Below are 41,120 nucleotides of genomic sequence, written 5' to 3'. Positions count from 1 at the left end.
GCCACGTCCAGCGCGGCCGTCACCAGCAGCGCCCAGCCGCCCGCCAGGGGCCCCGCCCCGGTGACGGCCGCCGCCAGCGGCAACGGCAGCTGCGCCGCCGCCACCGCGGCCGGCAGCGGCAGCCGCAGCCCGCGCAGCGCGACCCCGTACCCGGCCCACAGCCCCGCCAGCACGGCCGCCGCCCCCGCCGCGTACGCCCCGCCGTCGGTGCCGGGAAGCCCCACGGCGTGCAGGGCGTAGGCGTCCAGCACGGTCAGCAGCAGCGCGACGCCCGCCACCGACTCGGCCGTCGAGCGCAGCCCGCGCCGCAGCAGCGCGGCGGGCGCGGCGAGCGCCGCCGCCGTCAGCAGGGCCAGCACCGCGGAGCGGCCCCCGATGCCCAGCGAGCCCCAGCTGACCAGGGTGAAGGCGAGCGCGGCCACGGCGAGCAGCACCGCGCCCAGGGTCAGCAGCACGTTCTGCGCGCTCGGGCCGGCCGATGGCGGCCCCCCGTGGGCCACCGGAGGGAAGGCCGGCGCCGGGGCCGGTGCCTGCTGCCACAGCAGACGCACCAGCCACTCCCGACGGGTCAACAGATACAGCCGCCGGGCGTCCAGTCGGGCCAGCTCGCGGTCGATCAGCGCCAGCTCCTCGGCGGGCGGCAGGGGCGTGTCCATAGCCGGAGTGTGGTGCCCGTCACTCCCTCAGGACATGGGGGTGCGTACTCAGATCGGCGCTGAGTACCCCCGGGCACCCCGGGCGCCCCTGGCACCCCGGAAGCCCCCGGCACCCCTGGCACCCCTGGCACCCCGGGCACCAAAACCCGGGACGGCCGGACGCGGACCCCGCCACCGCGTCAGACTGGGGCCATGCCGCGCTGGACGCACTACCGCTTCCGCGACGTGTGGGACCTCGACGCCCCGCCCGCCCTCGTGTTCGCGCGGCTGGAGGACCCCGCGCACTACCCCCGGTGGTGGCCCCAGGTCCGCCGGGTCCGGGCGGTCGACGAGCACACCGGTACCGCCGTGATCCGCTCCGTCCTCCCGTACGCGCTCCACCTCACCCTCACCGGCCTGCTCCGCGATCCCGAGCGGGGCGTCCTGGAGGTGGCCTTGCGCGGGGACCTCGAAGGCTGGGCGCGGTGGACCGTACGCCCGCGCGCCGCCGGTCCCGCGACCACGCGGGCCGTCTACGAGCAGGAGGTCGAGCTGCGGGCGGCCCCGCTGCGGCCGTTCGCGCTCGCCGGGCGTCCGGTCCTGCGGCTCAACCACACCCTGATGATGCGGGCGGGGCGGCGCGGTCTCGCGGCCCTCCTGGACGCCGAGCGGGAAGCGGTTTGAACAGACCCCGAGGCTCTTGTATTGTTCAGTCCGTTCCCGGGCGATTAGCTCAGCGGGAGAGCACTTCGTTCACACCGAAGGGGTCACTGGTTCGATCCCAGTATCGCCCACCGGGACAGGCCGGTCCGTCACTGACGGACCGGCCTTCCGCATGTACGGGCCCCTACGCGGCCTGCGACACCTCCGGACGCAGCGGCCAGTGCGGATCCACCGCCTCCGGGGTGCCCTGCCGGGTGAACCACGCCTGGAGCCCGCGCGCCTGTGCCGCGTGCCACACGGCCTGCAGCGCGTGCAGTTCCGCCGGCGTCAGCCGCTCCAGCCGCCCCGCGAAGCGGCGCCCGACCGCCCGGACCAGCTCCAGCGAGGCCATCGCGTCCGCGGTCGCGTCGTGCGCGCCCTCCAGCTCTATCCCGTAGTGCGCGCACAGGTCCGTCAGCGTCCGCCGGCCCTTGCGGTAGCGGTCCAGGTGCTTGTCCAGCACCCGCGGGTCCAGCACCGTCAGCGGCCGGTCGTCCAGGTACCGGGCCAGTGTCGAGGCCCGGTGCCGGCGCAACTCCCGGTCCAGCAGCGTCAGATCGAACGGCGCGTTCATCACCACCACCGGCCGGCCCGCCACCTGCTGCTCACCGAGCGCACGGGCTATCTCCTCCACCACCGGCGCCGGCCAACGGCCGTGACGCTGGAGGTGCTCGTCGGTCAGGCCGTGCACTTCGGTGGCACCCGGCGGCACCGGGATGCCGGGATTGACCAGCCACCGGGTGGAGCGGACCCGGCCGCCCGCACACTCCTGCACGACGAGCGCGGCGGACACGATCCGGTCCTGCTCGACGTCCACCCCGGTGGTCTCCGTGTCGAATGCGGCCAGCGGTCCCTCGTACCAGCGTGTCATGGCGAACTCCTCGTCCCCGATCGACAGATGGGGCGCCCCCGGGCACAACCGCCACGGAACGTGCCACCTTGCCGAAGCGGTGATACCCGGGCCGTTTGCCCCGTACGCCGTTTGCGGGCACCCGGGTGCGGAGACAACTTCCCTGGGGGGTCGCACGCATGACCGGTCGTCACCCCCGTTCCCGCTCACGGCAGAGCCCGGAAGGCATGGGGGGCCGGCCATGGCGCTCGCACAGCCCGAACCGGGTGGGTTGCTGCACGGACCGGCCGGACCCACCGGACCGCCGACCGGACCGCTGCGCGGCACGCTCGCCACCACCGCCTGCATGGAGACCCTCCAGGTGGGATACCTGCACGCCGTCGCGGCCGCGGCCGGCTGCTCGCTCTCCCAGCCCTTCCCGGACAACGGCATCGACTGGCACGTCAGCCACGGCGCCCCCGAGCACGTCGTCGACGACGAGGTGACCATCAAGGTGCAGCTCAAGGCGACCTACCAGATACCGCCCCGGCCGGCCGGGGCCACCTTCGGCTTCACCCTCGACAACGAGCACCTGGTGAAGCTGGCGCGGACGCCGGTCGCCGTCCACAAGATCCTCGTCGTGATGCTCGTACCGCGGGAGCGGGACCAGTGGATCGGCGCCGGGCACGACCGGCTCGACCTGCGGCACTGCTGCTACTGGACCAACCTCGCCGGGCACCCCGTGACCGGCCGGCGCCGGACCACCGTACGGATCCCGACCACGCGGATCTTCGACGACCGGGCGCTGTGCGAGATCATGACCCGGGTCGGGTCGGGAGGGACACCCTGATGCACTGGCACTCGCCGCACCTCGAACCGCTGCCGCCCCCGGAGCTCTCCCCGGGCACGCCCGATCCCGCCCAGGTCGACCCGCAGGTGCTCGGCGCGCTGCTGCACCGGCACGGATGGCTCAGGCGCGGCGGCGCGGCGGGCCGGTACGGGCGCTGGACCCCGCCCGGCCGTGCCGGGACCAGCCTGCTCGTCCCGGAGAGCCGTACCTTCCCCGACTGCGCGGACCTGCTGGAGGAGGCGCTCACCGCGCTCTCGCGCAGCGGGCTCGCCTCGGCGCGGGAGGTGCTGTTCGGGCTGAGCGTGCCCAGCGACGAGATCCGCTGGGAGCGCGAGATCCCTGTCGGGCCCTACGGCTACCAGGGCGAGGCCGCCTGGACCGTCCAGGAACAGCTGCGCTCGGCGGCCCGCCGGCTGCTGGTGGCCGGCGCCCTCGCCGACCGCGCCCGCGCCGGGTACTACGGCGCCCGCCACCGGGCCCAGGCCGAACGCGTCCTGGACGGGGTGCTGGTCGGGCCCTCGCCGGGCGGGCGCCGGCTCACCGCGTACGTGCCCGTCGACGGGGGCCGGGGCGTGGTTGCCCGGCTGCACCAGGCCCTGCACGCGGCCCGGGAGGCGGTGGACTACCGGCGGGCCACCGGCGGGATGGACGCCTTCGACGCCGCCGTGGCCGCGGGGGTCAGCCGCGAACTCGCCGACGCGCTGATCGCCCTCGTACGGGGTTCCGAAGGGGCCCGGATCGCGCTGGCCTGGGCGCCGGCGGCCGGGGTCCCCGCCGGGTGCGCGGCGCGGCCCGAGCCGGTGGAGTTCTCGCCCGGTGACCTGCCGGTGCTGCGGGAGGCCGCCGCCCGCTACACCCGCGAGGAACCCGCGGTCCCCGTACGGCTCGCGGGGGCGGTGGTCCGGATGCGGCGGGCCGCGGCGGGGGGCGGGGGGACCGTCCGGCTGCGGGTGCTGGCGGGCGCGGAGGTGCCGTACGTGCGGGCCGCGCTCGACGAGGAGGCGTACCGGATCGCGGGCCACGCCCACCTGGTGGGCCTGCCGGTCCGGGTGAGCGGCCGGCTCCAGCGCCGGGGCGGCTTCCGCCGGCTGACGGACGCCACGGACGTGACGCCCGTTCCCCTGGACGAGGTCGAACGGGACCGCCTGATGAAGTCACTGGACGACGGCTTCGAGCCCGAGGACGTCCTGCCGTCGGACGACTGAGGAACGCCCTGGCCGTGGCCGCGTCCTGCTCCGCCGCCGGGGTCGTCGCGCGCGTGTTCCCGCCCGTCGGCCGGCTCCGGACGCTGCCGGCCGCGATCGGCGAACCGTCCTAGGGGGCCGCCGGGGCTGCCGGGGCCGCTCCGTCGACTCGGGTGAAGGAGGCCATGGTCAGTCCCGGGACGGGGGAGAAGTCCGCTCCGCGGACGAAGCCCAGGCGTTCGTACAGGGTCACCGCGGGGGTGTTGTCCGCGCCCGTCGTGACCTCGACGGTCCGGCCCGCGAAGGGCTCCGCCAGGGCGTGCCGCAGCAGCAGCGAGGCGATGCCGCGGCGGAACCACGCCGGGTCCACGCACAGCCGGTCCAGCGCGACGACCCCCTCGGGCGCCGCCTCCCAGGCCAGGAACCCGGCGACCGTGCCGTCCCCGGACACGGCCCCCAGCCAGCGCAGCGGCCGCGCCCGCAGTTCCGCGAGGCTCTCGCCGAGGGCGGGGATGCCGTCGAAGCCGATCAGTTCCGCCTCCACCGCGTAGGCGGCACGGCCGATCCGGTGCACGGCCCCGGCGGTCGCGTCGTCGGTCAGGTCCAGCGGGCGGACGAGCGGGCTCTGCACGGGGTGGACTCCTGCGGTCGGTGGCGGGCGGACGCGGCCCAGGGTAGCCAGCGCCGCGGGCGGGCCGTAACCGTTTGGCGGCGCGGCCTCTCGGCTCGGTACGATTCAGGCGCGCAGTGTTCGCTCGCGCATCCCTTGAGTCAGGAGTGACAGGTGTCAGACGTCCGTGTGATCATCCAACGCGATTCCGAGCGGGACGAGCGCGTGGTGGCCACGGGCACTACGGCGGCCGAGCTCTTCGCCGGCGAGCGCACCATCGTGGCCGCGCGCGTCGCCGGTGAACTGAAGGACCTCGCGTACGAGGTCCGCGACGGGGAGACCGTCGAGCCGGTGGAGATCTCCTCCGCGGACGGCCTCGACATCCTGCGCCACTCGACCGCTCACGTGATGGCGCAGGCCGTGCAGGAGCTGTTCCCCGAGGCCAAGCTGGGCATCGGCCCGCCGGTCCGCGACGGCTTCTACTACGACTTCGACGTCGCCAGGCCCTTCACCCCCGATGACCTCAAGGCCATCGAGAAGAAGATGCAGGAGATCCAGAAGCGCGGCCAGCGCTTCGCCCGCCGCGTGGTCACCGACGAGGCCGCCCGCGAGGAGCTCGCCGACGAGCCGTACAAGCTGGAGCTCATCGGGATCAAGGGTTCGGCGTCGACCGACGACGGCGCGAACGTCGAGGTGGGCGGCGGCGAGCTGACCATCTACGACAACCTCGACGCGAAGACCGGCGAACTGTGCTGGAAGGACCTCTGCCGCGGTCCCCACCTGCCCACCACCCGCAACGTTCCGGCCTTCAAGCTGATGCGCAACGCGGCCGCCTACTGGCGCGGCAGCGAGAAGAACCCGATGCTGCAGCGCATCTACGGCACCGCCTGGCCGTCGAAGGACGAGCTCAAGGCGCACCTCGACTTCCTCGCCGAGGCCGAGAAGCGCGACCACCGGCGCCTGGGCACCGAGCTCGACCTGTTCTCCGTACAGGACGAGATCGGCTCCGGCCTGGCCGTCTTCCACCCGCGCGGCGGCATCATCCGCCGCACCATGGAGGACTACTCGCGCAAGCGGCACGAGGAAGAGGGCTACGAGTTCGTCTACACCCCGCACGCCACCAAGGGCGCGCTCTTCGAGAAGAGCGGCCACCTGGACTGGTACGCGGAGGGCATGTACCCCCCCATGCAGCTCGACGGTGGTACCGACTACTACCTCAAGCCCATGAACTGCCCGATGCACAACCTGATCTTCGACGCGCGCGGCCGCTCCTACCGCGAGCTGCCGCTGCGCCTCTTCGAGTTCGGCACCGTGTACCGGTACGAGAAGTCCGGCGTCGTGCACGGCCTGACCCGTTCGCGCGGCTTCACCCAGGACGACGCGCACATCTACTGCACCAAGGAGCAGATGGCGGAGGAGCTCGACCGCACGCTGACCTTCGTGCTGAACCTGCTCCGCGACTACGGCCTGACCGACTTCTACCTGGAGCTGTCGACCAAGGACCCGGAGAAGTTCGTCGGTTCCGACGAGGTCTGGGAGGAGGCCACCGCGGTCCTCCAGTCGGTCGCCGAGAAGCAGGGCCTCCCGCTGGTCCCGGACCCGGGCGGCGCAGCGTTCTACGGCCCGAAGATCTCGGTCCAGTGCCGTGACGCCATCGGCCGCACCTGGCAGATGTCCACCGTGCAGCTCGACTTCAACCTGCCGGAGCGCTTCAACCTGGAGTACACCGGCCCGGACGGATCGCGCCAGCGTCCGGTCATGATCCACCGTGCGCTGTTCGGCTCGATCGAGCGGTTCTTCGCGGTGCTGCTGGAGCACTACGCGGGCGCCATGCCGCCGTGGCTGGCCCCGGTCCAGGCCGTCGGCATCCCGATCGGCGACGGGCACGTGGAGTACCTCCAGGAGTTCGCCGCCGAGGCGAAGAGGCAGGGTCTGCGGGTCGAGGTGGACGCCTCCTCCGACCGCATGCAGAAGAAGATCCGCAACCACCAGAAGCTCAAGGTCCCGTTCATGATCATCGTCGGTGACGAGGACATGGCCGCGGGCACCGTCTCCTTCCGCTACCGCGACGGTTCGCAGGAGAACGGCATCGCGAAGGACGAGGCCCTGGCCAAGCTGGCGAAGGTCGTCGCCGACCGCGTCCAGGTCTGATCCACGGCCGCACGGCAGCCGGCGGGCCCCCGGAAAGCGATCACTTTCCGGGGGCCTTCCTCGTCCGCAGGGACTAGGTCATATGCTGCGTCCTATGACGATTGAGCCGGAGCAGCAGATCGGTGTGGGTACGCAGGACGCGTTCCAGCGTCTGTGGACGCCCCACCGGATGGCCTACATCCAGGGGGAGAACAAGCCGACCGGCCCGGAGGCCGGGGACGGCTGTCCCTTCTGCGGGATTCCGGAGATGTCCGACCAGGACGGCCTGATCGTGGCGCGGGGCCGGCACGTCTACGCCGTGCTGAACCTCTACCCGTACAACGGCGGCCACCTGATGGTCGTCCCGTACCGGCACGTCGCCGACTACACCGAGCTCGACGGCCCCGAGACCGCCGAACTCGCGGACCTCACCAAGCGGGCCATGGTCGCGCTGCGCAAGGCGTCCGGTGCGCACGGGTTCAACATCGGCATGAACCAGGGCGCGGCCGCCGGCGCGGGCATCGCCGCCCACCTGCACCAGCACATCGTGCCGCGCTGGGGCGGGGACACGAACTTCATGCCGGTGGTCGGTCACACCAAGGTGCTGCCGCAGCTCCTGGCCGACACCCGTCAGATGCTCGCGGACGCCTGGCCCGTCGACTAGTCGACCGGGCCGTTTCCCCGGGAAAACGGAAACGGCCCGGTCGGGCCGGTCCACTTGCGGGTACCGGCCCCCTTCCGGCCCTGGCTGCTGCCGGGGCCGGCCCTAGGCCTCGCGGTCCGCGCGCCAGTCGGCGACCACGGCCTCTACGTCGAACTCGGTGAGGTTCAGGAGAGGTCCCGGCGGCGGCCTGAGCAGGGCCGCGCGGATCTTCTCGTTGACCTCCGCGAGGACGGCCCGTACCCGCCGTTCGGTACGGGCCTCCCGGACCTTCTCCAGGGCGTCCTCGGCCTCCTTGCGCAGGGCGAGCGAGGGGGGCAGCGGGGAGAAGCCCTCGCGGTGCAGCTTCCCCTTGATCCACCAGAGCTCGTCGTAGGGCGCGTCCAGCGAGGCCATCGGCTTGCCCCAGCCCGGCAGCTTCTCGAACTCGCCGCGGTCGGCCGCTTCCCGGATCTGCCGGTCCACGAAGGACTCGAAGCTGACACCGGGCGGCTTGCGCTCGGTCATGGTGGCTCCTCCCCGGGTCGGATCCGTCCTCCTCTTCAGCGTACCTAGGCGTCGTAGACGTCGGCCTTGCGCGGGGCGGGCTCCTGGATCAGGCCGCTCATGATCGAGGAACGGTTCGTGAAGCGGTCCGTGTCGACGCCGTTCTCCTCCAGCACCTTGAACGCCGCGGCGTGCACGGCACGCAGGACCGGGGCCACCGTGCGCAGCGCGTCGTCCGCCATGAAGCGGTGGCGCCACATCGTGCCGGCCCAGACGTGCCGCAGGCCGAAGGGCTCGGGCAGGACCAGCTTGCCGCCGAAGTACTCCAGGAGCGGCGGGTACCAGGTCAGCGGGGCCCGCACGGCCAGCCGTACGACCTCGCTCGCGTCCACCAGCGGCAGCGGGCGCTCCACCGTCTCCCAGAAGCGCACGGACTTGGGGACCTCTATGACCGGGGCCTTGGACTTGGTGGTGAACAGGCCGTGCACCGGGCCGAGGGCGTGGGCGGTGACGTCCACGCGCAGGGTCTTGTAGAGCACGGTCACGGTGACCAGCATGGTGATCACGAGCTGGCCGTCCCAGAGCGGGTACTGGATGCCGAGGTAGTGCCGGTTGCCCGCGCTGAACTGCTGCTCGTTGCAGATCCGGGTGATCTCGTGCGTCTTGACGAGGAAGGTGTCCACGTCCTCGCCGCTCGGCCGGGCGACCTCCGCGGCGCCCTCGCCGACGGGCGTGACGATCCAGTGCTGGATGGAGGCGGCCGGGAAGCCGCCGGTGTGCAGCGGGCCCCGCTCCAGCTTGCGCAGCTGGGCGTCCATCGCGCGTATGACGTCCCAGCTGCGGAAGGGGTGGATCTCCGCGCCCTCGGTCCTCGGGACCAGCTCCTCGGCCATCTGCCAGCTGCCCCAGCGGGTGCCCATGCCGAGGATGCCCTTGGGGCCGGCGTAGAAGACGGAGTTGCTGCGGTCCTCGGCGGTCAGCTTCGCCAGCTGGTGGCGCAGGTCCTCGCGGGCCTTCTCGTCGGGGTTGCCGGGGACCGCGTCCGGGATCTTGGCGGCGACCCCGCCGCCCCCGAGCAGGCCGTCCCAGCGTGAGCGCAGGTCGGCGGCGGTGTTCTCGCAGATCCGGCGGGCCAGGAACCAGCCCAGCGCGGGGGCGGCCAGCGAGCCGAACAGGTACAGCTCCAGCACGCCGCTGCCCGGCGCCCGGTAGACCACCCGGTAGAGCAGCACCGCGGCCACGACGACGACGCCGACCAGCAGGGCGGTCCCGATCCACGTGCTCTTCTTGCCCTCGCCCTTGGCGAGGGTCTTGCGCAGCTGGAAGAGGCCGAGCCACAGCAGCAGCCCCGGCAGGAAGACCACACCGCAGACCAGCATGATCAGGCGCAGTTTGCGGTCGCGTTCCTTGCGGATGCGGGAGGCCGCCAGGCAGTGCTCGACGACGGTCTGCGGGTCGGCGCCGAAGGACTGGATGAGCGGCTTGCGGCCGGGGGAGAGGGTGCGGGCCTCCACGGCCCGGCAGAAGGCCTCGCCGAGGTTGGGCTCGAACAGGGAGATCTTCGGGGGCTTCACCGAAGCCGGGTGGTTCTCGCTGTTGGCCCCGAGTATCGAGGACAGCGCGGTGTCCTTGCCGCCGTCGCGGTACGCGGCGGAGGCGAGCGCGTTGGTCGCGGCGGTCTGGCCGCCGCCCCCCTGGAGCGGAATCTGTGCCCCGGGCCTGAAGTCGAAACCGTCGTCCGCCACCGCTGCCCCCATCGCCGTGCCACTGTGCTCTTTGTCGTGCCGCTGTAGTCGTTGTGCCCGGTCGTTCCGTCCGCCGCGCCGAAAAGCCTATCGGCGGACACCGCCCCTTGGTCATGGGACAGGGAAATGCCGCCCACCGCAAGCGGGTCGGGTGGGCGGCAGGCGTGACGTTATGTCAATTGGTTTCCCTTCTCTGCCTGTTCGCGAACCTTGTCCGCGAGGTGGGGCGGCATCGGCTCGTGGCGGGCGTAGGCGCGGCTGAACCGGCCCGTGCCGTGCGACACGGAGCGCAGCTCCACGGCGTACCGGCCGATCTCGATCTCCGGGATCTCGGCGCGCACCCGGGTGCGGCCGGGCCCGGCCTGCTCGGTGCCGACGACACGGCCCCGGCGGCCCGCGAGGTCGCTCATGACCGCGCCGACGTAGGCGTCGGGGACCTGCACGTCGAGTTCCGCGACCGGTTCCAGGAGGTGGATGGGGGTGTCGGCGGCGGCCTCCCGCAGGGCGAGGGCGCCGGCGGTCTGGAAGGCGGCGTCGGAGGAGTCCACCGAGTGCGCCTTGCCGTCGCGCAGGATGATCCGTACGTCGACCAGCGGATAGCCGGCCGCGAGGCCGCGGGCGGCCTGGGCCCGTACGCCCTTCTCCACGGACGGGATGAACTGGCGGGGCACGGCGCCGCCGACCACCTTGTCGACGAACTCGATGCCGCTGCCCGCCGGGAGGGGTTCGACCTCGATCTCGCAGATGGCGAACTGGCCGTGGCCGCCGGACTGCTTGACGTGCCGGCCGCGGCCGGTGGCCTTCGCGCCGAAGGTCTCGCGCAGGCTGACCTTGTGCGGGACGGGATCGACCTGGACCCCGTAGCGGGTCCGCAGCCGCTCCAGGGCGACGTCCTGGTGGGCCTCGCCCAGCGACCACAGGACCAGCTGGTGGGTGTGCGGGTTCTGCTCCAGCCGCATCGTGGGGTCCTCGGCGACCAGCCGGGCCAGCCCCTGGGAGAGCTTGTCGTCGTCGGCCTTGCTGTGGGCCTCGATCGCGAGGGGGAGCAGGGGGTCCGGCATCGCCCAGGGCTCCATCAGGAGGGGGGCGTCCTTGGCGGAGAGGGTGTCGCCGGTCTCGGCGCGGGTGAGTTTGGCCACGCAGGCGAGGTCGCCCGCGATGCAGGCGCCGAGCGTGCGCTGCTGTTTGCCGAAGGGGGAGGTGAGGGCGCCGACGCGTTCGTCGACGTCGTGGTCCTCGTGTCCGCGGTCTGCCAGCCCGTGGCCGCTGACGTGCACGGTCTCCTCGGGGCGCAGGGTGCCGGAGAAGACGCGGACCAGGGAGACGCGGCCCACGTAGGGGTCGGAGGAGGTCTTGACGACCTCGGCGAGGAGCGGTCCGGCCGGATCGCAGGTGACGGCGGGGCGCGGGGAGCCGTCGGGGGCGGTGACGCTGACGGGGGCGCGTTCCTCGGGGGTGGGGAAGCCGCCGGTGATCAGTTCGAGGAGTTCGACGGTGCCCAGGCCCTGACGGGCGCCGTCGGCGGCCGGGGCGGCCATCAGGACGGGGTGGAAGGTGCCCCGGGCGACGGCCCGCTCCAGGTCGTCGATCAGGGTCTTGACGTCGATGTCCTCGCCGCCGAGGTAGCGGTCCATGAGGCTCTCGTCCTCGCTCTCGGCGATGATCCCCTCGATCAGCCGGGAGCGGGCGCCGTCGATCAGGGCGAGCTCGGCGGCGTCCGGGTCGCGCTCGGCCCGTTCGCCCGAGGAGTAGTCGTACACGCGCCGGGAGAGCAGGCCGATCAGGCCGGTGACCGGGGCGTGGCCGTCGGGTCCGCGGGCTCCGTACAGCGGCAGGTAGAGCGGGACGACGGCGTCGGGGTCCTCCGCTCCGAAGGCCTCCCCGCAGGCGGCGGCCGTCTCGGAGTAATCGGAGCGGGCTGCCTCCACATGGGTGACGACGATGGCGCGGGGCATGCCGACGGCCTGGCATTCCTCCCAGACCATGCGGGTGGCCCCGTCGATCCCGTCGGCGGCCGAGACGACGAAGAGGGCCGCGTCCGCCGCGCGCAGACCGGCCCGCAGTTCCCCGACGAAATCGGCGTATCCGGGGGTGTCCAGGACGTTGATCTTGATGCCGGCCCATTCGACGGGGACCAGGGAGAGCTGGACGGAGCGCTGGCGGCGGTGCTCGATCTCGTCGTAGTCCGAGACCGTGCCCCCGTCCTCGACCCGTCCGGCCCGGTTCACGGCCCCCGCCGTCAGGGCCAGGGCCTCGACGAGGGTGGTCTTGCCCGCACCGCTGTGGCCGACCAGCACGACGTTCCGTACGGAAGAGGGGCGGTCGGCCGTCAGTGCCCTGCCGGCGGCTCCGGCTTGGTGTGATGTGGCTCCCATGCTGCTCGTGCCTCCTGGTGTCGCGGTGAGGAGGGTGATCGGGGTCCTTCGAGCTTTGCACCGGTGTCACACTGCGTCCATACGTCGTACCGGCGGCTGTCCGGAGCGTGACGGTGGCACGGCGGCCGGATTGCGCGGCGCGAACCGGTGGGTGCGCGGCGTGACGGGCCCGGGGCGCTGGCTACGATGGGCCAGCCGGTGGCCGTGGTGGCCGTGCGGCCCAGCGACCCTCCGGGAAGGCCATGCTGAACAAGTACGCGCGTGCATTCTTCACGCGTGTTCTCACGCCGTTCGCCGCGTTTCTCCTCCGTCGGGGGGTGAGCCCGGACGCGGTCACCCTCATCGGCACCGCCGGAGTGGTGGCCGGAGCGCTGGTCTTCTTCCCCCGGGGCGAGTTCTTCTGGGGCACGATCACCATCACCCTCTTCGTGTTCTCCGACCTGGTGGACGGGAACATGGCCCGCCAGGCCGGGGTCTCCAGCCGGTGGGGCGCCTTCCTCGACTCCACCCTCGACCGGGTGGCCGACGCGGCGATCTTCGGCGGCCTCGCGCTCTGGTACGCGGGCGACGGGAACGACAACGCGCTGTGCGCCGTGGCGATCTTCTGTCTGGCCAGCGGCCAGGTGGTCTCGTACACGAAGGCCCGCGGCGAGTCGATCGGGCTGCCGGTCGCCGTCAACGGGCTCATCGAACGCGCCGAGCGACTGGTGATCTCCCTGGTCGCGGCCGGGCTGTCCGGGCTCCAGACCTTCGGTGTCCCCTCCTGGATCGGGGTGCTGCTGCCGATCGCCCTGTGGGTCGTGGCGGCGGGCTCGCTCGTCACCCTGATCCAGCGGGTGGTCACCGTGCGCCGCGAGGCCGCCGAGGCCGACGCCGAAGCCGCGGCCGGGTCCGAGGGGGGTGCCGCCTGATGGGCAAGGCACAGGACAAGCTGGTCGACGGCCTGTACGGGCTCGGCTGGGCCGGCGTCAAGAAGCTCCCCGAACCGGCCGCCGTGGCCCTCGGCCGCAAGATCGCCGACGTGGCCTGGAAGCGGCGCGGCAAGAGCGTGCTGCGGCTGGAGTCGAACCTGGCACGGGTCGTGCCGGACGCGGGCCCCGAGCGGCTGCGCGAGCTCTCGCACGCCGGCATGCGCTCGTACATGCGCTACTGGATGGAATCCTTCCGGCTGCCGACGATGGACCCGCGGCGGTTCAGCACGGACGTCCGCTTCCAGGACGAGGACCTCCTGCGCGAGGCCCTCGCCACCGGGCGCGGGGTGATCGTCGCCCTGCCGCACCTGGCCAACTGGGACCTCGCGGGGGCCTGGGCCATCGGCCACATCGGGGTCCCGTTCACCACGGTCGCCGAGCGGCTCAAGCCCGAGTCGCTCTACGACCGCTTCGTGGCCTACCGCGAGAGCCTGGGCATGGAGGTGCTGCCGCACAGCGGCGGCGCCGCCTTCGGCACCCTGGCCCGGCGGCTGCGCTCCGGCGGCATGGTCTGCCTGGTCGCGGACCGCGACCTGTCGGCCTCGGGGGTCGAAGTGGACTTCTTCGGCGCCAGGACGCGGATGCCGGCGGGCCCGGCCCTGCTGGCCCAGCAGACCGGCGCCGTACTGCTCCCGGCGACCCTGCACTACGGCGACACCCCGGTGATGCACGGCCGGATCCACCCCGAGGTGGAGGTGCCCGGCACGGGGACGCGCACCGAGAAGACCGCGGCCATGACCCAGGCGCTCGCGGACGCCTTCGCCTGGGGCATCGCCGCCCACCCGGAGGACTGGCACATGCTGCAGCGCCTGTGGCTCGACGACCTGGAGGAGCGCCCGTAGTGAAGATCGGCATCGTGTGCCCGTACTCGTGGGACGTGCCGGGCGGCGTCCAGTTCCACATCCGTGACCTGGCGGAGCACCTGATCCGTCTCGGCCACGAGGTGTCGGTCCTGGCGCCGGCCGACGACGAGACCCCGCTGCCCCCCTACGTGGTCTCGGCGGGGCGGGCGGTGCCGGTGCCCTACAACGGGTCGGTCGCCCGGCTGAACTTCGGCTTCCTGTCGGCCGCCCGGGTACGCCGGTGGCTGCACGACGGCGTCTTCGACGTGATCCACATCCACGAGCCCACCTCGCCCTCCCTCGGGCTGCTGTCCTGCTGGGCGGCCCAGGGCCCGATCGTGGCGACCTTCCACACCTCCAACCCCCGCTCGCGGGCGATGATCGCCGCGTACCCGATCCTCCAGCCGGCGCTGGAGAAGATCAGCGCCCGGATCGCGGTGAGCGAGTACGCCCGGCGCACGCTGGTGGAACACCTCGGCGGGGACGCCGTGGTCATCCCCAACGGCGTCGACGTGGACTTCTTCGCCCAGGCCGACCCGAATCCCGACTGGTCCGGGCGGACCCTGGGCTTCATCGGCCGCATCGACGAACCCCGCAAGGGCCTGCCGGTGCTGATGGCCGCCTTCCCGGCCATCGCCGAGCAGTGCCCGGACGTACGGCTGCTCGTCGCGGGCCGGGGCGACGAGGAGGAGGCGGTGGCCTCCCTCCCCGCGGAACTGCGCTCCCGGGTGGAGTTCCTCGGCATGGTCTCCGACGAGGACAAGGCGCGCCTGCTGCGCAGCGTGGACGTCTACGTCGCCCCCAACACCGGCGGCGAGAGCTTCGGGATCATCCTGGTCGAGGCCCTCTCCGCCGGAGCGGCCGTCCTGGCCTCGGACCTCGACGCCTTCGCCCAGGTCCTGGACCAGGGCGCGGCGGGCGAGCTCTTCGCCAACGAGGACGCGGGCTCGCTGGCGACGGCCGCCGTCGCCCTGCTCCGCGACCCGGCCCGGCGCGCGGAGCTCAGCGCCCGCGGCTCGGCCCACGTACGGCGTTTCGACTGGTCGACGGTCGGCGCGGACATCCTGGCCGTCTACGAGACGGTGACCGACGGCGCGGCCGCAGTGGCCGCCGACGAACGCGTCCCCCTCCGCACCCGCCTCGGCTTCTCGCGGGACGGCTGAGCGAACGGCCTCCCGTAGCCGGTAGTGTCGCGGCCCGTGATCGAAAACCTTGTCTGGATCGCGGTGGCGCTCGGCGTCGTCGGGGTCTACCTCAGCTGGACCRCCGGGCGGCTGGACCGGCTGCACACGCGCATGGACGCCGCCCGGGCCGCCCTCGACGCGCAGCTCGTGCGGCGCGCCTCCGTGGTGTTGGAAGTGGCCACCTCCGGCGCGCTGGACCCCGCCTCGTCGCTCGTGCTGTACGAGGCCGCCCACGCGGCCCGGCAGGCCGAGGAGGAGCAGCGGGAGGTCGCCGAGAGCGAGCTCAGCCAGGCGCTGCGGGCGGTGTTCGCGGACGCCGACCAGGTGGAGGTGCTCAAGGCGGCTCCCGGGGGAGAGGCGGCGGCCGAGGACCTGGCCGCGGCCGTGCGCCGGGTCCCGATGGCGCGGCGGTTCCTCAACGACGCCGTACGGGCCGCCCGCGCGCTGCGCCGCCACCGCAAGGTGCGGTGGTTCAGACTGGCGGGACATGCGCCGTTCCCGCTCGCCTTCGAAATGGACGATGAGCCTCCGGTGGACCTGGCGGACCGTCCCGCATAGGTGCGGGCGGGTCCGGCCAGTGCCGCGGGGGACAAGTCGAGGGGCCACCGGCTCCACATTGGCCCTTGCAGTGGACTGGTCCGTGGGGTTTTCTCAGCCCAGTAGTACCCGTCTTCCTTTCGAGTGAGGTCAACCCGTGAGCACGCTTCCCACCTCTTCCCAGTCCGCTGAGTCGGCCATCGGCACCTCCCGCGTCAAGCGCGGCATGGCCGAGCAGCTCAAGGGCGGCGTGATCATGGACGTGGTCAACGCCGAGCAGGCGAAGATCGCCGAGGACGCCGGCGCCGTGGCCGTCATGGCCCTGGAGCGGGTCCCCGCCGACATCCGCAAGGACGGCGGCGTGGCCCGGATGTCGGACCCGAACATGATCGAAGAGATCATCGAGGCCGTCTCCATCCCGGTCATGGCCAAGTCCCGCATCGGCCACTTCGTCGAGGCCCAGGTCCTGCAGTCCCTCGGCGTCGACTACATCGACGAGTCCGAGGTCCTGACCCCGGCCGACGAGGTCAACCACTCCGACAAGTGGGCGTTCACCACCCCCTTCGTCTGTGGCGCCACCAACCTGGGCGAGGCCCTGCGCCGCATCGCCGAGGGCGCGGCCATGATCCGTTCCAAGGGCGAGGCCGGCACCGGCAACGTCGTCGAGGCCGTCCGGCACCTGCGCCAGATCAAGAACGAGATCGCCCGCCTGCGCGGCTACGACAACAACGAGCTGTTCGCCGCCGCCAAGGAGCTGCGCGCCCCGTACGAGCTCGTCAAGGAGGTCGCCGAGCTCGGCAAGCTCCCGGTCGTGCTGTTCTCCGCCGGTGGCGTCGCCACCCCCGCCGACGCCGCGCTGATGCGCCAGCTCGGCGCCGAGGGCGTCTTCGTCGGCTCCGGCATCTTCAAGTCGGGCGACCCGGCCAAGCGCGCCGCCGCCATCGTGAAGGCCACCACCTTCTACGACGACCCGAAGATCATCGCGGACGCCTCCCGCAACCTGGGCGAGGCCATGGTCGGCATCAACTGCGACACCCTCCCCGAGGCCGAGCGCTACGCCAACCGCGGCTGGTAGTCGGACATGACCACCCCCGTGATCGGTGTCCTGGCCCTCCAGGGCGACGTACGGGAGCACCTGATCGCCCTGGCCGCGGCGGACGCCGTGGCCAGGCCGGTCCGGCGCCCCGAGGAGCTCGCCGAGGTCGACGCCCTGGTGATCCCCGGCGGCGAGTCGACGACCATGTCGAAGCTCGCCGTGCTGTTCGGCATGCTGGAGCCGCTGCGCGAGCGGGTCCGGGCGGGCATGCCCGTCTACGGCACCTGCGCCGGCATGATCATGCTCGCCGACAAGCTGCTCGACGGCCGTGACGACCAGGAGACGCTCGGCGGCATCGACATGATCGTGCGCCGCAACGCCTTCGGCCGCCAGAACGAGTCCTTCGAAGCGAAGATCGACTTCGCGGGCATAGCGGGCGGCCCCGTCGAGGGCGTCTTCATCCGCGCCCCGTGGGTCGAGTCCGTCGGCGCCACCGCCGAGGTGCTCGCCACGTACGAGGGCCACACGGTCGCCGTGCGCCAGGGCAATGTGCTGGCGACCTCGTTCCACCCCGAGTTGACCGGGGACGACCGCGTTCACGCGTACTTCGTCGACATGGTGCGCGCGGGGCTCTGACGGCGTCCCGGTAGGATCTGAGGCGAACATTGTTGGTGACGCGAAGGAGACAGGCAGATGTCCGGCCACTCTAAATGGGCTACGACGAAGCACAAGAAGGCCGTGGTTGACGCCAAGCGCGGCAAGCTCTTCGCGAAGCTGATCAAGAACATCGAGGTCGCGGCCCGTATGGGCGGTGCCGACATCGATGGCAACCCGACGCTCTTCGACGCCATCCAGAAGGCCAAGAAGAGCTCGGTCCCGAACAAGAACATCGACTCCGCGGTCAAGCGCGGCGGCGGTCTTGAGGCCGGCGGCGCCGACTACGAGACGATCATGTACGAGGGCTACGGTCCGAACGGTGTCGCGGTGCTCATCGAGTGCCTCACCGACAACCGCAACCGTGCCGCCTCCGACGTGCGCGTCGCCATGACCCGCAACGGCGGCTCGATGGCCGACCCGGGCTCGGTCTCGTACCTGTTCAACCGCAAGGGCGTCGTCCTGCTGCCCAAGGGCGAGCTCTCCGAGGACGACGTGCTGGAGACGGTGCTCGACGCCGGCGCCGAAGAGGTCAACGACCTCGGCGAGAGCTTCGAGATCATCAGCGAGGCCACCGACATGGTCGCGGTACGTACCGCGCTCCAGCAGGCCGGCATCGACTACGACTCGGCCGACTCCAACTTCCTGCCGACCATGCAGGTCGAGCTGGACGAAGAGGGCGCCCGCAAGATCTTCAAGCTGATCGACGCGCTGGAGGACAGCGACGACGTGCAGAACGTCTTCGCCAACTTCGACGTCTCGGACGAGGTCATGGAGAAGGTCGACGCCTGACCCGCGCTCACAGCGACGGGCCGACGGGACACACCCCGTCGGCCCGTCGCTTTGTCAGTGGCGGCCGATAGCCTGCACGGGCACGCACAGGCGATCGACGAGCGGGGGGCGGACATGCGCGTACTCGGGGTGGACCCGGGCCTGACGCGGTGTGGCGTCGGGGTGGTCGAGGGGGTCGCCGGGCGGCCGCTGACCATGATCGGCGTCGGTGTCGTGCGCACGCCCGCGGACGCCGAACTGGGGGACCGGCTCGTCGCCGTCGAGCGGGGCATCGAGGAATGGCTCGACACGTACCGCCCCGAAGTCGTCGCCGTGGAGCGGGTCTTCAGCCAGCACAACGTCAGCACCGTCATGGGCACCGCCCAGGCCAGCGCCGTCGCCATGCTCTGCGCGGCGCGCCGCGGCATACCGGTCGCCCTGCACACCCCCAGCGAGGTCAAGGCCGCCGTCACCGGCACAGGCCGGGCCGACAAGGCGCAGGTCGGAGCCATGGTGACCCGGCTGCTGCGGCTATCCGCCCCGCCGAAACCGGCCGACGCCGCCGATGCCCTCGCCCTCGCCATCTGCCACATCTGGCGGGCCCCCGCCCAGAACCGACTCCAGCGGGCGGCCGCCCTGCACGCCGCCTCGAAAGGCCGTACCCGATGATCGCCTTCGTCAGCGGCCAGGTCGCCGCACTCGCCCCCACCCTCGCCGTGATCGAGGTCGGGGGCGTCGGCATGGCCGTGCAGTGCACGCCGAACACGATCGCGGGCCTGCGGATCGGTGATCCGGCCCGGCTGGCGACCTCCCTGGTCGTGCGCGAGGACTCGCTGACCCTCTACGGCTTCGCCGACGACGACGAACGCCAGGTCTTCGAGCTCCTCCAGACCGCCAGCGGCGTCGGGCCCCGGCTGGCCCAGGCCATGCTCGGCGTGCACAGCCCCGACGCGCTGCGCCTCGCCGTCTCCACGGGCGACGAGAAGTCCCTGACGGCGGTGCCCGGAATCGGCAAGAAGGGCGCCCAGAAGCTCCTCCTGGAGCTCAAGGACAAGCTGGGCGCTCCGCTGGGGTCGAGCGGCCTGGTCGGTGCGCAGCGCGCGGCGGCGTCAGGACCCGCCCCGTGGACCGAGCAGCTCTCCGCGGCACTGATCGGGCTGGGCTACGCCGCGCGGGAGGCGGACGAGGCCGTCTCGGCGGTGACGCCGCAGGCCGAGGCCGCGATCGCGGCCGGCGGCTCCGCCCCGGTCCCGCAGCTGCTGAGGGCTGCCCTCCAGACCCTGAACCGAGCCCGCTGAGCCGGGTGCCGCCGCGCGGAGCCCGCCCCCGCCGCTCTCCGCCCGGACCGCGCCCCATGGGGTCCGGGGCAGGGCCCGGGGAACGGCACAGCAGAGACCACCGTACGCACCGAGAAGGCAGACTGACACCGTGAACTGGGACGACGACACCACCACCGAGGACGAGGCCCGCATCGTCGCCGCGGGCGCCGACGGCGAGGACACCGCCGTCGAGGCGGCCCTGCGCCCCAAGGACCTCGGTGAGTTCGTCGGCCAGGAGAAGGTCCGCCAGCAGCTCGACCTCGTCCTCAAGGCGGCGAGGCAGCGCGGCGCCACCGCCGACCACGTCCTGCTCTCCGGCGCGCCCGGCCTCGGCAAGACCACGCTCTCCATGATCATCGCCGCCGAGATGGGGGCGCCGATCCGGATCACCTCCGGCCCGGCCATCCAGCACGCGGGCGACCTCGCCGCCATCCTCTCCTCGCTCCAGGAGGGCGAGGTCCTCTTCCTCGACGAGATCCACCGCATGTCCCGGCCCGCCGAGGAGATGCTGTACATGGCCATGGAGGACTTCCGCGTCGACGTGATCGTCGGCAAGGGCCCCGGAGCGACCGCCATCCCGCTGGAACTGCCGCCGTTCACCCTGGTCGGGGCGACCACCCGGGCCGGCCTCCTGCCCCCGCCGCTGCGGGACCGTTTCGGCTTCACCGGCCACATGGAGTTCTACGCCCCCGAGGAGCTGGAGCGGGTCGTCCACCGCTCCGCCCGCCTCCTCGACGTGGAGATCGACACCGCCGGCGCCGCCGAGATCGCCGGACGCTCCCGCGGCACGCCCCGCATCGCCAACCGCCTCCTGCGCCGCGTCCGCGACTACGCCCAGGTGAGGGCCGACGGGGTGATCACCCGCGAGGTGGCCGGAACCGCCCTCCAGGTCTACGAGGTGGACGCGCGCGGGCTCGACCGGCTGGACCGGGCGGTGCTGGAGGCCCTGCTCAAGCTGTTCGGCGGCGGCCCCGTAGGCCTGTCCACGCTCGCGGTGGCGGTCGGCGAGGAGCGGGAGACCGTCGAGGAAGTGGCCGAACCCTTCCTGGTCCGGGAGGGACTGCTGGCGCGTACCCCGCGCGGGCGGGTCGCCACCCCCGCCGCATGGGCTCACCTGGGGCTTGTCCCCCCGCAGCAGGCCGGCGGCGGACCAAGGGGACAACAGGGCTTGTTCGGGGCCTGACGGCGCGGGCGTTTCCCCGGTCAGGAACTGCGGTGCCATGCTGGGCGTTGTTCCATCGGTGCGGACTCGCCTAGACTCCGCCGATGCCGACCCTTCGGGTCGGCGTGCCCACCCCCGTAGAAAATGGCCGTCTCCCGTGCGGTCGTGCGAAGGATCTCCGTCCCGTGAATCTCGTGACACTCCTCCCGTTCATCGTGCTCATCGGGGCGATGTTCCTGATGACCCGCTCCGCCAAGAAGAAGCAGCAGGCGGCCGCGCAGATGCGCAACGACATGTCGCCCGGCACCGGCGTCCGCACCATCGGCGGCATGTACGCCACGGTGAAGGAGATCGGTGACGACACGGTCACTCTTGAGGTGGCTCCCGGCGTCCACGCCATCTACGCGAAGAACGCCATCGGCGCCGTGCTGGAGGACGAGGAGTACAACCGCATCGTCCACGGCACCACCGAGGACCTGACCCTCGACACGCCGGTCGTCCCGGACGACGCCTCCTCGCTGACCGAGGCCGACGCCCCGAAGACGGACCTGTCGAAGGACGGCGACGCGGCCGAGGCCCCCAAGCTCGACCTGGGCAAGGGCGACGAGCCCAAGCTCGACCTGGGCAAGGACGAGGAGCCCAAGGGCGACGAGCCGAAGGACGGCAAGTCCGACGGCGAGGCCGGCACCAAGTAGCGTCCGGCCGGTACCGCGGTGGCGCCCGACCGGCGACGCCGCGGTGCCCGCAGTGAACTTCTGCGGGGGGCAGGGGTCCCCACCACACATTTCGTGGCCGTCCGCGCGCTGACCCGGCGCGGGACGGTTGGACAGGGAGAAACGACAAGGTGGCAGCACCGAAGAAGGGCCGGCGGCCCACGGGGGCTCAGGGGAGGCCGGGGCGCGCCCTGGCCATCATCCTGATCGCGATGGTGGCGCTCACCGCGGGGATGTTCCTCACGAAGCAGACGACCCCCCGCCTGGGCATCGACCTCGCGGGCGGTACGAGCATCACGCTCAAGGCCAAGAGCGAGCCCGGCAAGCCGGACGCGGTCAACGAGACCAACATGAACACGGCGGTCGGCATCATCGAGCGCCGCGTCAACGGTCTCGGCGTCTCGGAGGCCGAGGTCCAGACGCAGGGCCGCGACCACATCATCGTGAACATCCCCAAGGGGACCAACGAGCAGCAGGCGCGCGAGCAGGTCGGTACCACCGCCCAGCTCTACTTCCGCCCCGTGCTCGGCTTCGCCGACGGCGCCCCCGTCGCCCCGGAGACCAAGCCGAGCGGGTCCCCGACCCCCTCCGCGAGCGGATCCGGCGCCCCGAAGGCCGAAGGCAGCGGCAAGCCCTCCGCCCCGGCCACCCCGTCGTCCAGCGCCACTTCCCAGGGCCGTGTGCTCAGCGAGGCCCTCAAGGCCCCGGGCACCCCCACTCCCTCGCCCTCGGCGGGCGAGTCGAAGAAGGCAGACGACAAGGCCACGACCCCGCCCGCGACCCCTGCCCCGAGCACTCCGCCCGTGGACCCCGCCGTCGCCGACCTGCAGGCGAAGTTCGCCGCGCTGGACTRCACCAAGGAGGACCAGCGCGCCGCCGCCGGCAAGGGCGCCAAGCCCGAGGACCCGATGCTCGCCTGTGGCAAGCGCGGCAACCTCTGGGGCAAGTGGGTCCTCGGTCCGGCCCAGGTCAACGGCCAGGACGTGAAGGACGCCAAGGGCGTCATCGACCAGCAGCGTGGCCAGTGGATCGTCACGATGCAGTTCACCGACAAGGGCGCCGACAAGTTCGCCAAGATCACCGGTGAGCTGGCCACCAAGCAGGCCCCGCAGAACCAGTTCGCGATCGTGCTCGACGGCGAGGTCATCTCCGACCCGTCCGTCAGCCAGGCCCTGACCGGCGGCAACGCCGAGATCTCGGGTGGCTTCACCCAGCAGTCCGCGCAGGACCTCGGCAACATGCTGTCGTACGGCGCGCTGCCCCTGTCCTTCCAGGAGGACAGCGTCACCACGGTCACCGCCGCCCTCGGCGGGGAGCAGCTGAAGGCCGGCCTGATCGCCGGCGCCATCGGCCTCGCCCTCGTGGTGATCTACCTGCTGATCTACTACCGCGGCCTGGCCTTCATCGCCGTCGTCAGCCTCATGGTCTCCGCCGTGCTCACCTACACGATCATGGCGCTGCTGGGCAAGGGCATCGGCTTCGCCCTGAACCTGCCGGCCGTCTGCGGCGCGATCGTGGCCATCGGTATCACGGCAGACTCGTTCATCGTCTACTTCGAACGCATCCGGGACGAGATCCGCGAGGGCCGCACCCTGCGTCCGGCCGTCGAGCGTGCCTGGCCCCGCGCCCGGCGCACCATCCTGGTCTCCGACTTCGTGTCCTTCCTCGCCGCCGCGGTGCTCTTCATCGTCACCGTCGGCAAGGTCCAGGGCTTCGCCTTCACGCTGGGTCTGACCACCCTGCTCGACGTGGTCGTGGTGTTCCTCTTCACCAAGCCGATCATGACGCTGGTCGCGCGCACGAAGTTCTTCTCCAGCGGTCACCCGTGGTCCGGGCTGGACCCCAAGCGCCTGGGCGCCAAGCCGCCGCTGCGCCGGTCCCGCCGCACGGGCCCCGTCCCCGCCCCCGTCGACGCAAAGGAGGCGTGAGAGATGTCGAAGCTGGGAGATCTCGGCGCCAAGCTGTACCGCGGTGAGGTCGGCTACGACTTCGTCGGCAAGCGCTTCGTCTGGTACGGCGTTTCCATCCTGATCACCATCACGGCGATCGTGGCCCTGGCCGTTCAGGGCCTCAACATGGGCATCGAGTTCAAGGGCGGTGCCGTCTTCACCACCCCGAAGACGGCCGTCTCGGTCGCCAGGGCGACGGCGGACGCGCAGAAGGCCTCCGGCCACGACGCGACCGTCCAGCAGCTCGGCACCGGCGGTCTGCGCATCCAGATCTCCGGTCTGGACACCGATTCCGCCGCCTCCGTGAAGAAGCAGCTCGCCACCGACCTCAAGGTCACCGAGAACCAGATCAACGCCGACCTGGTCGGCCCGAGCTGGGGCGAGCAGATCGCCAACAAGGCCTGGACCGGCCTGGCGATCTTCATGGTCCTCGTGGTGATCTACCTCGCCATCGCCTTCGAGTGGCGGATGGCGGTCGCGGCGCTGATCGCGCTGATCCACGACCTCACCATCACCGTCGGCGTCTACGCGCTGGTCGGCTTCGAGGTCACCCCGGGCACCGTGATCGGTCTGCTCACGATCCTGGGTTACTCCCTCTACGACACCGTCGTCGTCTTCGACGGTCTCAAGGAGGGCTCGAAGGACATCACGAAGCAGACCCGCTACACCTTCAGCGAGATCGCCAACCGCAGCATCAACGGCACGCTGGTCCGCTCGATCAACACCACCGTCGTGGCGCTGCTCCCGGTCGGCGCCCTGCTGTTCATCGGCGGCGGCTTCCTGGGCGCCGGCATGCTCAACGACATCTCCCTGTCGCTGTTCGTCGGCCTCGCGGCCGGCGCGTACTCCTCGATCTTCATCGCGACCCCGCTGGTCGTGGACCTGAAGGAGCGCGAGCCGGCGATGAAGGCGCTGAGGAAGCGGGTGCTCGCCAAGCGGGCGGCCGCCGTGGCGAAGGGCGAGAGCCCCGAGGGCGACGAGGCCCCCGGTTCCGAGGACGCCCCGCAGGTCGTCTCCCAGGGTGGTCAGGGGAGGCGTCGCCGGTGACCGCCGCCGCCTGTTCCCCCGAGGTCCGCGAGCTGCTGCTCAGCCGGATCAAGGACGTCCAGGACTATCCGAAGCCGGGCGTGGTGTTCAAGGACATCACCCCGCTGCTCGCCGACCCGCACGCCTTCGCGGCGCTGACGGACGCGCTGGTGGAGCTGGCCGGCCGGTACGGCGCGACGAAGATCGTCGGGCTGGAGGCGCGGGGCTTCATCCTCGCCGCTCCGGTCGCCGTCCGGGCGGGCATCGGGTTCATCCCCGTACGCAAGGCCGGGAAGCTGCCGGGCGCCACGCTCGCGCAGTCCTACGAGCTGGAGTACGGCAGCGCGGAGATCGAGGTCCACGCGGAGGACCTGTCGGCCGGTGACAGGGTCATGGTCATCGACGACGTCCTGGCCACCGGCGGCACCGCCGAGGCCTCGCTGGACCTGATCCGGCGGGCCGGGGCCGAGGTCGCCGGAGTGGCCGTCCTGATGGAGCTGTCGTTCCTGCCGGGGCGCGCCAAGCTCGTTCCCGCGCTCGACGGGGCGCCGCTGGACGCGCTGATCCTCGTCTGAGTCCCCTCGTACGGCCGAGCGGCGGGTGTCCGGGTCCCGGACACCCGCCGCTTTCGCGTGCGGCGCCCCGGCGGGGGACCACGGACCTCCGCCCCGCCGCCCGGCTGGAAAACGCCTCGGGGGCGCGTCTCGCGGGACGACCACGGAGAACGGGCCGGCGGAACCCTCGCTACCATGGTTTATCCGGACCTGACCGGGGCCCCGGATCCTCCCCCAGACTCCGTCCGGGGGGACCCCCGTGAGGAGCGCTCTTGCCAGACGAGGTCCAGCCACTCTCCGCCGCGCAGCCCGACCCGCAGGCCGACCCGGCCGCGGCGGCCGCGGCCACGCCCCCGCCGGCCCCGCCGGTCAAGCCCGCCCCGGCCAAGCCGGCCGGGTCGTCCAACCGGGTGCGCGCCCGGCTGGCTCGCCTGGGCGTGCAGCGTTCGAACCCGTACAACCCGGTACTGGAACCCCTGCTCCGCATAGTCCGCAGCAACGACCCGAAGATCGAGACGGCGACGCTGCGCCAGATCGAGCAGGCCTACCAGGTGGCCGAGCGGTGGCACCGCGGCCAGAAGCGCAAGAGCGGCGACCCGTACATCACCCACCCGCTCGCGGTGACCACCATCCTCGCCGAGCTCGGGATGGACCCCGCCACCCTGATGGCGGGTCTGCTGCACGACACCGTCGAGGACACCGAGTACGGCCTCGAACAGCTCCGCCGCGACTTCGGCGACGCCGTGGCCCTGCTCGTCGACGGGGTCACCAAGCTCGACCGGGTCAAGTTCGGCGAGGCGGCGCAGGCCGAGACCGTGCGCAAGATGGTCGTCGCCATGGCCAAGGACCCCCGGGTCCTGGTCATCAAGCTCGCCGACCGCCTGCACAACATGCGCACCATGCGCTACCTCAAGCGGGAGAAGCAGGAGAAGAAGGCCCGCGAGACGCTGGAGATCTACGCCCCGCTGGCGCACCGGCTGGGCATGAACACCATCAAGTGGGAGCTGGAGGACCTCGCCTTCGCGATCCTCTACCCCAAGATGTACGACGAGATCGTGCGCCTGGTGGCCGAGCGCGCCCCCAAGCGCGACGAGTACCTGGCCGTCGTCACCGACGAGGTGATGGTCGACCTCCGAGCCGCCCGGATCAAGGCCACGGTCACCGGCCGCCCCAAGCACTACTACAGCGTCTACCAGAAGATGATCGTCCGCGGCCGTGACTTCGCGGAGATCTACGACCTGGTGGGCATCCGCGTCCTCGTGGACACCGTCCGGGACTGCTACGCGGCCCTCGGCACGGTGCACGCGCGCTGGAACCCGGTCCCCGGCCGGTTCAAGGACTACATCGCGATGCCCAAGTTCAACATGTACCAGTCGCTGCACACGACGGTCATCGGACCCAGCGGCAAGCCCGTCGAACTCCAGATCCGCACCTTCGACATGCACCGCCGCGCCGAGTACGGCATCGCCGCGCACTGGAAGTACAAGCAGCAGACCGTCGCCGGCGCCTCCAAGGTCCGCACCGACGTCCCGCAGGCCGCCAAGGGCAGCGCGGGCCAGGACACCGTCAACGACATGGCCTGGCTGCGGCAGTTGCTCGACTGGCAGAAGGAGACGGAGGACCCGGGCGAGTTCCTGGACTCGCTGCGCTTCGACCTCTCCCGCAACGAGGTCTTCGTCTTCACCCCCAAGGGCGACGTCATCGCGCTGCCCGCGGGCGCCACTTCGGTGGACTTCGCCTACGCGGTCCACACCGAGGTCGGCCACCGCACCATAGGGGCGCGGGTCAACGGGCGGCTGGTGCCGCTCGAATCGACCCTCGACAACGGCGACCTGGTCGAGGTCTTCACCTCCAAGGCCGAGGGCGCGGGCCCGTCCCGCGACTGGCTCGGCTTCGTCAAGTCCCCCCGTGCCCGCAACAAGATCCGCGCCTGGTTCTCCAAGGAGCGCCGCGACGAGGCCATCGAGCACGGCAAGGACGCCATCGCGCGGGCCATGCGCAAGCAGAACCTGCCGATCCAGCGGATCCTGACCGGCGACTCCCTCGTCACCCTCGCGCACGAGATGCGCTACCCCGACATCTCCTCGCTCTACGCGGCGATCGGCGAGGGCCACGTGGCCGCGCAGGGCGTCGTCCAGAAGCTGGTGCAGGCCCTCGGCGGCGAGGAGGCCGCCAACGAGGACATCGAGGAGAGCATCCCGCCGGCGCGCGGCCGGGCCAAGCGCCGCGGCAGCGCCGACCCGGGCGTGGTGGTCAAGGGCGTCGACGACGTCTGGGTCAAGCTCGCACGCTGCTGCACCCCGGTGCCGGGCGACCCGATCATCGGCTTCGTGACGCGCGGCAGTGGCGTATCGGTTCACCGCGCCGACTGCGTGAACGTGGACTCCCTCTCCCAGCAGCCCGAGCGGATGCTGGAGGTCGAGTGGGCGCCCACCCAGTCCTCCGTCTTCCTCGTCGCCATCCAGGTGGAGGCGCTGGACCGGTCCCGGCTGCTGTCGGACGTCACCCGGGTCCTGTCGGACCAGCACGTGAACATCCTCTCGGCGGCCGTGCAGACCTCCCGGGACCGGGTGGCCACCTCCCGGTTCACCTTCGAAATGGGCGACCCGAAGCACCTGGGCCACGTCCTGAAGGCCGTACGGGGCGTGGAGGGCGTCTACGACGTCTACCGCCGCCACCCCCGGGGGGGGCCGCCCACCGTCACGTGCGCGGCCGGCAGCGGGGCCGGATCAGGGGCAGCCCCACCAGACGAAGTTGAGGTTGCCCCCGAAGAGCGCCGACACCACGGTCGCGGAACCGATGATCCACATCACCGTGCTCCGGCGGGCCCTGGCCAGGGCCAGCGCGAAGGGGAACAGCAGGGGGAAGGCGGGCATGATGAAGCGCATCTTCGAGAAGTAGAAGCCCGCCCCGCCCAGCGCCATCAGCATGATCATCGCCGCGAAGATCCACACGACCATCGGGGGCCGGCGCCGACGGGTCATCAGCACGAACAGCACCACGGCCACCACCACGGTCAGGCTGACCACCACGTGGTTGAGGGTGGTGTGCACCTCGGTGAAGGTCTTCTTCAGCTCGTTGAGCGTGTCGAAACCGCCGTCGTAGACCGAACCCCAGCGCCGCTGGAGCTCGAAGTAGCCGTCCCAGCGCCCGAAGTGCCAGCCGACGTAGCCCACGTACCCGAACCACCCCAGCGGGGCGATCAGCGAGGCCGCGACGATCCGGCCCACCGGAGGCCGCTGCGCACGACGCCCCCGGCGCCACTGGACGTACTCCCACACGCCCGCCAGCACCACGGCCGCGACGATGGCCGAACCGGAGGGCCGGGTCGCGCCGGCGAAGAAGGCCAGCACGCCCGCCGTCAGCCAGGACTTGGTCATCACCGCGTACATCGCCCACACCGACAGGGCGAGGAACAGCGGCTCGGTGTACGCCATCGACTGCACCAGCGCGGCCGGCACGATCGCGAACAGGGCACAGGTGAACAGCGCGACCCGACGGCCGTAGATCTTGTCCGTGACGGCGAAGATGCCCCACGCCGCGATCACCGAGGCGAAGAGCGCCAGGCCCATCGCCACCCAGTTCATGGGCAGACCCGTGACGTACGAGGTCCAGCGGATCATCATCGGGTAGACGGGGAAGAACGCCATCTGGCAGCTCGGCCCCGCGAACGCACAGGGGGACGGCGTCGCCAGCGGGGTCGTCAGCCCGTTCTCGGCGATGTGCAGGTAGTAGATCGCGTCCCAGCGCCCGCCCAGGATCTCCAGCGGCTGCACACCCTTGCGCTCCGCCCAGACCGCCATGACGGCGAGACCGGTGGCACGCAGTGCGATGTGGATCAGCAGCGCCTTCCGCGCACGCTGCAGGTTGGAGAGTACGCGCCGTCCGACGCCTCGGAGCCCGGAGTCCTTCTTGCTGGTGAGCGGCTCGGCAACGAGTAGTGAGTCTGGGACATCAGCGCGTATCTGGGTATGCGTCACATTCAATCCTGGTCGTCGCCCGGCAGAAGGCCGCCGAGGCGGCACCGTACAACGGTACACAGGTGTCAGGTGCTCCCAGCGCGCACCCTGTGTTGAAACCACGTAACGAATCGGACGCGCACACGGCGGACGGGCACCACCGGAGGAACCGGTGGTGCCCGTCCGAAGCGGTCCGGGGCCGTCAGCCGCCGAACTCTTCCAGGCCCTTCAGCGCCTGGTCCAGCAGGGCCTGCCGGCCCTCCAGTTCCCGCGCCAGCTTGTCGGCCTTCGCGTTGTTGCCCGCCGCGCGCGCGGCGTCGATCTGCTCACGCAGCTTGTCCACCGCCGCCTGGAGCTGCCCCGTCAGACCGGCCGCACGGGCCCGCGCCTCCGGGTTCGTACGGCGCCACTCGCCCTCCTCGGCCTCCTGGATGGCCCGCTCCACGGCGTGCATGCGGCCCTCGACCTTGGGACGGGCGTCCCGCGGCACGTGGCCGATGGCCTCCCAGCGCTCGTTGAGGGAACGGAACGCGGCACGCGCCGCCTTCAGGTCCGTCACCGGGACGAGCTTCTCCGCCTCGACGGCCAGCTCCTCCTTCAGCTTCAGGTTCTCGGTCTGCTCGGCGTCCCGCTCGGCGAAGACCTCGCCGCGCGCCGCGAAGAACACGTCCTGCGCACCGCGGAAACGGTTCCACAGGTCGTCCTCGGCCTCGCGCTGCGCCCGGCCCGCCGCCTTCCAGCTGTCCATCAGCTCGCGGTAGCGGGCGGCGGTCGGACCCCAGTCGGTCGACTTCGACAGCGACTCGGCCTCCGCGACCAGCTTCTCCTTGGCCTTGCGGGCGTCCTCGCGCTGCGCGTCCAGCGCGGCGAAGTGCGCCTTGCGGCGCTTGGAGAACGCGGAGCGGGCGTGCGAGAAGCGGTGCCACAGCTCGTCGTCCGACTTGCGGTCCAGCCGGGGGAGGCCCTTCCAGATGTCCACCAGGGCCCGCAGCCGCTCACCGGCGCTGCGCCACTGGTCGCTCTGCGCCAGCTCCTCGGCCTCGGCCACCAGCTTGTCCTTGGCCGTACGGGCCTCGTCCGCCTGCTTGGCCTTCTGGACCTTGCGCTCCTCGCGCCGCGAGTCCACCGTCGCCACCAGCTTGTCGAGCCGGACGCGCAGCGCCGCGAGGTCCCCCACGGCGTGGTGCTCGTCCACCTGGGTCCGCAGGTGCTCGATGGCCGTCTGGGCGTCCTTGGCGGACAGATCGGTGGTCCGCACCCGCCGTTCGAGGAGGCCGATCTCGACCACCAGGCCCTCGTACTTGCGCTCGAAGTAGGCCAGGGCCTCCTCAGGGGTGCCCGCCTGCCACGAGCCGACGACCTGCTCGCCCTCGGAAGTACGCACGTACACGGTGCCGGTCTCGTCGACTCGGCCCCACGGGTCGCTGCTCACAGCGCCTCCTCCACCTGATGCCCGCGAGGGGGTTCGCCCCCCGGGCATCGTCCACAGTTTCCTGGGGCGGGCAGCGCCCGCCCTGCACAACGCCAACATAGGCGACCGCCGGGCCGGCTGTCCGCATCCCGCACGACGCAATATCGCCGTGCGGGCGACGGGCCGGCCGGACCGGGCCGCGCCGCCCCGTCAGTTCTTGGTGACGGAGCCCTTCTGGATCACCACGGCGGTCTTCGGGGCGCCGTCCTGGCCGCCGTCGGCCGTCCCGGCCTTGGCCACGTCCTCCAGGACCTTCAGCCCGGCCGCGTCGATCTTGCCGAAGGGGGTGTAGCTCGGGGCCAGCGGACTGTCCTTGTACACGAGGAAGAACTGGCTGCCGCCGCTGCCCGGCTGCCCGGTGTTGGCCATCGCCACCGTGCCGGCCGGGTAGATCACCTGGCCCTGCTCGTTCGGCTTGCCCAGGGAGTCCAGGTTCTCGTCCGGGATGGTGTAGCCGGGGCCGCCCATGCCGGTGCCCTCCGGGTCGCCGCACTGCAGGACGTAGATTCCGCCGGTGGTCAGACGGTGGCACTTGGTCTTGTCGAAGAAGCCCTTGTCGGCGAGCGACTTGAACGAGTTGACGGTCTGCGGGGTCTTCGCCGCGTCCATCTCGAACTTGATCGCGCCCGCGCTGGTCTGCAGGTCGAAGGTGTACTTGGCCTTGTCGTCGATCGCCATCGCCGGGGACGGCGACTTCTTCGGCGTGGGCGCCGACGGGGACGCCGAGGGCTCGGCCGCCGCGTCCTTCTTGTCCTTGCTGTCGAAGACACCCCCCACGACCAGTCCGACCAGCGTGGCGACCACCACGGCCGCGGCCGCGCCGATCACCGCCCAGCGCTGCCGGGACTTGCGGCGGGCTTCCGCCCGGCGCTTCTGCTGGCGCTCGTACTTCTCCCTGGCGAGCTGTCGCCGACGCTGATCGCTCGTGACCACCGGGTCGTCTCCTTGTGCGTCTCTGGTACCGCTGTCCGGGCTCGGTTAGGCCGTACCGTATATGGGTTCGCTGTGTAATGAGGGGCGCCGGTAGGCTCTGAGCAGCAGATTCCGAACCACTGCCTCCCACCGGACGACGAATGAGGGACGAACGTGCTGATTGCCGGATTCCCCGCCGGGGCCTGGGGGACCAACTGCTACCTGGTCGCCCCCGCCGCCGGTGAGGAGTGCGTCATCATCGACCCGGGCCACCAGGCCACCCAGGGTGTCGAGGAGACGCTGAGGAAGCACCGGCTCAAGCCCGTCGCGGTCGTCCTCACCCACGGCCACATCGACCACGTGGCCTCCGTGGTCCCGGTGTGCGGAGCACACGACGTACCGGCCTGGATCCACCCCGAGGACCGCTACATGATGAGCGACCCGGAGAAGGCCCTCGGCCGTTCCATCGGGATGCCGCTCATGGGGGAGCTGACCGTCGGCGAGCCGGACGACGTCCGCGAGCTGAGCGACGGCAGCACCCTGAAGCTGGCCGGGATGGAGTTCTCGGTGGCGCACGCGCCCGGTCATACCAAGGGGTCGGTGACCTTCCGGATGCCCCAGGCGGCCGACGTCCCGTCGGTCTTCTTCTCGGGCGACCTGCTGTTCGCCGGCTCCATCGGACGCACCGACCTGCCCGGCGGCTCCCACGCCGAGATGCTCCAGTCGCTGGCCCGCGTGTGCCTGCCGCTGGACGACTCGACGGTGGTGCTGTCCGGCCACGGTTCCCAGACCACCATCGGCCGCGAGCGCGCGACCAACCCGTACCTGCGGGAAGTCGCCGCCGGCCTGGGGGACGGCACCGCCGCCCCACGACGAGGAATGTGACAAGAGTTTCGTGGCTACTTTCCAGGCCCCCAAGGGCACGTACGACCTGATCCCGCCCGTTTCCGTGAAGTACCTGGCGGTGCGCGAGGCCATCGCGGCCCCGCTGCGGAACTCCGGCTACGGCTACATCGAGACGCCCGGCTTCGAGGACGTCGGCCTCTTCGCCCGCGGTGTCGGCGAGTCCACCGACATCGTCTCCAAGGAGATGTACGCCTTCGAGACCAAGGGCGGGGACCAGCTGGCCCTGCGTCCCGAGGGCACGGCCTCGGTGCTGCGCGCGGCGCTGGAGGCGAGCCTGCACAAGAAGGGCAACCTGCCGGTCAAGCTCTGGTACTCGGGCTCGTACTACCGGTACGAGAAGCCGCAGAAGGGCCGCTACCGCCACTTCTCGCAGGTCGGCGCCGAGGCGATCGGTGCCGAGGACCCGGCGCTGGACGCCGAGCTGATCATCCTGGCGGACCAGGCGTACCGCTCGCTGGGCCTGCGCGACTTCCGGATCCTGCTGAACTCCCTCGGCGACAAGGAGTGCCGCCCGGTGTACCGGGAGGCGCTCCAGACCTTCCTGGGCGGCCTCGACCTCGACGCCGAGACCGTCCGCCGGGCCGAGCTCAACCCGCTGCGCGTCCTCGACGACAAGCGGGCCGACGTACAGAAGCAGCTGGTCGGCGCTCCGGTGCTGCGCGACTACCTGTGCGACGCGTGCAAGGCGTACCACGAGGAGGTCCGGGCGCTGATCACGGCCGCCGGGGTCGCCTTCGAGGACGACGAGAAGCTCGTGCGCGGCCTCGACTACTACACCCGCACCACCTTCGAGTTCGTCCACGACGGCCTGGGCTCGCAGTCCGCGGTCGGCGGCGGCGGCCGTTACGACGGCCTGTCCGAGATGATCGGCGGCCCGGCGCTGCCGTCGGTCGGCTGGGCGCTCGGCGTGGACCGCACCGTCCTGGCCCTGGAGGCCGAGGGCGTCGAGCTGGACATCCCTGCCGCCACCTCCGTCTTCGCGGTGGCCCTGGGCGCGGCGAAGCCGGTGCTGTTCGGTCTGGTGACCGAGCTGCGGCGGGCGGGTGTGGCGGCGGACATCAGCTACGGGGGCAAGGGCCTCAAGGGCGCGATGAAGGACGCCAACCGCAGCGGTGCGCGGTTCGCGCTGGTCGCCGGGGACCGCGACCTCGAAGAGGGCGTGGTCCAGATGAAGGACATGGAGTCCGGGGAGCAGGCTCCGGTCGCGCTCGCCGACGTGGTCGGGACGCTGCGGGCGAAGCTCGCCTGACGGGTGCCGCCCGGTGGGGCGGGGTGGGGGAGCCGTGGCCCTCCCGCCCCGCCCCTCGCCGGTCGCCCCTACAGCAGGCCGTGGCGCATGGCCGTGGTGACGGCCGCCGTGCGGTCCGTGACCTCCAGCTTGCCGAAGACGCGCAGCAGGTGCGTCTTGACCGTGGACTCCGCCACGAACAGGCGGCGCCCGATCTCGGCGTTCGTCGCCCCCTCCGCGACCAGGCGCAGGACGGCCACCTCCCGGTCGGAGAGGCGCGGCCGCTCCGGGCGGGTGCGCAGGCGGTCCAGCAGGCGCCCCGCCACCGAGGGGGCCAGGACCGTTTCGCCGCGGACCGCCGCCCGGACGGCCCCGGCCAGTTCCGCCCGCTCCATGTCCTTCAGCAGGTAGCCGGCGGCCCCCGCCTCCACGGCCCGCAGGATGTCCCGGTCGTCCTCGTACGTCGTCAGGACCACCACCCGCACCGGCAGCCCGGCCGCGCTGATCCGTGCGATGGACTCGACGCCGTCGCCGCCCGGCATCCGCAGGTCCATCAGGATCAGGTCCAGGTCCGGGAGCAGCCGTGCGGCCAGTGCCTCCGCCTGGGGGCCGTTCGAGGCCTCGGCGACGACCTCCAGGTCCGGTTCCGCGCTGAGCATGCCGCGCAGGCCCTCCCGTACCACCGGGTGGTCGTCGGCCAGCAGGATGCGGATCATCTCGTACGGCTCCTCAGCGGATCGGAAGGGTCACGGTGACGGTGGTCCCGGAGTGGACCGCGCTGTCGATCGCGGCCGCGCCGCCGACCTCCGCCGCACGGGCGCGCAGGCCCGGCAGTCCGTGGCCCGGGGCGGGGGCCGCCGGGTCGAAGCCCCGCCCGGTGTCCTCGACCGTGACCGTCAGCGCGGTGTCGCCGTAGGTCAGGGACACCGCGCAGCGTGCCCCGGGACCGGCGTGCTTCGCGGCGTTCGCCAGGGATTCCTGGCAGGACCGCAGGGCCACCACCTCCAGCGCCGCGGCCAGCGGCCGGACCGCCCCGGTCACCGACACGGCCGCGGGCGGGTCCTGCCGGGCCGCGAGGCGGCGTACCGCGTCCGGCAAGGAGCCCGCGTCCAGGTCGGCGGGGGCGCCGCCCGAGACCAGTGCCCGGGCCTCGGCCAGGTTCTGCCGGGCGGTGGCGGCCATCAGCTCCAGGTGCCGGTGGGCCTGCTCCGGGTCGGTCTCCAGCTCCGACTGCACGGCCTGGACCAGCATCAGCAGACTCGTGAAGCCCTGGGCCAGGGTGTCGTGGATCTCGCGGGACATGCGTTCCCTTTCGGCGTGGGCGCCCTGCGCGGCGGACAGCCGGGCCACCTCCTCCCGGCTGGCGTCGAGTTCGGTGATCAGCGAGGCCCGGTCCTGGCTCTGCTCGATGATCCGGATGATCCAGGCGCCGAAGAAGGCGGAGAAGGCGAAGGTGACGAAGGAGCCGACCGCGTTCACGAAGACGATGTGGCCCGCCGGACGCCACAGCAGCGCCCACCCGGCCACCGGGAGCAGCGACACCACCGCCATCGCGCCGATCGCCCGGCGCAGCGGCAGCAGCATGAAGCAGTGCGGGGCGAGCGCGAAGGTGATCAGCCGGGTCTCGCCGACCAGGCAGGCCGCGGGCAGGAACAGGGCCAGCATCACGCCCAGGTAGCGCAGCGCCGGCGCCGGGGCGGCGCCCGGATCCTTCAGCAGGAGCGGCCGCCCGGCCCACGCGTACCAGGGGATCAGCAGCGCGAGCAGGCCGGCGGCGGGGAGCCGGTACGACAGCGAGGGGAAGTCCGCGCCCAGCACGAAGGCGGCGGTCGCGGCCCACACGACGCCGAAGTAGAGGTCCCACGGCCCGAACGCGCGGTCCCACACGTGGGTCTCGCGCGCTCCGGCCGTCCCGGTGAAGCCGTTCAGCCGTCGCGCCCGTTCTTCCACCTGAAGGTCAGCAGACACAGGACCAGACCTCCGACGACCCAGGCCCCCAGGACCAGGGCGACCTTTCCGTACTCCCAGCCGCCCGCCTGCTCCAGGACGGCCGCGGACTCCGGCAGGAACACCCCGCGCAGACCCTGGCACATCCACTTCAGCGGGAACAGCGCACCGATGTCCAGCAGCCAGTCGGGGATCGCGTTGACCGGGATGAACACGCCGGAGATGAACTGCAGGATCAGGAACGGCAGGACCACGACCGAGCTGGCGCTCTTGCCGGACTTGGGCAGGCTGCTGATGGCGATGCCGAGCAGGGCGCAGCCGGTCAGGCCCAGGGCGAAGATCCAGCCGAAGGTGAGCCACTTGACGGCCGAGGCCGGCAGGTCCAGGTCGAACAGGGTGGAGCCGACGAGCAGCAGGACCGCGGTCTCGGCGAGTCCGGTGGCCAGCACCATCCAGACCTTGCCGAGGAAGTACGCGGCCGGGGGCATCGGGGTCCCGCGCAGCCGGCGCAGCACCTTCTCGTCACGTTCGACGGCGATCGAGATGCCGAGCGACTGGAAGCTGGTGGACATGATGCCCGCGGCGACCATGCCGGCCGCGTAGAGCTGGGAGGCGGTGACCCCGGTGTTCTCCACGCTGTCGCTGAAGATCGAGGCGAAGAGCGCGAGGAAGACGATGGGGAAGGCGAAGGTGAAGATCATCGCGTCGCGCTGGCGGACGAACTGCTTGATCTCCAGGGCCCCGCGGCCCAGCCCCAGGGCCCAGGCGCCCGGCAGCGCCCGCGCCGCCGCCGCGGTCCCGCCGGCCGTGCCGGTCGTGGTGGTCGTGGTCATCGTGCGTCCTCCGGCGTCCGCGCGGTCGGGGGTACGAGCTGTCCCGTGAGGCGCAGGTACACGTCCTCCAGGGTGGGCCGGCCGATCTTCAGCCCCGGGATCTCGCCCTCGAAGCGGGTCATCAGCTCGGCGACCGTACGGGTGGGGGTCTCGGTGGCCGTGCTGCGCGGGGTGCCGTCGGCCTCGGTCCACTCGACGGTGGCGCCGGTGCCGAACCGGGCCCGCAGTCCGGCCGGTTCGCCCTCGGCGACGACCTTGCCGCTCGCGATGACCGCGAGGCGGTCGGCGAGGGCCTCGGCCTCCTCCAGGTAGTGCGTGGTGAGCACGATGGTGGTGCCCTCGGCGGCGAGCAGCCGGATCAGGTCCCAGAACCGGCGGCGGGCCGCCGGGTCGAAGCCGGTGGTCGGCTCGTCGAGGAGCAGCAGCTCGGGGCCGCCGATCACACCGAGCGCCACGTCGAGCCGCCGCCGCTGGCCGCCCGAGAGGCCCTTCACGCGCTGGTCGCGCTTCTGCTCCAGGCCGACCAGGGAGATGACCTCGGCCGGGTCGCGCGGCGCCGGATAATAGCGGGCGAAGTGCTCGACCGTCTCCCGTACCGTCAGCTCGGCCGGTGCCGACTCGTCCTGCCAGACGATCCCGACGCGCGAGCGCCAGGCCCGCCCGGCGGTGGCCGGGTCCGCGCCGAGCACGCTGACCTCACCGCCGTCCCGTCGGCGGTGGCCCTGCAGGATCTCCACCGTCGTGCTCTTGCCGGCGCCGTTGGGCCCGAGGAGTCCGAAGACCTCGCCCTGCCGGATCGTCAGATCGAGTCCGTCCACCGCGGTGACCGCGCCGTACCGCTTGCGAAGCCCCCGCACCCGCACCGCGTTCTGTGTCATGTCTCGAATGGTGTGGCGGAATGTGCCCCACCGGACCCCCCGTGCGTACGTCCTTATGTCCATCGAACGGTGGACACCGGGATCCTTGCGGCACAATGGCCGGTGCTTGTTGACCTTGCAGATGTGGAGCGGGCGGGTATGACGACGACTACGGCGGCCGGGGCGGATACCGCTCCGCGGAACTACGGCGGGAGCCGGGCGCTCGCCCTGCTGCTGGTGATCACCGGGGCCGCGGGGCTGCTCGCGGCGTGGGTGATCACCATCGACAAGTTCAAGCTGCTGGAGGACCCGAACTTCACGCCGGGCTGCAGCCTGAACCCCATCGTCTCCTGCGGCAACATCATGAAGAGCGACCAGGCGTCGGCCTTCGGCTTCCCGAACCCCATGCTGGGGCTGGTCGCCTACGGGATCGTGATCTGCGTCGGCATGAGCATCCTGGCCGGGGCCCGGTTCCGCGGCTGGTACTGGCTCACCCTGAACGCCGGCACCCTCTTCGGCGTCGGGTTCTGCGCCTGGCTGATGTACCAGTCGCTGTACAACATCAACTCCCTGTGCCTGTGGTGCTGCCTGGCCTGGGTCGCCACCATCGTCATGTTCTGGTACGTGACCTCGCACAACGTGCGCGAGGGCCTGCTGCCCGCCCCCGCCTGGCTGCGGAGCTTCTTCGACGAGTTCACCTGGGTGCTGCCGGTCCTGCACGTCGGGATCATCGGGATGCTGATCCTGACCCGCTGGTGGGACTTCTGGACCTCCTGAGCCGCCGGACCGTCCTGTCGGTGGCCTCGCATAGGCTTCCCGTGTGGAACCAGACCTCTTCACCGCAGCCGCCGAGGACCGCCAGGAGAAGGACCCCTCGGCCTCGCCGCTCGCCGTCCGGATGCGCCCGCGCAACCTGGACGAGGTGGTCGGCCAGCAGCACCTGCTGAAGCCGGGCTCACCGCTGCGGCGGCTGGTGGGGGAGGGCGCCGGGGGACCGGCCGGGGCCTCCTCGGTGATCCTCTGGGGACCCCCGGGCATCGGCAAGACCACCCTCGCCTACGTGGTCAGCCAGGCGACGCAGAAGCGGTTCGTCGAGCTCTCGGCGATCACGGCGGGCGTCAAGGAGGTCCGCGCCGTCATCGAGGGCGCCAAGCGGGCCGCCGGCGGGTACGGCAGGGAGACGGTCCTCTTCCTGGACGAGATCCACCGCTTCAGCAAGGCGCAGCAGGACTCGCTGCTCCCGGCGGTGGAGAACCGCTGGGTCACCCTGATCGCGGCGACCACCGAGAACCCGTACTTCTCGATCATCTCGCCGCTGCTGTCGCGGTCCCTGCTGCTCACGCTGGAACCGCTGACGGACGAGGACCTCACGGCCCTGATGCGGCGCGCGCTCACCGAGGAGCGGGGCCTCGGCGGTGCGGTCACCCTGCCCGCCGACGCCGAGGCGCACCTGCTGCGGATCGCCGGGGGCGACGCGCGCCGGGCGCTGACCGCGCTGGAGGCCGGAGCCGGCGCGGCCATCGCCAAGGGCGAAGAGGAGATCAGCCTCCGGACACTGGAGGAGACCGTCGACCGGGCGGCCGTCACGTACGACCGGGACGGCGACCAGCACTACGACGTGGCGAGCGCGCTGATCAAGTCGATCCGGGGCTCGGACGTGGACGCCGCCCTGCACTACCTGGCCCGGATGATCGAGGCGGGGGAGGACCCCCGGTTCATCGCGCGGCGCTTGATGATCTCGGCGAGCGAGGACATCGGCCTCGCGGACCCGACGGCCCTGCCGCTGGCGGTGGCCGCCGCCCAGGCGGTGGCGATGATCGGCTTCCCCGAGGCCGCGCTGACCCTCTCCCACGCCACCATCGCCCTGGCCCTGGCCCCGAAGTCGAACACCGCGACGACCGCGATCGGCGCCGCGCTGGCCGACGTACGGGCCGGCCTCGCCGGGACCGTGCCGGCCCACCTGCGGGACGGGCACTACAAGGGCGCGGCGAAGCTGGGGCACGCGGTGGKCTACGTCTATCCGCACGACGTGCCGGGCGCGATCGCCGCGCAGCAGTACGCGCCGGACGAGATCCACGGCAAGCGGTACTACGAGCCGACCCGGTACGGGGCGGAAGCGCGCTACGCGGACGTGGTGGAGAAGGTACGGGAGCGGCTGCGCGGCGGATCCTGACCGCCGGCGGAGCCGTGTCGGCTCCCGCGCCGAGGCGCAGCGGCCCGGGCTCCGGTCATGGGACGCCCGGCTCCGCTCATCGCCGCCGTCGCCGCGGCCCTGCCGGCCGGCGGCTGCCGGCAGCCGCTCGCGGCCGGCCCTCAGCGAGCGGCGGCCGCGAAGAGGTGGTGCACTGCCCGGCGCAGGTCGCAGACGTCCGCCACCGGCTCCGGGAAGTCGAAGCGGGCGTCGAAGGAGGAGCGGGCGGCCCCGTCGCTCACGTCCGTGAAGCGCACCCGCAGGCCGAGGCGGTCCAGGGCCAGCGGGACGGCCTTCAGGCCGGCCGTCGCCCGGGGGCCCAGCAGCCCGCGGAGGTCGGCCACCCGGTCGGCGTGCGCGGCGTGCAGGTGCTGGAGCAGCTCGGCCTCGTGGGCGGTCATCGGGTCGGGCCGGGCGGCGGCGAGCTCCTGCGGGTCCACGCGCTCGGCACCCCAGAGGTCGTCCACCGAGATCTCGCCGACCTCCAGGCGGAGCATCACCCGGGCGGGGCGGGTGGGGCCGGCGCCCCCGGGCGGGTCCGGGAAGCCGGACATGCCCGGCAGCTCGCCCACCGGCTGCCGTTCGGCGAGCAGCGCGGCGCAGGCAGCCCGCTCGTCCCCGCGGACCGGCGTCAGCCACCCGGCGAGCCAGGCGCGGCCGCGTATACGATGGGGCACGGACACCGGCGCCACATCCGTGATCTCGATCACGGCGGTGAGGTCGTCGTCCTGGGCGTGAGCGGCAGTCCTGGCAGCCGCGGATTCCCCGGAAACAAGGAGAATCACGTCCCCGTCCGGGGTGACGGTCCGTGCGACCGGCGCCCCTTTCCCGAGCTCGTCGCGCTCGTGCGTGTCACGAGCACCCGGCAGGGTGAGGGATACTGAGGCGTTGGACTCTACGAGGGTTCGTACGCGTTCGGCTCCGGTGAGCTGCCGAACGCCTTCCCTGGGACGCGGCTGACCTTGCTTATCGTCGGCGCAAGCGGATTCTGTTTCGTCTGAATCCGAACTGCGCTGCGCACTGGGCAGGGGGATCCCATGTGGTCGAGACATTACGTCCTCCTCGATAAGGTAAGCCTCACCTAACTTACATGGAGGTAGGTTCCCCGTGAACCAGAAGCGACCCAAGGTCAAGAAGTCGCGTGCCCTCGGCATCGCCCTGACGCCGAAGGCCGTCAAGTACTTCGAGGCCCGCCCCTACCCGCCGGGCGAGCACGGCCGTGGCCGCAAGCAGAACTCGGACTACAAGGTCCGTCTGCTGGAGAAGCAGCGTCTGCGCGCGCAGTACGACATCTCCGAGCGCCAGATGGCCCGCGCGTACGACCGCGCCAAGAAGGCCGAGGGCAAGACGGGCGAGGCGCTGGTCGTCGAGCTCGAGCGTCGTCTCGACGCCCTGGTGCTGCGTTCGGGCATCGCCCGCACGATCTACCAGTCGCGCCAGATGGTCGTTCACGGCCACATCGAGGTCAACGGCGCCAAGGTCGACAAGCCGTCGTTCCGTGTCCGTCCGGACGACGTCATCACCGTGCGCGAGCGCAGCCGCGAGAAGGTTCCGTTCCAGGTTGCCCGTGAGGGTGGCTACGCAGGCGAGGGCGAGACCCCGCGCTACCTGCAGGTCAACCTGAAGGCCCTGGCCTTCCGCCTGGACCGCGACCCGAACCGCAAGGAAATCCCGGTCATCTGCGACGAGCAGCTCGTCGTCGAGTACTACGCCCGCTGATCCAGCGGCCGTAGCCTCACAGGCTGGTCAGCCCGCCGGTTCCCCCTCGGGGGAGCCGGCGGGCTTCCTGTTGTCCGGGCGGCCGCCGGGACGGCCCGGCGCTCGGTGCTCCGCCGTGGCGACCGTGCCGGCCGCACCCGGGGCCTCCCCGCCGCGGGGCCCCGGCGGCCGC

36 protein-coding genes, 1 tRNA gene and 2 pseudogenes are annotated in these 41,120 nt (G+C 71.9%); 26 read left to right on the top strand and 13 right to left on the bottom strand.

From position 1 onward, the window contains the following. A pseudogene (locus tag AB4039_RS32765) lies at positions 1 to 656 on the bottom strand (SCO7613 C-terminal domain-containing membrane protein); the annotation flags it as partial. A 192-nt stretch (positions 657 to 848) separates the two neighbouring features. On the opposite strand from AB4039_RS32765, the gene AB4039_RS32760 reads away from it, so the two are divergent. Then, a complete protein-coding gene (locus tag AB4039_RS32760; RefSeq protein ID WP_266838005.1) occupies positions 849 to 1,319 on the top strand; it encodes an SRPBCC family protein in 471 nt (156 codons plus the stop codon). 38 nt (positions 1,320 to 1,357) lie between these two features. Next, positions 1,358 to 1,429, top strand: a tRNA-Val gene (locus tag AB4039_RS32755). Positions 1,430 to 1,482: 53 nt separating this feature from the next. On the opposite strand, the gene AB4039_RS32750 is transcribed toward AB4039_RS32755, so the two are convergent. Next, positions 1,483 to 2,208, bottom strand: a complete 726-nt coding sequence (locus AB4039_RS32750; RefSeq protein ID WP_266838003.1) for a 3'-5' exonuclease — start codon at positions 2,206 to 2,208, stop codon at positions 1,483 to 1,485. 220 nt (positions 2,209 to 2,428) lie between these two features. Here AB4039_RS32750 and AB4039_RS32745 point away from each other — a divergent pair, with 220 nt between their 5' ends. Continuing rightward, the gene (locus AB4039_RS32745) at positions 2,429 to 3,016 is read left to right on the top strand and encodes a DUF4365 domain-containing protein (protein ID WP_266838001.1); all 588 of its coding nucleotides are present in this window, start codon (positions 2,429 to 2,431) and stop codon (positions 3,014 to 3,016) included. Then, a complete protein-coding gene (locus AB4039_RS32740) occupies positions 3,016 to 4,221 on the top strand; it encodes a hypothetical protein (RefSeq protein ID WP_266837999.1) in 1,206 nt (401 codons plus the stop codon). Before AB4039_RS32745 ends, AB4039_RS32740 begins: the two co-directional genes overlap by 1 nt. Before the next feature lie 109 nt (positions 4,222 to 4,330). Here the strand turns inward: AB4039_RS32740 and AB4039_RS32735 are convergent, their stop codons facing one another. Continuing rightward, on the bottom strand, positions 4,331 to 4,831 hold the full coding sequence (locus AB4039_RS32735) for a GNAT family N-acetyltransferase (RefSeq protein ID WP_266837997.1): 501 nt from the start codon (positions 4,829 to 4,831) through the stop codon (positions 4,331 to 4,333). Positions 4,832 to 4,984: 153 nt separating this feature from the next. On the opposite strand from AB4039_RS32735, the gene thrS reads away from it, so the two are divergent. Then, entirely contained in the window at positions 4,985 to 6,961 is a 1,977-nt protein-coding gene (thrS, locus tag AB4039_RS32730; protein ID WP_266837995.1) for a threonine--tRNA ligase, read from the top strand. A gap of 82 nt (positions 6,962 to 7,043) precedes the next feature. Next, positions 7,044 to 7,604 carry an HIT family protein gene (locus AB4039_RS32725; protein WP_266837993.1) on the top strand — a complete coding sequence of 187 codons (561 nt, stop codon included), beginning with the start codon at positions 7,044 to 7,046 and terminating at the stop codon, positions 7,602 to 7,604. A gap of 102 nt (positions 7,605 to 7,706) precedes the next feature. Here the strand turns inward: AB4039_RS32725 and AB4039_RS32720 are convergent, their stop codons facing one another. The 3 genes from AB4039_RS32720 to AB4039_RS32710 form a co-directional block, all read right to left on the bottom strand. Then, positions 7,707 to 8,108, bottom strand: a complete 402-nt coding sequence (locus AB4039_RS32720; RefSeq protein ID WP_266837991.1) for a J-domain-containing protein — start codon at positions 8,106 to 8,108, stop codon at positions 7,707 to 7,709. 44 nt (positions 8,109 to 8,152) lie between these two features. Further along, complete coding sequence (locus AB4039_RS32715; protein ID WP_266837989.1) at positions 8,153 to 9,832, bottom strand: hypothetical protein; 1,680 nt, start codon at positions 9,830 to 9,832, stop codon at positions 8,153 to 8,155. A 170-nt stretch (positions 9,833 to 10,002) separates the two neighbouring features. Then, positions 10,003 to 12,207 (bottom strand): elongation factor G-like protein EF-G2, encoded by a 2,205-nt coding sequence (locus tag AB4039_RS32710; protein WP_266837987.1) that lies wholly within the window; start codon positions 12,205 to 12,207, stop codon positions 10,003 to 10,005. 242 nt (positions 12,208 to 12,449) lie between these two features. Between AB4039_RS32710 and pgsA the strand changes: the two genes are divergently transcribed. From pgsA to AB4039_RS32635, 15 genes and pseudogenes are all read left to right on the top strand, one after another. Beyond that, the gene (pgsA, locus tag AB4039_RS32705; protein ID WP_266837985.1) at positions 12,450 to 13,118 is read left to right on the top strand and encodes a phosphatidylinositol phosphate synthase; all 669 of its coding nucleotides are present in this window, start codon (positions 12,450 to 12,452) and stop codon (positions 13,116 to 13,118) included. Continuing rightward, positions 13,118 to 14,020, top strand: coding sequence for a phosphatidylinositol mannoside acyltransferase (locus tag AB4039_RS32700; protein WP_266837983.1), 903 nt, complete (start codon positions 13,118 to 13,120; stop codon positions 14,018 to 14,020). Before pgsA ends, AB4039_RS32700 begins: the two co-directional genes overlap by 1 nt. Continuing rightward, positions 14,020 to 15,183 carry a glycosyltransferase family 4 protein gene (locus AB4039_RS32695; RefSeq protein WP_266837981.1) on the top strand — a complete coding sequence of 388 codons (1,164 nt, stop codon included), beginning with the start codon at positions 14,020 to 14,022 and terminating at the stop codon, positions 15,181 to 15,183. Before AB4039_RS32700 ends, AB4039_RS32695 begins: the two co-directional genes overlap by 1 nt. Before the next feature lie 36 nt (positions 15,184 to 15,219). Then, on the top strand, positions 15,220 to 15,762 hold the full coding sequence (locus AB4039_RS32690; RefSeq protein WP_442272481.1) for a hypothetical protein: 543 nt from the start codon (positions 15,220 to 15,222) through the stop codon (positions 15,760 to 15,762). A 136-nt stretch (positions 15,763 to 15,898) separates the two neighbouring features. Beyond that, complete coding sequence (gene pdxS, locus AB4039_RS32685; RefSeq protein WP_266837977.1) at positions 15,899 to 16,816, top strand: pyridoxal 5'-phosphate synthase lyase subunit PdxS; 918 nt, start codon at positions 15,899 to 15,901, stop codon at positions 16,814 to 16,816. Positions 16,817 to 16,822: 6 nt separating this feature from the next. Then, positions 16,823 to 17,413, top strand: coding sequence for a pyridoxal 5'-phosphate synthase glutaminase subunit PdxT (pdxT, locus tag AB4039_RS32680; protein WP_266837975.1), 591 nt, complete (start codon positions 16,823 to 16,825; stop codon positions 17,411 to 17,413). Between the two features lie 57 nt (positions 17,414 to 17,470). After that, a complete protein-coding gene (locus AB4039_RS32675) occupies positions 17,471 to 18,223 on the top strand; it encodes a YebC/PmpR family DNA-binding transcriptional regulator (RefSeq protein WP_031143614.1) in 753 nt (250 codons plus the stop codon). Positions 18,224 to 18,337: 114 nt separating this feature from the next. Then, complete coding sequence (gene ruvC, locus AB4039_RS32670; protein ID WP_266841501.1) at positions 18,338 to 18,871, top strand: crossover junction endodeoxyribonuclease RuvC; 534 nt, start codon at positions 18,338 to 18,340, stop codon at positions 18,869 to 18,871. Continuing rightward, positions 18,868 to 19,500, top strand: coding sequence for a Holliday junction branch migration protein RuvA (gene ruvA / locus AB4039_RS32665; RefSeq protein ID WP_266837971.1), 633 nt, complete (start codon positions 18,868 to 18,870; stop codon positions 19,498 to 19,500). The genes ruvC and ruvA overlap by 4 nt, the downstream gene beginning before the upstream one ends. 130 nt (positions 19,501 to 19,630) lie before the next feature. Continuing rightward, positions 19,631 to 20,704, top strand: a complete 1,074-nt coding sequence (gene ruvB, locus AB4039_RS32660; protein ID WP_266837969.1) for a Holliday junction branch migration DNA helicase RuvB — start codon at positions 19,631 to 19,633, stop codon at positions 20,702 to 20,704. Between the two features lie 164 nt (positions 20,705 to 20,868). Continuing rightward, positions 20,869 to 21,378, top strand: a complete 510-nt coding sequence (gene yajC / locus AB4039_RS32655; RefSeq protein WP_266837967.1) for a preprotein translocase subunit YajC — start codon at positions 20,869 to 20,871, stop codon at positions 21,376 to 21,378. Between the two features lie 149 nt (positions 21,379 to 21,527). After that, positions 21,528 to 23,324, top strand: coding sequence for a protein translocase subunit SecD (secD, locus tag AB4039_RS32650; protein WP_442272480.1), 1,797 nt, complete (start codon positions 21,528 to 21,530; stop codon positions 23,322 to 23,324). A gap of 3 nt (positions 23,325 to 23,327) precedes the next feature. Then, positions 23,328 to 24,392 (top strand): protein translocase subunit SecF, encoded by a 1,065-nt coding sequence (secF, locus tag AB4039_RS32645; RefSeq protein ID WP_266837963.1) that lies wholly within the window; start codon positions 23,328 to 23,330, stop codon positions 24,390 to 24,392. Then, on the top strand, positions 24,389 to 24,946 hold the full coding sequence (locus tag AB4039_RS32640) for an adenine phosphoribosyltransferase (protein ID WP_266837961.1): 558 nt from the start codon (positions 24,389 to 24,391) through the stop codon (positions 24,944 to 24,946). The genes secF and AB4039_RS32640 overlap by 4 nt, the downstream gene beginning before the upstream one ends. Positions 24,947 to 25,197: 251 nt before the next feature. Beyond that, positions 25,198 to 27,597 (top strand): annotated as a pseudogene (locus AB4039_RS32635) (RelA/SpoT family protein); the annotation flags it as partial. Between the two features lie 1,489 nt (positions 27,598 to 29,086). Here the strand turns inward: AB4039_RS32635 and AB4039_RS32630 are convergent. Together AB4039_RS32630 and AB4039_RS32625 are read right to left on the bottom strand one after the other, a co-directional pair. Continuing rightward, on the bottom strand, positions 29,087 to 30,316 hold the full coding sequence (locus tag AB4039_RS32630; RefSeq protein ID WP_266837955.1) for a DUF349 domain-containing protein: 1,230 nt from the start codon (positions 30,314 to 30,316) through the stop codon (positions 29,087 to 29,089). Between the two features lie 189 nt (positions 30,317 to 30,505). Then, complete coding sequence (locus AB4039_RS32625; RefSeq protein ID WP_266837953.1) at positions 30,506 to 31,288, bottom strand: peptidylprolyl isomerase; 783 nt, start codon at positions 31,286 to 31,288, stop codon at positions 30,506 to 30,508. 153 nt (positions 31,289 to 31,441) lie between these two features. Between AB4039_RS32625 and AB4039_RS32620 the strand changes: the two genes are divergently transcribed. Further along, positions 31,442 to 32,152, top strand: coding sequence for an MBL fold metallo-hydrolase (locus tag AB4039_RS32620; RefSeq protein WP_442272479.1), 711 nt, complete (start codon positions 31,442 to 31,444; stop codon positions 32,150 to 32,152). Positions 32,153 to 32,162: 10 nt separating this feature from the next. Next, positions 32,163 to 33,422: a histidine--tRNA ligase gene (gene hisS / locus AB4039_RS32615; protein WP_266837949.1), complete on the top strand. Its 1,260-nt coding sequence runs from the start codon at positions 32,163 to 32,165 to the stop codon at positions 33,420 to 33,422. Between the two features lie 68 nt (positions 33,423 to 33,490). Here hisS and AB4039_RS32610 read toward each other — a convergent pair whose 3' ends face one another. From AB4039_RS32610 to AB4039_RS32595, 4 genes are read right to left on the bottom strand one after another with little or no spacing between them, the layout of a single operon-like run. Next, the gene (locus tag AB4039_RS32610; protein ID WP_266837947.1) at positions 33,491 to 34,117 is read right to left on the bottom strand and encodes a response regulator transcription factor; all 627 of its coding nucleotides are present in this window, start codon (positions 34,115 to 34,117) and stop codon (positions 33,491 to 33,493) included. 13 nt (positions 34,118 to 34,130) lie between these two features. Then, positions 34,131 to 35,369 (bottom strand): sensor histidine kinase, encoded by a 1,239-nt coding sequence (locus tag AB4039_RS32605; RefSeq protein WP_442272478.1) that lies wholly within the window; start codon positions 35,367 to 35,369, stop codon positions 34,131 to 34,133. Further along, positions 35,327 to 36,181: an ABC transporter permease gene (locus tag AB4039_RS32600; protein ID WP_266837943.1), complete on the bottom strand. Its 855-nt coding sequence runs from the start codon at positions 36,179 to 36,181 to the stop codon at positions 35,327 to 35,329. Before AB4039_RS32600 ends, AB4039_RS32605 begins: the two co-directional genes overlap by 43 nt. Then, positions 36,178 to 37,059, bottom strand: coding sequence for an ABC transporter ATP-binding protein (locus AB4039_RS32595; RefSeq protein WP_266837941.1), 882 nt, complete (start codon positions 37,057 to 37,059; stop codon positions 36,178 to 36,180). Before AB4039_RS32595 ends, AB4039_RS32600 begins: the two co-directional genes overlap by 4 nt. Before the next feature lie 138 nt (positions 37,060 to 37,197). Between AB4039_RS32595 and AB4039_RS32590 the strand changes: the two genes are divergently transcribed. Both AB4039_RS32590 and AB4039_RS32585 read left to right on the top strand, forming a co-directional pair. Beyond that, positions 37,198 to 37,815, top strand: coding sequence for a vitamin K epoxide reductase family protein (locus AB4039_RS32590; protein WP_266837939.1), 618 nt, complete (start codon positions 37,198 to 37,200; stop codon positions 37,813 to 37,815). Positions 37,816 to 37,858: 43 nt separating this feature from the next. Beyond that, a complete protein-coding gene (locus tag AB4039_RS32585; protein WP_442272477.1) occupies positions 37,859 to 39,211 on the top strand; it encodes a replication-associated recombination protein A in 1,353 nt (450 codons plus the stop codon). Positions 39,212 to 39,351: 140 nt separating this feature from the next. On the opposite strand, the gene AB4039_RS32580 is transcribed toward AB4039_RS32585, so the two are convergent. Then, complete coding sequence (locus AB4039_RS32580) at positions 39,352 to 40,281, bottom strand: DUF2470 domain-containing protein (RefSeq protein WP_266837934.1); 930 nt, start codon at positions 40,279 to 40,281, stop codon at positions 39,352 to 39,354. 55 nt (positions 40,282 to 40,336) lie between these two features. Here AB4039_RS32580 and rpsD point away from each other — a divergent pair, with 55 nt between their 5' ends. Continuing rightward, positions 40,337 to 40,948 carry a 30S ribosomal protein S4 gene (gene rpsD / locus AB4039_RS32575; protein ID WP_266837932.1) on the top strand — a complete coding sequence of 204 codons (612 nt, stop codon included), beginning with the start codon at positions 40,337 to 40,339 and terminating at the stop codon, positions 40,946 to 40,948. Positions 40,949 to 41,120: the final 172 nt, after the last annotated feature.

Source organism: Streptomyces sp. M-16 (assembly GCF_052114405.1).
In the GTDB taxonomy this organism is placed as follows: Bacteria; Actinomycetota; Actinomycetes; order Streptomycetales; family Streptomycetaceae; genus Streptomyces.
This window is presented reverse-complemented; position numbering and strand designations above follow the sequence as displayed.

Bases quoted from the DNA above. Each gene is read 5' to 3' on its own strand.
- ruvC (WP_266841501.1), top strand. From the start codon at position 18,338: ATGCGCGTACTCGGGGTGGACCCGGGCCTGACGCGGTGTGGCGTCGGG.
- AB4039_RS32600 (WP_266837943.1), bottom strand. From the start codon at position 36,181: ATGACCACGACCACCACGACCGGCACGGCCGGCGGGACCGCGGCGGCG.
- AB4039_RS32725 (WP_266837993.1), top strand. From the start codon at position 7,044: ATGCTGCGTCCTATGACGATTGAGCCGGAGCAGCAGATCGGTGTGGGT.
- secF (WP_266837963.1), top strand. From the start codon at position 23,328: ATGTCGAAGCTGGGAGATCTCGGCGCCAAGCTGTACCGCGGTGAGGTC.
- AB4039_RS32595 (WP_266837941.1), bottom strand. From the start codon at position 37,059: ATGACACAGAACGCGGTGCGGGTGCGGGGGCTTCGCAAGCGGTACGGC.
- AB4039_RS32675 (WP_031143614.1), top strand. From the start codon at position 17,471: ATGTCCGGCCACTCTAAATGGGCTACGACGAAGCACAAGAAGGCCGTG.
- AB4039_RS32720 (WP_266837991.1), bottom strand. From the start codon at position 8,108: ATGACCGAGCGCAAGCCGCCCGGTGTCAGCTTCGAGTCCTTCGTGGAC.
- AB4039_RS32745 (WP_266838001.1), top strand. From the start codon at position 2,429: ATGGCGCTCGCACAGCCCGAACCGGGTGGGTTGCTGCACGGACCGGCC.
- ruvA (WP_266837971.1), top strand. From the start codon at position 18,868: ATGATCGCCTTCGTCAGCGGCCAGGTCGCCGCACTCGCCCCCACCCTC.
- AB4039_RS32710 (WP_266837987.1), bottom strand. From the start codon at position 12,207: ATGGGAGCCACATCACACCAAGCCGGAGCCGCCGGCAGGGCACTGACG.
- pgsA (WP_266837985.1), top strand. From the start codon at position 12,450: ATGCTGAACAAGTACGCGCGTGCATTCTTCACGCGTGTTCTCACGCCG.
- AB4039_RS32610 (WP_266837947.1), bottom strand. From the start codon at position 34,117: ATGATCCGCATCCTGCTGGCCGACGACCACCCGGTGGTACGGGAGGGC.
- AB4039_RS32590 (WP_266837939.1), top strand. From the start codon at position 37,198: ATGACGACGACTACGGCGGCCGGGGCGGATACCGCTCCGCGGAACTAC.
- AB4039_RS32700 (WP_266837983.1), top strand. From the start codon at position 13,118: ATGGGCAAGGCACAGGACAAGCTGGTCGACGGCCTGTACGGGCTCGGC.
- AB4039_RS32740 (WP_266837999.1), top strand. From the start codon at position 3,016: ATGCACTGGCACTCGCCGCACCTCGAACCGCTGCCGCCCCCGGAGCTC.
- pdxT (WP_266837975.1), top strand. From the start codon at position 16,823: ATGACCACCCCCGTGATCGGTGTCCTGGCCCTCCAGGGCGACGTACGG.
- AB4039_RS32750 (WP_266838003.1), bottom strand. From the start codon at position 2,208: ATGACACGCTGGTACGAGGGACCGCTGGCCGCATTCGACACGGAGACC.
- AB4039_RS32760 (WP_266838005.1), top strand. From the start codon at position 849: ATGCCGCGCTGGACGCACTACCGCTTCCGCGACGTGTGGGACCTCGAC.
- AB4039_RS32580 (WP_266837934.1), bottom strand. From the start codon at position 40,281: ATGTCTCGACCACATGGGATCCCCCTGCCCAGTGCGCAGCGCAGTTCG.